The following is a 44,907-nucleotide window of genomic DNA, read 5'->3' on the forward strand; positions in this document are numbered from 1 at the left end:
CTCGCATACACTGCTCGCCTACACCGGCAGTACAGAGATCAAGGAGGCACTCTCAATGAGCGACACCAACAGCATCGGTCTTCACGAAGGCAGCGCCAGCCAGCTCGCCGAGCGGCTCAACGTCCTGCTGGCCAACTACCAGATCTTCTACATGAACGTGCGCGGCTACCACTGGAACGTGAAGGGCCAGCAGTTCTTCCAGCTGCACGAGAAGTTCGAGGAGCTCTACACCGACCTGCTGACCAAGGTCGACGAGGTCGCCGAGCGCATCCTGACCCTGGGCCACACCCCGGTGCATGCCTACAGCGACTACTTCAAGATCGCCAGCATCGAGGAAGACAAGAACGTTCACGACGGCCAGGCCTGCGTGCGCGGGGTGGTACAGGGCTACCAGCAGATGCTCGAGCTGCAGCGCGAGATCCTCTCCCTGGCCTCCGATGCCGACGACGAGGGCACCGCGGCCCAGGTCGGCGACTACATCCGCGAGCAGGAGAAGACCGTCTGGATGCTCAACGCCTATCTAGGCTAAAACCTATCTCGGTTGATCCCGCAGACGTTCCGTAGCCAGAAGACGCCGCCCCTCGGGGCGGCGTCTTGCGTTGGTCGGGAAAGGGTCAGGACGGCTCATCGTCCGACGCGGCGGCGCCCGACGCCTCGCCCTCGGCGGCGCGCACCAGCTCGTCGGGCAGCGGCTTCTTCATGCGCACGCCCAGCCGCTCCAGCTCGCGGGCCTGGGCCACCAGGCTGCCCTGTCCCTCGGAGAGCCGGTTGACCGCGCGCCGATGGCTGTCGCCGGCGCGTTCCAGGTGGCGCCCTACCTCCTGCAGGCTCTCCACCAGGCCGGAGAACTTGGTCAGCAGCCGTTCGGCGCGCTCGCCGATCAGCCGCGCGTTCTCGTTCTGGCGCTCCAGGCTCCACAGTCCGGCCACGGTGCGCAGGCTGGCCAGCAGCGTGGTCGGCGTGACCATCACCACCTGGCGGTCGAAGGCCTCCTGGAACAGCGTCGGGTCGCGCTCGAAGGCCGCCGCGAAGGCCGGTTCCACCGCCACGAACAGGAACACGAAATCCGGCGAGTGCAGGCCCGGCAGGGCGGGATAGTCCTTGGCCGCGAGCCCGCGCACGTGGGCGCGCAGCGAGCGCAGGTGATCGCCCATGGCCGCCTCGCGCTCGGCCTCGTCCTCGGCGTTGACCACCCGGTTCCAGGCCACCAGCGAGACCTTGGCGTCGACGATCAGGTGACGCGACTCGGGCAGGTAGATGACGGCATCGGGACGCTGCCGGCCGGCCTCGCCGTCGATCGACACCTCGCGGCGATATTCGACGTCGCGGCGCAGGCCGCTGCGCTCCAGCACCGTCTCGAGGATCAGCTCGCCCCAGTTGCCCTGGGCCTTCTGATCGCCCTTGAGCGCCCGGGCGAGGGTGGCCGCCTCGTCGCCGAGCCGGGCGTTGAGCCCGGCCAGCTGGTCGAGTTGGGCCTTGAGCAAGCCGCGTTCGCGCTGCTCCTGGCCGTGCAGCGTCTCGACCCGCTGGCGGAACTGCTCGACCTGCTCACGGAACGGCTGGAGCAAGGCCTCCAGGCTCTGGCGGCTCTGGGTGCTGTAGGCCTGCTGACGCTCCTCGAAGACCTTGCCGGCGAGCTGGTGGAACTCGTCCTTGAGCCGCTCCCGGGCCTCCTCCAGCAGCGCCAGCTGCTCGCGATGGCGCAGCGCCGTCTGTTCGCGCTCCGCCTCCAGCCGAGCCGAGCGCTCGCGCTGTTCGGCCAGCCGGTCGCGGGCCTCGGCGAGCGCCGCCTCGAGGCCGTCGAGACGCTCGCGGCAGCCGTCGAGCTGGGCGTCGCTCTGGGTGAGCTCCTGCTCCAGCCGCGCGGCGGCGTCACGGCGCTCGGCCAGTTCGTCACGCGTCTCGGACAACTCGCGACGCGCCTCATCCCGCTCGCGGCGCGTTTCGGCCAGTCGGCGCCGCTGGGCAAGGCCCCAGCTCACGGCCAGCAGCGCCAGCGCGCCGAGGGCGATCATCGCGCCACCGCCGGTTCCCGCCATGTCATCGAGCATGCTGCCCTCCCTGATCACGCCCGTCGCGCGCCGCGCAAGCCCGCGCGGCGATATCGCCGTCACTATACTGGGAACACCGTTCACCCGCCGAGGAGCCTATCGATGCGCCGCCCGACGACCGCCCTGCTTGCCTCGCTCCTGCTGCCGCTCTCGTTACTGACACCGGCCATGGCGGACGACATCCGCCACGGGCCCGTGGTCTACGGCACCGGCGGGACGCATCAGCACGGCCCCGTCGTCTACGGCAACGGCCCGGACGACCGGGAAGTGCCGGGCCGCTATCGCACCCATCCGCGAGAGGCCAAGCCCCGGCGGCGCGATTACGCGACGCCGCTGATCATCGTCGAGCCGCGGATCGACCTCGACGACCGCTGGCGCCCGCACGATCCCCGGCCGCGACACCCCCACGGGCCCAGGCGCATCGATCGCGACCGGATCGGCGAATCGCACTGGTTCCTCGAGCGCGACGGGGCCCGTGGCCGGCACTGAGTCAGCACTGGGCCGGCTCAGCGCGCCGGGGCGGCCAGGTCCTCGATCAGCGCTCGCAGCAGCCCCCAGAACTCCTCCACCGAGGCCAGCTCGACCCGCTCGTCCGGCGAGTGGGCGCCGCGGATCAGCGGGCCGAAGGAGATCATCGACATGTCCGGGTACTTGGCGCCGAGGATGCCGCACTCCAGGCCGGCGTGGATCACCTTGACCTCGGGATCGACGCCCAGCCGCGCGGCGTGCAGCGCGCGGAAGCGGGCCAGCAGCGGGCTCTCGGGGTCCGGCGTCCAGCCCGGATAGGCGTTCTCGACCCGGGTGCGGGCGCCGATCAGGTCGAACAGCGCGCGGAAGCGGTCGGCCAGATCCTCGACCGCACTGTCGCGCAGCGAGCGCACCAGGGCGCAGAGGTGGAAGCGACCGGCCTCCAGCGACACCACGCCCAGGTTGTTGGAGGTCTCCACCACGCCGGGCACGGCCACGCTCATGCGCTCGACGCCGCAGGGCGCGGCGTGCAGCGCGGCCACCAGCAGGCGGCTGGCGTCGCGAGTGAGCGCCTCGCCTTCGGGCGCAGCGGCGTGCTCGATTGCCAGCGCCAGGCCATCGTCGGCACCGGCCAGCTCGTCGCGCAGCCGGGCCTCCAGGGTCGGCAGTTGCTCGCGGGCGGCCTCGACGGCGTCGGCGGGCAGCGCCAGAGTGGCGAAGGCCTCCCGCGGCAGGGCGTTGCGCAGAGTGCCGCCGCGATAGTCGACCAGCCGCGCGTCGAGCGACTCCAGGTCGCGCAGCACCCGCATCAGCAGGCGGTTGGCGTTGCCGCGGCCCTTGTCGATATCGATGCCGGAGTGGCCGCCGCGCAGGCCGGTCAGCGACAGCCGCACCGCGACCTCCTCGTCACGCAGCGCCGAGGTCGGCAGCTGGGCGTCGACCATCACGTCGGCCCCGCCGGCGCAGCCGATGTAGACCTGGCCGCGGTCCTCGGAGTCCAGGTTGAGCAGCAGCCGGCCGTCCAGCCAGCCCTCGGCCAGGTTCAGCGCGCCGCCCATGGAGGACTCCTCCTCGAGGGTGAACAGCGCCTCCAGCGGGCCGTGGGTCAGGGTGTCGTCCTCGAGCACCGCCAGCGCCGCCGCCACGCCGAGCCCGTTGTCGGCACCCAGGGTGGTGTGGCGGGCGTGCAGCCAGCCATCCTCCACAAAGGTGTCGATGGGGTCGCGGGTGAAGTCGTGGGGATGATCGGCGTTGGCCTGGGCGACCATGTCCAGATGGCCCTGCAGCACGATGCCCGGCGCGCCTTCATGGCCCGGGCTGGCCGGCTTGCGCAGGCGCAGGTTGCCGTAGGCGTCGCGGTCGTGGGCCAGGCCGCGCTGGTCGGCCCAGGCCTCGAGAAGGGCCACCAGCGCGGCCTCGTGGCCGGAGGGGCGCGGCGTGTTGCACAGGGTGCGGAAGTGGCGCCACAGGGGCTGCGGCGAGAGCTGCTCGAGATGTGCGTTCATGGTGCTTCTGTATCGACGTTGACCCGGGCACTCTACCCCTCGCCCCGGCCCGAGGAAAGCGTCGGCCCGGCCAGCCGGCACGCCACCTGCTCGCGGCGCCAGGCGTCCACCGCCTTGCCGCCGGCGAGCCCCAGCCGCGCGGCCAGCCAGGCCGTGTCGCGGCCCTGGAAGGCCCAGGCGGCGAGCGCCGTGAGGTCGGCGTCCGCCTCGCCGGTGCCTTCGCGGGCGGCGACAAGGCGGATCAGCGCCTGAATCGCGGGCCGCACCAGCGCCGGCTCGCGGTGGCCGTGGGCCACGTCCTCGAGGTCGCGGCGCGCGGCGTCATCGAGTGGCCGGGGCTCGCCCTCGGCCAGCAGCGCCAGCGCCACCGCCGGGTCGAGCGCCTTCAGCTCGAAGGCCAGCAGCGACGGCAGCAGGGCCTGGAAGCAGCTCGCCAGCCGCTCGGCCAGGGCCTCGCCGCCCTCGCCCGCCGGCGCGACCACCATCACCGCGTGCTCGCCGGTGGCGGCCTCCCGGGTCAGGCCGAGGCGCACCGTGCGAAAGCCCTGGGCGCGCCAGAAGGCCAGCAGGCCCGGCTCGGCGCCGAAGCTCGCCCCCAGCAGGGCGATCCCCCCGTCACGGGCCGCCTCTCGCTCCCGCGCCAGCAGTTCGCGCCCCAGCCCGCGGCGACGCGCGGCCGGATGCACGGCGATGCGCTGCACCCGCCGCAGGCGGCCGGTCAGCGCCTCCCGCGAGCCGGCGTGGGCGGCCAGCGACTGGGCCATCAGGTGCCCGCGCGGACGGCGCTCGCCCCGCGCCACCCGCTCGGCCAGGGCGGCGTCGAAGCCGCCCTCGTCGGCCACCACCGCCACGGCCGCGGGGCCGGCGGCGTCGCCCAGGGTGACGACCCGGGTGTCCGGACCGTCCAGCAGGTGGCGCAGGTCGCTCGGCGTGGTGCGGTAGTGGGCCTGCACCAGCAGCCCGAACAGCGCCCGCAGGCGCGGCTCGTCATGGGCCAGCGCTGCCGGGGACTCGACCCGCCAGGCGGCCGAGGCCTTTGCTCCGATGTCATCGGGCGCGACCGGCTCGGCGTCGAGCATCAGCAGCCTCGAGGTCAGCGCCTCCAGCGGGTCGTCCTCGGCCCAGCGGATCGGCGCGGACAGGTGATACTCCCGCCACTCCGGCGTCAGGCGCTCCAGCCGCGCGCGGAAGCGCAGCGCGAAGCCGCGCCCGGCGCCCTCGTAGCCGTGCACGGTGGTGGCGAAGGCGATGCGCGGGAAGGCCGACAGCCACTGCCCGAGCAGCCCGGCCGGCATCGCCGCGGCCTCGTCGACCAGCAGCCAGGTGCCGGCGCCGCCGGCCTCGCCGCGCGCGACCCGGGCGCTGAGTTCGTCCGGCGCGAGGAAGGTCACGCGGCCACCGGCATCCTCGAAGCGGTTCCCCTGGCGCCGGCCCTCGGGGCACAGCGCGGCGAGACGCTCGAACAGCCCGGCCACCGCCGCCGGGCGCGGTGCGGTGACGAGGATCTCGATCTCGTCACCGTCTTGCTGCGCCTTCGCCAGCAGCCGGGCGCAGGCGATACCGAGGGCGGCCGTCTTGCCGCGACCACGGTCGGCGGTGAGCACCATAGGCCGGCGCCGGCGTAGCCGGACCAGCCGCGCCACCGCCTCGGCCTGATCGGCGGTCAGGCAGTCGCCATCGTCGGGCGCCGGCTCGGCTGCCGGTCCGGGCGGCGGCGCCTCGGGCCAGTCGGGCAGCATCGGCGCGCCCTCGGCGGGCCAGCGGATCGTCCGCGGCGACGCCTCCAGCAGGTGGGAAAGACGCGCCAGATAGTGCGCCGAGAGCGCATCGGCCACATGCGGGTGGGCGGCAAGCCGGGCGTAGTCGGCATCGGGGCGCGCGCCCCAGTCGGCGGGCGTCAGCAGCACCAGCAGGCCGCCGGCGCGCAGGGTGCCCGAGAGCGCGCCGAAGGCGTCGGGGTCGAAGCCGGCCCCGGGCGACAGCGCGTCGAAGACGATCAGGTCGTGCTCGCCGCCGAGCCGGTTCCGCGCCTTGGCGGCGGGCAGCCAGGCCGCGTCTTCGAGCCCGGCAGGCGGCTCGGGGCCGACCCACAGTGGCGCTTTGACGCCGAGGGCATGCCAGAGCGCCAGTCCCCGGGCACGCACATCCTCGACCTCGCCGGCCAGCCACACCAGGCCCCGCCAGCGGCGTTCGCCCAGGCGGTGCTGACAGGCCAGCAGCTCGGCGGGCACGGAAGCTTCCATCAGTAGTCTCTTCAATCGCTGAACTTTGGTCTAAGCGGGTGACGCCCTTTCAACGCCCGGCGCCCCTTCGGCGATGCAGCATACCGGCCATACCCTTGTTTTATACACCTGAAAATCAAGGATTTTGCCTGACCAGAAGGACAACACTGCCGACCCGCGCGGCCGCCACTTCGACGTTTGGAGGCCTTCTCGCGCTCCCTGCGCCCCATGCTAGCTTGTTTCCAGGGTCGCCACGCCGAGCCTCTCACCGGCGGGCGACCGTGTTTTTTTGCACCGCATCATCCCCACAACCAGAACAAGCTTTCGGGAGAGTATCGCCATGAAGCCGACGCGTTTCGCCCTGACCGGCCTGGCTGCCGGCATCGCCCTGGCCGGCCTGACCAGCACCGCCCAGGCCCAGGAATCCTGGACCATGACCACCACCTGGCCGGACAACCTCGATCTGATCCAGATCGACCGCCACTGGGCAGAGCTGGTCAACCACCTGGCCGGCGACGAGCTGAAGATCGAGTTCTACGCCGGCGGCACCCTGATGCCCGGCACCGAGGTGTTCGATGCCACCGAGACCGGCAGCATCCAGGCCGCCGGCGACTGGCCGGGCTACTGGGCGGGTCGCAGCCCGGCCTTCTCGCCCCTGGCCACCACCACCAGCCTGTTCAACGGCGTGGACTACCTGAACTGGATCAACCAGTGGGGCGGCTTCGATCTCTATCAGGAGGTCTACGGCCAGTACAACATGGTCTATCTACCCTACGGCATCACCAACAACGAGTCCGGCTTCCGCGGCGGCACGCCGATCGAGAGCCTCGCCGACCTGGAAGGCAAGCGCCTGCGCCTCTCGGGCCGCGACCAGGGCCGGGTGCTGGAGCAGCTCGGCGGTTCCCAGGTCACCCTGGCCGGCGGCGAGATCTACCAGGCCATCGAGCGCGGCGTGGTCGACGGCGCCGAGTTCTCGACCCCGGGCGTGGACTACAAGGCCGGCTTCTCCGAGGTCGCCGACTACTGGATGACCCCGGGCTGGCACCAGTCGGCCAGCGTGTTCGGCGTGATGATCAACCAGGACGCCTGGGACGCGCTCTCCGAGGAGACCCAGGAGACCCTGAAGATCGCCGCCGAGGCGACCATGGCCTGGTCGCTGGCCTGGTCCGAGAAGCAGTCCACCGAGGGCACCGCCCAGTTCCTCGAGGACGGCACCACCATCAACCAGCTCTCCGAGGAAGACCTGGCGACGATCCAGGACATCACCAACGAGGTGATCGTGCAGGGCGCCTGCGAGGACCCGATGCACGCCAAGGTCTACCACTCGATGATCAGCTACATGCAGGACTACGCCCAGTGGCGGGACGTCTCGGTGCCCTTCAACATGAGCCGGGTCACCGACAACCTGCCCTCCCTCGAGGACATCGAGGCCTGCATGAACCCGTAAGCGGTTCACGGCTCGATTCCCCTGTCCGGCCGGCGGCACTCTCGAGGCCGCCGGCTTTATACGTTATTCGAGGAGGCTCTCCGGATGCATGCCATCGCCCGGGCCATCGATGCCCTCAACGAGGGCTTCGGTCGCCTGATCGCCCCGCTGATCGCGATCATTACCATCGTGGTGGTCTACGACATCGCCATGCGCTTCTTCTTCGGCCGGCCCAGCGACTGGGCCTTCGATGTCACCACCATGCTGTTCGGCAGCCACTTCATGCTGATGGCCGCCTACGGTCTCAAGCATCACGCCCACGTCGAGGTGGACGTGCTCAAGCGACTGCTCTCGCGGCGCGGCCGGGCACTGATCGAGCTGCTCGGCTACCTGCTGTTCTTCACCCCCTTCATCCTGATGCTCATCACCTACAGCTGGCGCTTCTTCGAGCGCTCCTGGAGCCGCGGTGAATCCACCTACGGCATCGTCTCGATCCCGGTCTACCCGGTGAAGGCGGTGCTGGTCATCGCCGGCGTGCTGGTGCTGCTGCAGGCCATCGCCATCGTGATCCGTGCCGTCGGCGAGCTGACCGCCGGCCCGTCGTCATCGGAGGACGCCTCATGAGCCCGGAAATGCTCACCCTGTTCATGTTCGGCGGCCTGCTGGTGGGGCTGTTCATGGGTCATCCGCTGGCCTTCGTGCTGGGCGGCACCGCGGTGCTCGGCGCCTGGTTCGGCCCCGGCCCCCAGGTGCTCGGCATCATCATCAACAACATCTACGGCCGGGCCATGGACAATTACGTGCTGGTGGCCATCCCGCTGTTCATCCTCATGGCGCGCTTCCTCAACGACTCCGGCGTCACCGAGCGGATGTTCGAGAGCATGCGCCTGCTGCTCGGCCGGGTGCGTGGCGGCCTGGCACTGACCGTGGTCATCGTCTCGGTGCTGCTGGCCGCCACCACCGGCATCGTCGGCGCCTCGATCGCGGTGATGGGGCTGATCGCCCTGGCGCCGATGCTCAAGTACGGCTATCACAAGGGCCTGTCGGCCGGCGTGATCATGGCCAGCGGCTGCCTGGGCATCCTGATTCCGCCGAGCATCATGCTGATCCTGATGGCCAGCTACTCGCCGGTCTCGGTGGGTGCGCTGTTCGCCGGCGCGCTGGTGCCGGGCCTGCTGCTGGGCACCCTGTACGCCGGCTACGTGCTGCTGGTGTGCTTCATCAAGCCAAGCTATGGCCCGCCGGTGGCCGCCGAGGAGCGTGCCGATCTCTCCACCGGCGAGCTGGTGGTGCGCCTCGGCAAGTACGTGCTGCCGCCGATGAGCCTGATCCTCGGCGTGCTGGGCGCGCTGTTCACCGGCATCGCCACCGCCACCGAGGCCTCGGCGATCGGCGTGACCCTGGCCTTCGTGCTGTTCCTGATCTTCGGCGACCGCAAGGTCTCGACCTGCTATCGCACCTTCATCGAGGCCGGCAAGACCACCACCATGGTGATGTTCGTGCTGGTCGGCGCCACCGCCTTCACCGGGGTGTTCTCGATCGGCGGCGGCATGGACGTGATCAGCGAGCTGGTGCTGGCGATGCCCGGCGGCACCACCGGCGCGCTGATCCTGATGTTCCTGCTGGTGTTCGTGCTGGGCATGTTCCTCGACTGGACCGGCATCGTGCTGCTGAGCTTCCCGATCATGCTGCCGATCATCGAGGCCATGGGCGTCGACACCCTGTGGTTCGTGGTGATGGTGGCCGTGGTGCTGCAGACTTCCTTCCTCACCCCGCCGTTCGGCTATGCGCTGTTCTACCTCAAGGGCGTGGCGCCGCCGGAGATCCAGACCCTGGACCTGTACAAGGCGGTGATTCCGTTCTGCGCGCTGATCCTGCTGGCCTGCGTGCTGATGGCGGTCTTCCCGGCCCTGGTGACCGGACTGCCCTCGCTGTGGCTGGGCTACTAGCCCGGCAAGCCGACGCCCCCTCCTCGCCCGACCCACCCGCGACGCCCGGCCCTCCGGGGGCGTCGCGGGACCGCCCGACTGGCTGCGACCCCGCCGAGCAGCTGATACTATCTTTCACCCGCCAGCCACTCGCATCTGGCCGGTGACGGCCCACCGGAAGGAGATCCTGCGTTGTCCAGCCCCCTCAGCCATCGACCCGCCTCGGCCGCGCCGCGGTCCAGATGGCGCCTCGATGCATGGAGCGTTCTGACCCTGCTCATCGCCGCCGTGGTGGCCCTGCCGGTGCTCACCGTGCTGGCGCATATCGTGATGCCCGCCGGTGACGTGTGGCAGCACCTGGCCAGCACCGTGCTCGGCCGCTACCTGGCCAACACGCTCTTCCTGGTCGTCACGGTGGGGCTCGGCACCTTCGTGATCGGCACCGGCACCGCCTGGCTGGTGGTGATGTGCCGCTTCCCCGGGCGCCGGCTGTTCGAGTGGGCCCTGCTGCTGCCGCTGGCGGTGCCGACCTACGTGATCGCCTACGCCTACACCGACTTCCTGCAGTACGCCGGGCCGCTGCAGAGCGCCCTGCGCGAGACCTTCGGCTGGGAGCGCGGCGACTACTGGTTCCCCGACATCCGCTCGCTGGGCGGCGCGGCGACCCTGATCACCCTGGTGCTCTACCCCTACGTCTACATGCTGGCCCGGGCCAGCTTCCTCGAGCAGTCGGTGTGCGTGCTCGACGTCGGCCGCACCCTGGGCCGCGGCCCCTGGCGGCTGTTCACCAGCATCGCCATCCCGCTGGCGCGCCCGGCCATCGTCGGCGGCGTGTCACTGGCGCTGATGGAGACCCTCAACGAGTTCGGCGCGGTACAGTACTTCGGCGTCGATACCTTCACCACCGGCATCTACCGCACCTGGTTCGGCATGGGCGAGCAGGTCGCCGCCGCCCAGCTGGCGGCCTGCCTGCTGGCCTTCGTGATCTGCTTCGTGCTGCTCGAGCGCGCCTCGCGGGGCAAGCGCCGCTACTTCCACACCACCGGCCGCTACCAGCAGCTGCCGGAGTTCCGGCTCGGCGGCCTGCGCGCCGCCGCCGCCACCCTGGCCTGCCTGGCGCCGGTGCTGGTCGGCTTCCTGATTCCCAGCGGCCTGCTGGGCTACCTGTCGATCAAGGGCGGGGACTCGCTGTTCGGCGCCCGGTTCCTGGAATTCGCCGGCAACAGCCTGCTGCTGGCGGCCGTGGCGGCGCTGGTCGCGGTGGGGCTGGCGCTGGTGCTGAGCTACGGCGCGCGGCTGAATCCGGGGCCGCTGACGCGCACCGCCACCCGGGTGGCGGCGATGGGCTATGCGGTGCCCGGCTCGGTGGTGGCGGTGGGCATCCTGATCCCCTTCGCCTGGCTGGACGACACCCTGAACGGCTTCCTGCGGGAGCACTACGGTGTGATGGCCGGGCTGATCTTCAGCGGCTCGGCCTTCATCCTGATCTACGCCTACGTGGTGCGCTTCCTGGCGGTGTCGTTCAACGCCCTGGAGGCGAGCCTCGGCAAGGTCACGCCGAGCATGGACGCGGCCGCCCGCACCCTGGGGCAGACCGCCGGCGGCACCCTGCGCCGCGTGCACACGCCGATCATGCGCGGCAGCCTGCTGGCCGCCGGCATCCTGGTGTTCGTCGACGTGATGAAGGAGCTGCCGGCGACCATCATCCTGCGCCCCTTCGACTTCGACACCCTGGCGGTGCGGGCCCACAACCTGGCCGCCGACGAGCGCCTGGCCGAGGCCTCCACCGCCTCGCTGACCATCGTCGCGGTGGGCATCATTCCGGTGATCCTGCTCAGCCTGGCGATGCGCGGCTCACGCCCCGGCAGTGGCGGGAAAGACGAACACCTGTGACGGATCCAGCCGGATCGTGACCGGCTGGCCCTCCTCGGGCAGGAACACGCCGGGGACCCGGGCGTGCAGATGCGACTCGCTGCCGCCGCCGTGGGCGCAGATGTGCAGCAGGCTGGTGCGGCCCAGCAGCTTGGCCATGATCACGTGGCTGTGGTGGTCCGCCGGCGGCTCCTCGAGGGCCACCACCCGCAGCGCCTCGGGGCGGATCATCACCCGCGCCCGGGCGCCCTCCTCCAGGCCATGGGCCATCACCTCGCCCACCGGGGTATCGACGCGACCGTCGCGCACCGTGCCCTCGAGCTCGTTGACCTCGCCGAAGAAGGTCACCACGAAGGGATCCACCGGCGCGCAGTAGAGCTCCCGTGGCGTGCCCATCTGCACGATGTGGCCGTCGCGCATCAGCGCGATGCGATCGGCCATGAACATCGCCTCTTCCGGGTCGTGGGTCACCAGCAGGGCGCCGGCGCCGACCTTCTTGAGCACGTGCAGGGTGTCGTCGCGGATGCGGTCGCGCAGCCGGGCGTCCAGGCTCGAGAACGGCTCGTCGAGCAGCATCAGTCGCGGTGCCGGCGCCAGCGCCCGGGCCAGGGCCACGCGCTGCTGCTGGCCGCCGGACAGCATGTGAGGGTAGCTCTCGGCGAAGCGTCCCATGCCCAGCTGGTCGAGCAGCTCAAGGGCACGCTTGCGGCGCTCCTTGGCCGGCAGCGACTCGAGGCCGAAGCCGACGTTCTGCAGCACCGAGAGATGCGGGAACAGCGCCGAATCCTGGAACGCCAGGCCGACGTTGCGCTTCTCCGGCGGCAGGTGGGCCTGGCCGGGGCGCCCGATCGGCCGGCCGTCGAGATCGACCCGCCCCTGCTGGAGCACCTCGAGCCCGGCGACGATGCGCAGCAGCGTGGTCTTGCCGCAGCCGGAGGGCCCCAGAAGACAGACCACCTCGCCGGGACGCACCTCCAGGCCGACGTCCTCCACCGCCAGGTGGTGGCCGTAGGCGTGGCGAATGTTGTGCATGGCGAGCACCGGGGCCGGGGCCTGTTCCGGCGCGGCGGCGGCGGCGGCGGGGGCGGGGGAAAGCTGAGCGTGGCTGGTCATGGGCAAGCACCGGGCGCTGACGTGACAGGGCCTTCATGGTAACGCGAAACCTTCGTCTTTTCGTCGCCATTTATCGGCGCCGCGATGCCGGTTGACGCCACGGCGACCAGGCGCTTCAATGGCAAGACTAATACAACCTATTATCATTCGAAGTCGATGCCGACTTCCCCGACCATGAGGTCTCCGATGTCACAGTCCCGTCGTCTCGTCATGCCCCTCGCCGCCCTGATGGCCGGTGCGGCCTTCGCCGCCCCCGCCGTCGCCGACGAGGTGAACGTCTACTCGGCCCGCCACTACGATTCCGACCAGGACCTCTACGACGCCTTCACCGAGGCGACCGGCATCGAGGTCAACGTGCTCGAGGGCGGCTCCGACCAGCTGATCCAGCGCATCAAGCGCGAGGGCCAGGCCAGCCCCGCCGACGTGATGATGACCGTGGACGCCGGCCGCCTGTGGCGCGCCGAGCAGGAAGACATCTTCGAAAGCGTCGACTCCGAACTGCTCGACGAGCGCCTGCCCGCCAACATGCACCACCCCGAGGGCAAGTGGTTCGGCTTCAGCCAGCGCGTGCGCGCCATCTTCTACAACCCGGAGGCCGTCGGCGCCGACGAGCTCTCGCGCTACGAGGACCTGGCCGATCCGCGCTTCGAGGGCGAGATCTGCATCCGCTCCTCGAACAACATCTACAACCAGTCGCTGCTGGCTTCGATGATCGCCCACCACGGCGAGGAAGGCGCCGAGCAGTGGGCCCAGGGCGTGGTCGACAACATGGCCCGCGACCCCGAGGGCGGCGACACCGACCAGCTGCTGGGCGTGGCCAGCGGCGAGTGCGACGTGGCGGTGGCCAACCACTACTACTACGTGCGCATGCTGACCTCCGACGACGACGCCACCCGCGAGGCCGCCGAGAAGCTCCAGATCCTGTTCCCCAACCAGGACGACCGCGGCGCCCACATCAACGTCGGCGGCGCCGGCATGGTCAAGGATGCCCCGCACCCGGAAAACGCCGTGCGCTTCCTGGAGTTCCTGGCCTCCGACACCGCTCAGGCGATCTTCTCCACCGGCAACCACGAATTCCCGGCGGTCGAGGGCGAGCCGGTCGACGACGTGCTGGCCTCCTGGGGCGACTTCAAGACCGACGACCTGAACGTCAGCGTGCTGGGCGAGAACAATCCGCAGGCGGTGCGGATCTTCGATCGCGTCGGCTGGCGGTAGTCAATGTCTGAAAAGTGCCTGCGCTCGGCTAGACGGCGTTAAAAATCAGTTCGAAATGCTCATTTACCCCTTTGTAAACTGCGCATCCTCGCTGATTTTTGCCTTGTCTAGCCTTCGCTCGCCGACTTTTCAGACACCGCCTCGCTCAGCCAGGCCACAAGGGTTTATCGCTGCACTGTCGCCACCCATCGGCGCGCCCTGGCCGGGACCATCGGCCATCACGAAAAAGGCCCGCGGCATTGCCGCGGGCCTTTTCATTGGCAGACGCGCTCAGGCGCCGGTCAGGCTCACTCCTCGCCCGGCCGGGGCGCGGCGTCCGCGGCGTTCTGGTACACCCCAAGGGTGCCCATGCGGCGTCCGCGGTCGTTGAGGAAGCTCTCAAGCACCACCACGGGCTCGCGGCCCTGGCGGGTGAACGCGAGTCGGTCCGGCGCGGTGCGCTCGGACTGCCAGCTTTCGCCCAGGCACTGGCCGAGGGCCTCGCCGCCGGCCACCAGCGCGCCGCGCGGGTCGTCGGTCGCCAGCGGACCGAAGCACAGGTAGTGGTCGGGCCGGCGGGCCGAGGTGATCACGCAGGCGTCATGAAACGCCTGGGTGTCGGTCTGCCAGGTGCGGGTCAGATCGGTGGTCTCCAGGCGCCCCTTGATGTCCTCGAAGCCCGTCTCCGCACTCGTGATCGCCTGGTTCAAGGCGGTGCAGTCGAAGCGCTCCGCCGCCGTCTGCTCGGTGGCCTGGCTCGCGCAACCGGACAGCAGGGCCACGCCCGCGCCCAGCAACCATGGCATCATGATCCTTCGCATCACTCTCCTCCTTGTTCGATCGGGCCCTCGTGACCCACCGGTGTTCTCACAGCCATTCACACAGCATGGCACGATGAACGTGTCAGTGCGCCTCGTCCCAGTTAACGCCGCTCTCGGCCTCGACGATCAGCGCCACATCGAGCTCGGCGGCGGCCTGCATGCGCCGCTTCACCTCGGGAATGAAGGTGTCGACGGCGTCTTCGGCGACCTCGAACACCAGTTCGTCGTGGACCTGCATGACCATCATGGCGTCGACCTCGCCCTCGGCCAGCCAGGCGTCGACGTCGATCATGGCGCGCTTAATGATGTCCGCCGCGGTGCCCTGCATGGGCGCGTTGATGGCGGTGCGCTCGGCGCCCTGGCGACGGGCGCGGTTCTGGGAATGGATCTCCGGCAGGTAGAGGCGCCGGCCGAGCACCGTCTCGACGAAACCGTCCTCGGCCGCCTGGGCGCGGATGCGCTCCATGTAGCGGGCCACGCCGGGATAGCGGTCGAAGTAGCGGTCGATGTAGGTCTTGGCCTGCTTCTGCTCGATGTGCAGCTGGCGGCCCAGGCCCCAGGCGCTCATGCCGTAGATCAGCCCGAAGTTGATCGCCTTGGCGCTGCGGCGCTGGTCCGGGGTGACCTTGTCGAGCCCCACGCCGAACACCTCGGCGGCGGTGGCGGCGTGGATGTCGCGGTCGGCGGCGAAGGCCTCGAGCAGCCCCTTGTCGCCGGACAGGTGCGCCATGATGCGCAGCTCGATCTGCGAGTAGTCGGCGGCGACGATGCGATAGCCGGGCCGCGCGACGAAGGCCTGGCGGATCTTGCGACCCTGCTCGGTGCGGATCGGGATGTTCTGCAGGTTGGGATCGGAGGACGACAGCCGCCCGGTGGCGGTGACCGCCTGATGGTAGCTGGTGTGCAGCCGGCCGGTGGCCTTGTTGACCAGCTTCGGCAGCTTGTCGGTGTAGGTGGAGCGCAGCTTGGAGAGGCCGCGGTGTTCCATGATCACCTTGGGCAGCGGATAGTCCAGCGCCAGCTCCTCGAGTACGGCCTCGGCGGTGGACGGCGCGCCCTTGGGCGTCTTCTTGATCACCGGGATCTTCTGTTCCTCGAACAGGATCTGGCCGAGCTGCTTGGGCGAGCCCAGGTTGAACTCGCGCCCGGCCAGCTCGAAGGCCTGCTGCTCGAGCTCGCCGATGCGCTGGCCGAGCTCCTGGCTCTGGGCGTGCAGGCGCTCGGCGTCCAGCGCCACGCCGCCGCGCTCCATGCGCGACAGCACCCGGATCAGCGGGCGCTCCAGGCTGTCGAGCACCTCGGCCAGGCGGCCCTCGGCCTCGACCCGCGGGCGCAGCTCGCGGTGCAGGCGCAGGGTGATGTCGACGTCCTCGCAGGCGTAGGGCGCGGCCTGCTCCAGGGCGATCTGGTTGAAGGTCAGCTGCTTGACGCCCTTGCCGGCGATGTCCTCGAAGCTGACCGTCTTCTCGCCCAGGTACTTGAGCGCCAGCGAGTCCATGTCGTGGCGGGTGGCGGTGGAATCCAGCACGTAGGACTCGAGCATGGTGTCCTCGAGGGCTCCCGCCACCTCGATGCCGTGACGCGCCAGCACCGAGATGTCGTACTTGAGGTTCTGGCCGATCTTGGGCTTGCCGGCGTCCGCCCACAGCGGCGTCAGCGCCTCGAGCACGGCCTTGCGATCGAGCTGGGCCGGCGCATCCAGGTAGTCGTGGGCCAGCGGGATGTAGGCGGCCTCGCCGGGCTCGAGGGACAGTCCGACGCCGACGATCTCGGCCTCCATGTAGTCGAGGCTGGTGGTCTCGAGATCGAAGCAGAAGGCCTCGGCCTCCTTCAAACGCGCAAGCCAGGCGTCGAGGTCGGCCTGCTCGAGGATCACCGCGTCCTCGCGCTCGGCGCCGCCGCCATCGCTGCCGTCGTCGCCCGCCTCGGAGCCCTCGCCCGACGCGGCGTCATCGACCCCCTTGTCCTTGCCCTCCAGCAGCTCGGACAGCCAGGCCTTGAACTCCAGCCGGCGATACAGCTCGGCCAGCGCCTCGCGGTCGGGGTGGGCGATGTCCAGGTCGTCGAGGCCCACCGGCAGCTCGCAGTCGGTCTTGATGGTCGCCAGCTCGTAGGACAGGAAGGCCTGGTCGCGGTGCTCCTCCAGCTTCTTGGGCAGCGTCTTGGCGCCGCGAAAGCCCAGCGTCTTGACCTGTTCCAGGTCGGCGTAGACGGTCTCGAGGCCGCCCTCCATGCCCTGCAGCAGCCCCAGGGCGGTCTTCTCGCCGACCCCCGGCACGCCGGGAATGTTGTCGACCTTGTCGCCCATCAGCGCCAGGAAGTCGATGATCCGCTCCGGCGGCAGCCCGAACTTCTCCTTCACCCCGGCCACGTCGAGGGTCTCGTCCTTCATGGTGTTGACCAGGGTGATGTGGGCATTGACCAGCTGGGCCATGTCCTTGTCGCCGGTGGAGATCACCGCGTCGCGGCCGGCCTCGGTGGCGTGGCGCGCCAGGGTGCCGATGACGTCGTCGGCCTCCACGCCCTGGATGCACAGCAGCGGCAGGCCGAGGGCGCGCACGCAGTCGTGCAGCGGCTGGACCTGGTCACGCAGGTCGTCCGGCATCGGCGGGCGCTGGGCCTTGTATTCGGCGTAGAGCTCGTCGCGGAAGGTCTTGCCCGGGGCATCGAACACCACCGCCATGGGGCTGTCGGGGTAGTCCTTGATCAGCCGCTTGAGCATGTTGAGCACGCCCTTGACGGCGCCGGTGGGCAGACCCTCGGAGGTGGTCAGCGGCGGCAGGGCGTGAAAGGCGCGGTAGAGATAGGAGGAACCGTCGACGAGGACGATGGGGGTGTCGGCCATGAATCGGCATCCCTTGCAGGCTGGGCAGATGATCGCGTGTCGGGAGCGGCGGTCATCACGAACGCCGCCCCTGATCCTGGTCATCCATGATACGCATTGCCGAGGCGATTTGCCGGGCAAAGCATGCGTGGTCGACCGCCAAGGGCATACACTGGGGGCAACCCCATGGTCAGGAGAACACCATGAACCTCATGCGCTTCGCGCTGCTCGCGCCGCTGGCCGGCCTGGCCCTCGCCACCGCCGCCCTGCCGGCCGCGGCCCAGTCCAGCACCGACGTCGAGCCGGACGTCACCATCCGCCAGGAAGAGGACCGCACCATCCGCGAGTACCGGGTCAACGGCGAGCTCTACGCCATCGAGATCCGGCCCGCCGCCGGCCCCTCCTACTATCTCGTCGACCGCGACGGCGACGGCGACTTCGAGCGCCAGAACGGCCAGCGCATCGCCGTGCCCGAGTGGGTCATCAAGCGTTTCTGACCTCTGCCCCCGCCTCCTGTGGGAGAGAGGCCATCCGGTTCGTGCATCACGCCGCCAAGCCGCTACAATAGGCGGCTTCGCATACCCGGGCGAGACATCCATGGCCGTATTCACACCGCTGACCGACTCCCAGGTCGAGACGTTCCTGAGCCAGTTCGATGCCGGCTCGCTGATCGCCTGCAAGGGCGTGCCCGCCGGCACCGAGAACAGCACCTTCTTCGTCACCACCGACCGTCGCGAGCTGGTGCTCACGTTGTTCGAGCAGGGCGAGCACGAAGAGCTGCCGTTCTTCGTCGAGCTGCTCGACTACCTGGACGAGCATCGCCTGCCCGTGCCCGGGCCGCTCCACGACCGTGACGGCATCGCCCTGCACAGCCTGGCCGGCAAGCCGGCGCTGCTGTTCCCGCGCCTGCCCGGCAAGCATCCCGAGGCGCCCAACCTCGCCCAATGCCGGGCGCTGGGCGACGCCCTGGGCCGCATGCACCGGGTCTCGCAGCGCTTCCCGGGGCACCGGCCCAACCCGCGCGACCTGCACTGGCTGCTGCCGATGCACCACAAGGTGCTGGCCTACCTCGCTCCTGAGGACCAGGCGCTGATGAAGGACGAGGTGGAGATCTACCAGGGCTTCTTCGGCGATGCGCCGACGCTGCCTCAGGGCGCGATCCACGGCGACCTGTTCCGCGACAACACCCTGTTCGACGGCGACGAGCTGGGCGGGCTGATCGACTTCTACAACGGCTGCACCGGCGACCTGCTGTTCGACCTGGCCATCGTGATCAACGACTGGGCCACCGAGGCCGACGGCCGGCTCGACCCGGCGCGCTACGAGGCGCTGCTCGGCGCCTATCAGGCGCGGCGGCCGCTGGAGGAGAGCGAGCGCGAGGCCTGGCCGATGATGCTGCGCATGACCGCGCTGCGCTACTGGCTGTCGCGGCTGCTGGTGGTCTATGTCGACCCGCCCGCCCATGACCTCACGCCCCATGACCCGGAGGTGTTCCGCCGCGTGCTCAAGCGGCGTATCGCCGAGGGCGCCCTGCCGCTGCCCGAGGCCGCTCGATGAGCCTGACCATGGGCAGCATGGCCGGGCCCGCGCAGCGCGCCCGGCACACCTGGAACATCGACCAGTGGGGCAGCGGCTACTTCGACGTGGCCGACGACGGCCGGGCCCTGGTGCGCCCGCACGGCGAGGACGAGGGCCCCGCGCTGCCGCTCGCGCCGCTGATCGCGCAACTGCGCGAGGCCGGCCTGCGGCTGCCGGTGCTGGTCCGCTTCACCGACATTCTCCATGACCGCGTCGAGCAGCTGTGTGCCGCCTTCGACGGGGCCATGGCGGAGGAAGGCTTCGGCGGCGGCTATACCGCGGTCTACCCGATCAAGGTCAACCAGCAGCGCCGGGTGGTCGAGGAGATCCTCGCCACCCGAGAACGCGGCCACGACCGGGTCGGCCTGGAGGCCGGCAGCAAGCCTGAGCTGCTGGCGGTGCTGGCGCTGTCCGGCGACGGCCCCTCGCTGATCGTCTGCAACGGCTACAAGGACCGCGAGTACATCCGCCTGGCGCTGATGGGCGAGAAGCTCGGCCATCGCGTCTATCTGGTGGTGGAGAAGCTCTCGGAGCTGCCGCTGATCCTCGAGGAGGCCGACCGCCTCGACGTGCGGCCGCGCATCGGCCTGCGCGCCCGGCTGGCCTCGGTGGGCAAGGGCAAGTGGCAGAATACCGGCGGCGAGAAGTCCAAGTTCGGCCTCACCGCCGGGCAGATCCAGGCCGTGGTCGAGCGGCTGCGCGAGGCGGACGCTCTGGCCAGCCTGCAGCTGGTGCACTTCCACCTGGGCTCGCAGATCGCCAACATCCGCGACATCCAGCGCGGCCTGCGCGAGTGCGCCCGCTTCTACCAGAGCCTGATCGCGCTGGGCGCGCCGGTGGATACCGTGGACGTGGGCGGCGGGCTCGGCATCGACTACGAGGGCACCCGCTCGCGCAGCGACTGCTCGATCAACTACTCGATGCGCGAGTACGCCCGCAACGTGGTCGCGGCCTTCGCCCAGGTATGCGAGGCCGAGGGGCTGCCGCATCCGCACCTGATCAGCGAGTCGGGGCGCGCCCTGACCGCCCATCATGCGGTGCTGATCACCAACGTGATCGGCGAGGAGCGCGCCGAGACCCGGGCCCCGGCCGCCCGGGTCGAGGGCGACCCGCAGGTCGCCGAGCTGTGGCGGGTCCACGACGCCCTGGCCGAGTCCCCCGCGCCACGCGGGCTGGTCGAGGCCTGGCACGACCTGGGCCAGGCCATCGGCGAGCTTCAGGAGCGCTTCGTGATGGGGCTGGCCGGTCTCGAGGCCCGCGCCGAGGGCGAAGGCGTCTACACCGCTGCCTGCGCCCGCCTGCGCGAGCGCCTCGACCCGCGCAACCGCGCCCATCGCGAGATCCACGACGAACTGGCCGAGAAGCTGGCCGACAAGCTGTTCGTCAACTTCTCGCTGTTCCAGTCGGTGCCCGATGTCTGGGGGATCGATCAGATCTTCCCGGTGCTGCCGCTTTCCGGCCTGGACCGTCCGCCCGCCCGGCGCGCGGTCGTGCAGGACATCACCTGCGATAGCGACGGCCGCATCGACGGCTACGTGGACGGCGAAGGGGTCGAGGCCACCCTGCCGATGCCCGAATGGGGCGACGACGAGGAGCGCCTGCTGGGCTTCTTCCTGGTCGGCGCCTACCAGGAGATCCTCGGCGACCTGCACAACCTGTTCGGCGACACCGACTCGGTGGATGCGTCGCTGGACGCGACCGGCGCCTGGCGCCTCGACCATCGGCGCCGCGGCGACCGGGTGGCCGATGTGCTCGGCTACGTGGACTTCGACGCCGAGGTGCTGCGCCAGCGCCTCGCCGACCAGCTCGCCGCCAGCGGCCTTACGGCCGATGAGCAGGCGCGCTTCCTCGACGACCTCTCGGAGGGGCTCGAGGGCTATACCTACCTCGAATGACTCGCCATTGACCGACCGCGCCTGACGCCTCTCCTTCATTAGACCATAGTGAAGGGGTGGCATCGTGATGGCGGGGGCGACAGCTGGCGACGAACTGTCGATGTCATTTTGATTTGCACCCTAATGATTTACCATGGGGTGCATCGTATTGTTATTCGCAAGGAGCAAGGAGCATGGGATCATGATCATACTTTCCCTCATTTTCTGGCTGGCGGGGCTGGCCCTGCTCGGGGGCGGCCTGTGGCTGGTCACCCTCGACGGCAGCTGGTACTACGCCCTGTCCGGCATCGTGCTGATCGCCGTCGGCGCCATGACGCGCTCACGCCGTCCCAAGGCCCAACTGCTGTACGCGCTGTTCCTGGTGGCGACCGCCGCCTGGTCGCTGTGGGAATCGGGCTATGACTGGTGGGCGCTGGCGCCGCGCCTGGGCATCTTCCTGCTGCTCGCCATCCCGCTGCTGTGGCCGGCCAAGGGCGGCTCGCGCTTCGGCACCGCCGTGCTGCTACCGGTCTGGGCGATCGTCGGCGTGGGGCTGCTGGGCAGCATGGCCGTGGACCCGCACCGCATCGACGGCGAGCTGAACCGAGAGGTCGTCAACGAGACCCCCGACCTCGGCGACAGCCCCGAGGAAAGCTGGCACGACTACGGGCGCAGCAACATGGGCCAGCGCTTCTCGCCGCTGGACCAGATCACGCCCGAGAACGTGGCCGACCTGGAGCTGGCCTGGCAGTACCAGACCGGCGACGTGAAGCGCCCGGAGGACGTCACCGAGACCACCTACGAGGTCACTCCGCTCAAGATCGACAACTCGCTGTTCCTGTGCACTCCGCACAACTGGCTGATCGCACTGGACGCCGACACCGGCGAGGAACAGTGGGTGTATGACGCCAAGGTGCCGGACGAAAGCTCGCGCCAGCACCAGACCTGCCGCGGCGTGTCCTACCTGCCGCCGGCCGAGGGCGACGCCGACAGCCTCGACGTGCAGATTGCCAGCGCACCGGCCGAGGATCGCGCTCCGATCCAGTGCGACGCCCAGCTGTTCATGCCGACCTCAGACGCCCGCCTGCTGGCGGTGGATCCGAACACCGGTGCCCGCTGCGCCAACTTCGCCGACAACGGCGAGCTGGACCTGATGCACAACATGCCGTACAAGCAGGCCGGCTTCTACTACTCCACCTCCCCCCCCGTGGTGGCCGATGGCAAGGTCGTGGTCGCCGGTGCGGTCAACGACAACTACGCCGTCAACTCGCCGTCCGGCGTGATCCGTGCCTACGACGCCAAGACCGGTGAGCTGGTGTGGAACTGGGATCCGGCCCATCCGGACGACACCGCCCCGATCGCCGAGGACGAGACCTACAGCACCAGCTCGCCGAACAGCTGGTCGATCGCCAGCGCCGACGAAGCACTGGGCATGGTCTACTTCCCGATGGGCAACCGCACCCCGGACCAGCTGGGCATGTACCGCAGCGAAGCCGAGGAGACCTATGCCAGCTCGGTGGTGGCGCTGAGCCTCGAGACCGGCCAGGTCGAGTGGGTCCAGCAGTTCGTGCACCACGACCTGTGGGACATGGACACCCCGGCCCAGCCGAGCCTGCTGGACCTCGACACCGACGAGGGCCACCAACCGGCACTGGTGATCCCCACCAAGCAGGGCGACGTCTATGTGCTGAATCGCGAGACCGGCGAGCCGATCTTCCCGATCTCCGAGCGGCCGGCGCCCCAGGGCACTATCGAGGGCGACCACGCCGCCGAGACCCAGCCGATCTCCGACCTGACCTTCCGTCCGCCGACCCTGCGCGAAGCGGACATGTGGGGCGCCACGCCCTTCGACCAGCTGATGTGCCGCATCCAGTTCAAGTCGCTGCGCTACGAAGGCCAGTACACGCCGCCCTCCGAGCAGGGCACCATCGTGTTCCCGGGCAACTTCGGCGTCTTCAACTGGGGCAGTCTGGCGGTGGATCCGAAGCGTCAGGTGATGTTCGGCATGCCGCTCTACCTGGCCTTCACCTCCACCCTGGTGCCGAAGGACGGCGCCGACCTGGGCGAGACCAACCAGGGCGAGCAGGGCCTCAACGAGAACGCCGGCGCCGACTACGCGGTCGAGATGAAGCCCTTCCTGTCGCCGTTCGGCGTGCCCTGCCAGCAGCCCCCGTGGGGCTACGTGGCCGGCACCGACCTGCGTACCGGTGAGGTCGCCTGGCAGCACAAGAACGGCACCGTCGAGGACATGACCTCGCTGCCGCTGAAGATCCGCCTGGGCGTGCCCGGCATCGGCGGTCCGGTGATCACCGACAGCGGCGTGGTGTTCCTGGCCGCCAGCGTGGACGACTACCTGCGCGGCTACGACCTCGAGACCGGCGAGCAGCTGTGGGAAACCCGCCTGCCGGCCGGCGGCCAGGCCACGCCGATGACCTACCTCAACAGCCAGGGCGAGCAGATGGTCGTCCAGGTCGCGGGGGGGCATGGCTCCATCGGCACCACCATCGGTGACTACGTGATGGCCTACAAGCTGCCCCAGCAGTAACGGCCGGGGGCCCCTCGTCCGAGGTGCCCTCTCACGACGAGGCCCCCGCCGGCAATGCCGGCGGGGGCCTTCGCGTTTCCGAGCCCTCGCGTCGCGTCAATCGACCACGCGGGTCACGACCTCCAGCCCGCCGGTCAGCGACAGGCGCAGCTCGGCGCCGCGGGGAAGCTCGCCGACACCGGCGGGCGTGCCGGTGAGCACCACGTCGCCCGGTTCCAGGGTGAAGTGGCGACTCATCTCGGCGACCAGATCGGGCACCGGAAACAGCATGTCGGCGCCGTGGCCGTGCTGGCGCTCCTCGCCGTCCACCGCCAGGGTGAAGGCCAGGGCGCTCCAGTTCGGCACCTCGCCGAGCGGCAGGAAGGCGGACATCGGACAGGCACCATCGAAGCCCTTGGCCACCTCCCAGGGATGCCCCTTCTCCTTGAGCTTGCCCTGGACGTCGCGCAGGGTCAGGTCCAGCGCCAGACCGATGCCGACGATGGCCCGCTCCGCCTCGGCGGCGCCGACGTCCTTCAGCGTCTCGCCCACCAGCAGCGCCAGCTCGGTCTCGAAGTGCACCTCGCCACGGGCGAAGGGCGCATCGATCGCCTCCTCGAGGCTCACCGCGCTGGTAGCCGGCTTGATGAACAGCAGCGGCTCGCTGGGCACCGGGTTGTCGAGCTCCCGGGCATGCTCGGCGTAGTTGCGACCGACGCAGACGATCTTGCCCAGCGGCTGGGGACAGGCCCGACCATCGGTGAAACGGGGAATGAAACGCATGACGATGCGACTCCTGGCTGACGAATGGGACGACACTGCCGTTCAGTCTACGCCCAGGGATGGCGCGGCGTCAGTCCTCCGGCGTCCAGGCCTCGTCGGGCGCATGCGCCAGGAAACGCGGCCGGCGCTTGCCGGCGGCGAAGGGCTCGACGCAGCGGTTGTCGCGGCGGTTGTAGACGAAGAAGGCATTGCTGCGCGGATCCGGGGACATGTTGGCGTTGGAGCCGTGCAGGGTGTTGCAGTCGAACAGCAGCAGCCCGCCGGCGGCGCCGGTGGGCGCCTCGATGCCGTGCCGATCGATCAGTCGGCGCAGCGCCTCGCGGCTCGGCACCCCGACCTCCTGGGTCTTGAGCGACTGCTTGTGATGGTCCTCCGGCGTCTCGCCCAGGCAGGGCACGAACACACGGTGTGAGCCCGGCACCAGCATCAGCGGGCCATTGAAGGCGTGATTGTCGGTCAGCACGATGGAGGCGCTCACCGCGTGCATGGCCGGCATGCCGTCCTCGGCGTGCCAGGTCTCGAAGTCGGAGTGCCAGTTGAAGCCCTGCCCCTCGAAGCCCGGCTTGTAGTTGATGCGCGACTGATGCACGTAGGGCTCGCCGCCGAGGATCTGCCGGGCGCGACCGGTCAGGCGCGGATCATGGGCCAGGCGGCCGAAGACCTTCGACAGGAAGTGCACGGCGAACAGCGAGCGGATCTCGCGTCCTCGGGGTTCGGTGATGCTGAAGTCGCGGCCGCGATAGGCGTCGTTCTCGAGCAGCACCTTGAGCTCCCGACGCAGCTCGTCGAGCTCGTCGCCCGTGAGGAAATCGGGCTCGAACAGGAAGCCCTGGCGCTCGAACGCGTCGAGCTGCGCCGCGGAGAGCGGACCCTCGCCGTCATGCCCCTTCACCACCGGCTCGTGGCGACTCAGCCACGGCAGGTCGAGGGGCTCGGACAGCCGGGTGGGATACGGGTCCTCGCCGGGGCGCGGGGCGCTGCGCACCCGGCTCTGGGGATCCGGGGAATCGACGATATCGGACGGAGTCGCCTGATGAAGCGGTCGGTCGGACGATGTCTGCACTGACATCCACTACCTCCTTTGCAGTCGGAATGGGGTTCAGATTCGATCTCGCTACCGACGGCGGTCAGCCGCACGGCCGGGGCCATGGCGGCCCCAGGGCCGTACACTGGCGACGCCCTGGCGGCATTTCAAGGGCTCGTTGCCGAGGCCGAATCAAACCGGTCCGCTCTGTCGGCGGCATCGTTGAACGCTTGAGTAATAAAAAGCGGGCAAGAATGTTGGCATTTTTAAACATTAGTCATATAAGCAACATGGGATGATGGCCTGGCTTACTCGAGTTCCCCGCTTGGTAAGCCTTGCATGACCCGCCCAGTCCCGGCGGGTCTTTTTTGTGCGCGATATCGATCGGGGCCCGCCCAGCCCTGTCATCTCATTGCAAGACAACGGTGCCAGGATGGAACCATCACGAGGCGTGCTCGTGATCAGGCAGAGCGAGCATCACACCAGATGCGAGGTTGGCCCGCCCCTCCGGGGCGGGCTTTTTTTCGTCTCGGGATAGGGGCGTCGGGCAACGAATCGCACCACCACAGACTCGATGACGGCCCATGATCGATATTCGCAAAATCGCTCATAGACCCGCGCGTGCGACAGAGGCAGAGTAAGAACATCGTCGACAAAAGCTCCACAAGGGTGATCCAGCGTGGCCAACCAACCTGCCTGGTGGGAGGAGGTGCTCAGCCTCTCGCAATCCGCCTACCTGCATGTCTCGCGCGACCAGCGCATCATCGACGCCCTGGGCGATACCCGGATGCTGCTGGACCGGGAACCGAGGGCGCTTATCGGCATGGCCCTGCCCGAGCTCAAGGACATCCGCGCCCGGCTCGGTGGCGCCGTGGCCGAAAGCCTGGCGCGCCAGGAGATTCGCCCCGGCGAGACCTGGGGGTTCGAGGACGGCGCCGGCAGCTACTATGGCCTCGCCGATGGCAGCTTCGTCATCAAGCTCACCACGGCCATGAAAGTCGACCAGGGCATCATCGGACGGCTCGCCGATCAGTTGCCCATCATGGTGGCCTACGTCGATCGTGAGTTCTGCTTCCGCTTCAACAACCAGGCCTATGTGGACTTCATCGGCATCGATCGCGAGTCGCTGTACGGCAGGCCGGTCGCCACGGTGATGACGCCCGCCTCCTTCGAGCGCATCCAGCCGCGCCTGCAACGAGCGCTGGCGGGCGAGGAGGTCACCTATGAGGATCGCCTGACCCTCGCGGATGGCCGCACCTGCTACTTCAAGGTGCACTACACGCCCGATTTCCTGGAGGGCGAGGTGGTCGGCCTGTACGCGATCATCCAGGACATCTCCGAGTACCGCGCCATGATCCAGCTGCTGCGCGACGTGCACAGCAGCACGAACCGCACCGACATCGGCCCCGACAAGATCGTCGATCAACTGCTGCGCGACGCGCTCGCCTATCTGTCTCTGGATATCGGCCTGGTCAGCCGCATCATCGACGAGCAGTACATCCTCAAGTGGGCCGCCTCCGACGTGGCGGACCTCTCGCCGGGCGACACCTTTGCCCTGAGCGATACTTACTGCTGCGTGATGCTCGATACCGAGGACGTCTTCCACACCAATGCGGCCGGCCAGGACACGCGCATCAGTGGCCATCCCTGCTACCAGACCTTCGGGCTGGAGACCTACATCGGTACGCCTCTGCGCCTCAACGGCGAGGTCTGGGGCACGCTCAACTTCTCCAGCGCCCAGCCGCGCCAGGAACCCTTCGACCAGATGGAGATCGAGCTGGTGCGGCTGATCGCCGACGCGGTGGAACGCGTGATCACCGACGAGGCGGAGATCGAGCAGGTCCGCCAGGAGCTCGACCGCATGGCCAACAAGGCACTGCGCGACTACCTGACCGGCCTGCCCAACCGCGCCTATCTGGACCAGCACGTCGAAGCGTTGATCGATGCCCACGAGGCCCGTGACGAGCCTTTCTCCCTCGCCGTGATCGACATCGACCACTTCAAGCGGATCAACGACCTGCATGGCCACGATGCCGGCGACACCGTGCTCCAGTGGCTGAGCGGACGGGTCGCCGAGAGCCTGCGCGAGGACGACCTGGTGGCACGCACCGGCGGCGAGGAATTCGTGGTGGTACTGCGTGGTACCCGCACCCCGGGGGCCGTCGCCGTCCTGGAGCGGGTGCGCGAGCATGTGGACGCCGGCCGTCTCACCCTGGAGGACGGTCAGTCACTCCAGGTCACCGTCAGCGGCGGCGTCAGCGAGCATCACAGGGGGGAAACCCATGCGCAGCTGTTCAAGCGTGCCGACACCGCCCTGTACACCGCCAAGCGCAATGGCCGCGACCGGATCAGCTGCCTCTAGACGCGCCCCTGTCCTCGCGGGATGAAGACACGCGCCTGCCTCGAGAGGCTCATCACGGGAATCGTGTCTAGGCGCCGGGACTCCCCCGGCACGTTGGCTCGCCATCCAACGAGTCACTGCTTGCCTGAGCGGTGGTGCAGCGATAGACCCACGCTAACGGAGCCATGCAGATTCTTGGATGGGCGCCGCGGAGTCGGAGCGGTACAGTTAGCACACTTACCGAGTTCCCTGTCCTGTAAGTCCCTTTGCCCGCCAGCCCCGGCGGGCTTTTTTTGTCCGAAGCCGGACACCCCAGGTCCGACGTCATCCAAGTGCAAGAATCCGAAGTTAGGATGGCTCTATCACGAGGTGACACGTGATATGGATCTGGCTTTGGGAAATTCCGAGATTCCGGCTCGCCGTTTGGCGGGCTTTTTTTTGCTTCGGCAGGCGTATCAACAACTTGAGTGCAAACACCCCCTGAATGAGGGCGCATACTCCAGCATGGAGAATGCCTCCGTTGGGTATGATGAGCAGGCTTAACGAATGTCCCTGCTCGCAAGCCGTCTGACCCGCCCTCTCCGGCGGGTCTTTTTTTGCCGGAAGGAGAGCGCCGGCCCCCTCGATATCCATGCCCCCCCCTGCGCTACGGCCACTTCGCTCCCGCCCCCTCGAGGTTGTCGCTCGTCTCGAGCTATCGACAAGCTTCACCTGAAGAACGAGCATTTCGTAATGCCAGTGTTAACTTATGAAAATAAATGTATCTCAGGAACCCCTGATGCGATAGATTGCTTTTTGCCGACCTGGCAAAACCCCGCTTGGTACGGCTTTCAGCCCCTCATGTCCCGAGGGGCTTTTTTTCATTCGGAAGCTGGGACGTGACACGAACAGGAAGGGGGCAAAGGGAGGAAGGGGGTAGACAGAATGTAGACACGCACAAAAAAACCGCCTTCGAGGGCGGTTTAGATGTCGCTCTAACGCGTTGATTGCATTGCACTTTAATGGTGCCGGCACCAGGAGTCGAACCCGGGACCTACTGATTACAAGTCAGTTGCTCTACCAACTGAGCTATGCCGGCAACGGCGCTTGCAACCCATGCGAGGAGGAAAGAACCTCCCTGAGCGAGAAAAACCGTGAACCTTCGTTCACGGCTTCTCGAAAACTTATGTTGGCGTGGCTGGGGTAGCAGGATTCGAACCTGCGCATGCCGATACCAAAAACCGGTGCCTTACCGCTTGGCTATACCCCAACGTGGTGGCCAGAGACGGAATCGAACCGCCGACACGGGGATTTTCAATCCCCTGCTCTACCGACTGAGCTATCTGGCCCTCGCCAACGGTGCGTATTAAACCGTAATGGCCCGCTGTCGTCAACTCTTTTCGATTCAAAAAGTTGGAAGACGGCTGCAGGCCCCGTCACGCCTACTTTTCGGGCGGCACAAAGCCTTCCGCCTGATCGGTCTGCTCGTTATCGAGGAAACGCTCCAGCTGCTCCATCAGGTACTCGCGCGCCGAGGGCTCGAGCATGTTGAGGTGCTTCTCGTTGATCAGGCGGGTCTGCAGGGCCTGCCACTCCTCCCAGGCCTGCTTCGAAACGGTGGCCTGGATCTCCTGGCCCTTCTTGCCGGGCAGCGGCGGGAACGGCAGGGCCTCGAGTTCTTGCTGGTACTTGCGGCAGAAGACGGTCTGGCTCATCGGTCATGGCTCCTGGGATGAGGAAGAATGGGGCGCGTCCTGGACGCTCAGGGTGAAGGGGCGCAGCGCGTCCAGCAAGCCTTTCACCGGGGCGGCCAGGCCGATGCTGTCCGGCTCGGCGGGATCGAACCAGCGCCGCGCCTCGCCCACGCCGTCGAGGCGGCTCACCCGGGCCGGCTGCGGGGTGACCTCGAGGCGGAAATGGCTGAACACGTGGGTGAAGGCCTCCCAGGGCGCTTCCAGGCTGGCACCGGGGGCGTGGTGGTCGAGCCAGGCGCGCAGCTCCAGCGAGCTATCGAACTGCGGCAGGCTCCACAGCCCGCCCCACAGGCCGCTGGAGGGGCGCTGCTCGAGCAGTACCCGCCCGGCCTCGTCCTGCAGCAGCAGCATGGTGGTGGTGCGGGTGGGAATGGCCTTCTTGGGCTTGGACTCCGGAAAGCGCTTCTGCTCGCCGCGGGCCCGGGCCACGCATACATCATTGAAGGGGCAGCGCTCGCAGTCGGGCTGGCCGCGGCGGCACAGGGTCGCGCCCAGATCCATCATCGCCTGGGTGAAGTCGACCACCCGGCGCTCGGGCGTGTAGTGCTCGGCGAGGCCCCACAGCTCACGCTCCACCGCGGGCCGGCCGGGCCAGCCTTCCACGGCGTGCAGCCGCGTGAGCACGCGCTTGACGTTGCCGTCGAGGATCACCGCCCGCCGACCGGTGCTCTGGGCGATCACCGCGCCGGCGGTGGAGCGGCCGATGCCGGGCAGCGCGGCCATGGCGTCGAGGCTGTGCACCGGGAACTCGCCGTCGTGTTCTTCTACGACTACCTGGGCGGCCTTGTGCAGGTTGCGCCCGCGGGCGTAGTAGCCGAGCCCGGTCCATAGATGCAGCACCTCGTCCTGTTCAGCGGCGGCCAGCGAGCGCACGTCGGGGAAGCGTTCCATGAAGCGCTCGAAGTAGGGAATCACGGTGGCGACCTGGGTCTGCTGCAGCATGATCTCCGAGACCCACACCCGGTAGGGCGTGCGCTCGTGCTGCCAGGGCAGGTCGTGGCGGCCGTGGACGTCGAACCACTCGAGCAGGCGTCGCTGGAAGGTGTCGCGAGGCAGGATGGCGGGGGGCGTCTCCGTCATGGGTATTTTCTCGGCACGAAAAAAAGCGCCGACTATAAGAGTCGGCGCAGGGACTGGCTATTGCTTGCTCAATTGAAGAGACCATCGAGGGCGTCGCGAAGTTCCCGACGCGAATCATCGCCGATGCGTTCGTCGAGTTTTTCCACCGCGTTGCCGAGGCTCTCGCGCAGCTTGTCGTTGGCGCGCTGAGAGACTTCCTCGCGCAGCACGTCACCCAGCGTGGAGCGGAAGGCGTCGCGGTCGAAGCGGCACCACTCGCCGCTGTCGCCGCCCAGCTGACCCTCGCAGCGCACCGGGAAGGGCACGTCGACCAGCCGCCGATTGACCTCGCAGGCGGCGTCCACGTCCTCGCCGGTGAAGCGGGCGTTGGCGCGCAGGGCGAAGCGCTCGCTGGTCAGGTCGAAGCTGCCCTCGCCGCCCAGGCCGATGCCGGGGATGGCGACATTCAGGTCATCGCTCTCGGCCACGCCATCGCGGATGCGGAAGCTGGCCTCGGCGCGCTGGAAGCGGGTGTCCGGGGCCCAGTCGCGGCTGGTGCTCTCGCCTTCCAGGCGCGCGGTGGTGGTGCACAGCTCCTGGGAGACGTTGACACCGGGAATGCGCCCCTCGGCCAGGCGCGTGGCGAGCTGGCCGTTCAGGGCACGCTTGAGCTCGGGCACGCTGTTGCCGCGGGTCGTCAGCTCGCCCTCGGCGCTCAGCCGGCCTTCCAGCGGCGCCGGCTCCTCGCCCAGCGAGGTCAGCAGCGAGCCCAGGCGCAGGTTCTCGACCCGCGGCGACAGCTGCCAGCGCAGCGGCGTCTCGCGGGCGTCCAGCTCGCCGGTGGCCGAGAGACGGCCCTCGTGGAGGCCGGACGCGAAGTTCACCAGCCGCTGACGGCCGTTATTCCCGGCCAGCGTCAGGCTGACGTCGCTGAAGCTCTGGCCCATCAGGATCAGTTCGCCGAGGCTCAGCTTGGCATCGAGGGAGAGAGCGGCCAGCCAGTCGGCGGGCAGCAGCGCCTGCTGTTCGTTCTGGGCCAGGGCACGCCCCACGCCCGGCAGGCTCGGGCCGCCGGCGGTCTCGGCGGAAGGATCGGCGGCCGGCAGGTAGTCGTCCATGTTCAGACGGTCGCCCTGCAGGTCGGCCTCCAGGCGCGTGCCGTCGAGGTTCGCCCCCAGGCGACCGTTGAAGGTGCTGCCGTCGAGCTTGAGGTTAAGGCCGTCGAGGGTGACGCGCTCCAGGTCGCCCTCGATGGGGCTGGTCAGCGCCACCTGGCTCAGGGCCGCGTCGGCGGCCATGTCCGGCAGAGCGTCGAAGCGCTCCAGCCAGGGCCGTAGCGAGAGCTCGGCGAGGCTCAGCTGGCCCTCGTAGGCCGGCGCCTCGACCAGCTCGGTCAGCGTCAGGTGGCCCTGGAGGTCGAGGCCGTCGGGACCGCTCAACGCCAGCTCGCTCAGGCGAGCGCTTCGGGCGGCCAGGTCGGCGTCGAGACCGAAGGCCAGCGACAGCGGCAGGCGCTGCTCGCCCAGCCGCGGGCCCATCAGGCCGGCCTCCAGCTGGCCACCATTCACCCGCACCCGGTCGCCGGAGAGATCGAGCACCAGCTCGTCGGCGGCGAGCTCGAGCCGCTGGGCTTCGTCGGCACCATCGAGGCGGGTATGGGTGTCCAGCGCCAGCCCCTGGAGCACGTGACGCCCCTCGGCCAGCCCCAGGCTGACCCGTGTCTCGAGACTCAGCTCGCTGGCCAGCTGCGGCGTCTCGGCACCCAGCCCGTCGCGCAGCGCGACGTCGAGGCTGGCGCTGAGCGGGAAGGGATGATCGGGATTGACGTTGCTGCCGGTGATGTCGACGCCCGAGAGCGTCATCTCTCGCCCGGCCTGGACGTCGCGATAGTCGATGCGGCCGCCGCGCACCTGCACGCTGGCGATGTTCAGCGCCACGTCCAGGGCGCTGGCATCGCCACGAGGGTTGGGGCCGGCGCTGGCCGGCGCCAGCACCGCCTCGGCCTGCTCGCCGCGGTTGCGCAGGCGCTCGATCAGCGCCTCCCAGTTGCCACGCCCCTCGGCGTTGCGCTCGAGGTTGAGGTCGAGCCCCTCGAGGGTCAGGCCGTCGATGGCGATCTCGCCGCGCAGCAGCGGGGCCATCGCCAGGCTGACCTCGGCGTGGTCGAAGGCGGCGAAGGGCGCGTCGTCGACGACCTGTTCAGGCAGGCGCGCCTCGGCGCTTTCCACGCCGACACCCAGCCTCGGGTAGAAGGACCAGCTCAGCGGGCCGTCCAGCTCCAGCTCCAACCCGCTGTGCTCGCGCACGACGTCGACCAGTCGTGGCTTGAGGTCCTCGGGGTCGAAGAAGGTGGTGATGAACACCACGGCACCGACCAGCACCAGGCCGAGGACCCCGATGGCGGCCAGCAGAGTACGCAGGATTCGCTTCATTGCCCGGCTCCTTTGGGCGAGAGATCCAGTTCGAAGTAGTCGCCTTCCTGGGTCAGGCGGTAGCCCATGCGGCTTAGCAGCACCTGATCGGCCATGGGCAGCTGGGAGGCCAGCACGCGCAGCCGGCGACCGTCGGCGTGGGCGGCCTCGCCGGTGAGGGCCAGCAGCCGCGAGCCGACGCCGCGGCGGCGGGTGGTCTGGCGCACGCACAGGTGCGACAGCCACCAGGCCTGGTCATCCGGGGACACGGCCAGCGCCCCCAGCAGGCGGTCATTGAAACGGGCACAGAAGAAGAAGCGCTCGGCGGCCAGATGGTCGTCGACGAATCGCTCGGGCGGGGCCGGCAGGCGCTCGGCGGGGGCATCGGCGTAGATGCGTGTCAGATCGTGGCGTACCTGGGCGTCCGCTTCCCAGGTCGCTTGATCGACGCGCTGTAGCGTGACCGGCATGCAGGTATCTCCCTGAAAGAGGCAGGCCGGGCCTGCCGCATGGTTGGGGCATTGTAGCGAATGGGGGTAGCGTTTCACTATAATGGCAGCCTTGCAACGGCGGGGCCGCCCCGTCTTTTCCGCCCCGACGGCGGCCCCCCATCACGACACGCGCCCAGGCGCTGGAGACCCGACATGTCCGAGCGTATCGCCACGGTCACCCGCGACACCAAGGAAACCCAGATCACGGTCACCGTGAACCTCGACGGCAAGGGCCAGCTGGTCTGCGAGACCGGCGTCCCCTTCCTCGACCACATGCTCGACCAGGTCGCCCGCCACGGCATGATCGACCTCGAGATCAAGGCAGTGGGCGACCTGCACATCGACGACCACCACACCGTCGAGGATCTCGGCATCACCCTGGGCCAGGCCTTCGACCAGGCGATCGGCGACAAGCGCGGCATCTACCGCTACGGCCACGCCTACGTGCCGCTCGACGAGGCGCTGTCGCGGGTCGTGGTAGACTTCTCCGGGCGCCCGGGCCTGTTCATGGACGTCGAGTTCACCCGCGCCAGCATCGGCCGCCTGGATACCCAGCTGTTCTGGGAGTTCTTCCAGGGCTTCGTGAACCACGCCAAGGTCACCCTGCACATCGACAACCTGAAGGGCTTCAACGCCCACCATCAGGCGGAAACCATCTTCAAGGCCTTCGGCCGGGCGCTGCGCATGGCCGCCGCCGAAGACCCGCGCATGGCCGGCCAGATGCCGTCCACCAAGGGCAGCCTGTGATCCCGCCGACCGACACGAGGAGCGTCCCATGACCATTGCCGTCATCGACTACGGAATGGGCAACCTGCATTCCGTCGCCAAGGCACTGGAGCACGTCACCCACGAGCACGTGGTGGTGACCCGCGACGCCCGCCGCATCCAGGGCGCCACGCGCCTGGTGCTGCCCGGCCAGGGCGCCATCCGCGACTGCATGGGCGAACTCGAGCGCACCGAGCTGCGCGGCCTGGTCGAGGAGCTGCTGGCCCAGCAGGCCAAGCCGCTGCTCGGCATCTGCGTCGGCCAGCAGATGCTGCATCAGCGCAGCGAGGAGAACGGCGGCATCGACTGCCTGGGCTTCATGACCGGCCAGGTGCGCCGCTTCCCCGTCGACATGCGCGACGACATGGACCATCGCCTGAAGGTGCCGCACATGGGCTGGAACCTGGTGCGCCAGCGCCACGACCACCCGCTGTGGAAGGGCATCGACGACCAGGAGCACTTCTACTTCGTGCACAGCTACTACGTGGAGGCCGGCGAGGACGCCCAGGTGTTCGGCACCACCGACTACGGTCGCGTCACCGCCCACGTGGCCACCGGCCGCGATGCCACCTTCGCCGTGCAGTTCCATCCGGAGAAGAGCTCCCGGGCCGGCCTTCGACTGCTGGAAAACTTCGTGCAGTGGGAGCCCTGAGCGGCCACTGCAGCATTTCCAGGGCGCCCGTTGCCGCGCCCATGACAACGGTTTCAAGGGCGCCCGACCCCGCGCCCCTTACCATTTCCAGGGCGCCTGCTGCCGCGCCTACGACAATTTCCAGGGCGCCCGCTGCCGCGCCTGACAATCAAAGGGGCGCCCGCTGAGCGCCCGTAGAGGACTGGACATGCTGGTAATCCCCGCCATCGATCTCAAGGACGGCAAGTGCGTTCGCCTCAAGCAGGGGCGGATGGACGATGCCACCACCTACGGCGACGATCCCGTGGCCATGGCCGCGCGCTGGGTCGAGGCCGGCGCCCGCCGCCTGCACCTGGTCGATCTCAACGGCGCCTTCGAGGGCGAGCCGGTCAACGGCGAGGCGGTCACCGCCATCGCCCGCGCCTACCCCAACCTGCCGATCCAGATCGGCGGCGGCATCCGCTCGGCCGAGACCATCGAGCACTACCTGGACGCCGGCGTGTCCCAGGTCATCATCGGCACCAAGGCGGTCAAGGAACCGGCCTTCGTCACCGAGATGTGCCAGGCCTTCGCCGGCCACGTGATCGTCGGCCTCGACGCTCGCGACGGCTTCGTGGCCACCGACGGCTGGGCCGAGGTCTCGACCCTGAAGGCCACCGAACTGGCCAAGCGCTTCGCCGACGACGGCGTGTCCTCGATCGTCTACACCGACATCGCCCGCGACGGCATGATGGGCGGCGTCAACGTCGAGGCCACCGCCGAGCTGGCCCGCGAGGGCGGCCTGCCGGTGATCGCCTCCGGCGGCGTGACCAACCTCGACGACCTGCGCGAACTGATCGCGGCCGGCGAGCCGGGCATCCTCGGCGCCATCACCGGCCGCGCCATCTACGAAGGCAGCCTGGACGTGGCCGAGGCCCAGGCACTGTGCGACCGCCTCACCGGCCAACGCGACGGGAGCTGATACCATGGGACTCGCCAAGCGCATCATCCCCTGCCTGGACGTCGATGCCGGCCGGGTGGTCAAGGGCGTCAACTTCATCGGCATCCGCGACGCCGGTGACCCGGTGGAGATCGCCCAGCGCTACAACCAGCAGGGCGCCGACGAGATCACCTTCCTCGACATCACCGCCAGCCACGAGGACCGCGGCACCACGGTGGAGATGGTCGAGCGCATCGCCGGCGAGGTCTTCATCCCGCTGACCGTGGGCGGCGGTATCCGCACCTGCGACGACATACGCACCATGCTCAACGCCGGCGCCGACAAGGTGTCGATCAACACCGCCGCCGTGCACAACCCCGAGTTCGTGCACGAGGCCGCCGAGCGCTTCGGCAGCCAGTGCATCGTGGTGGCGATCGACGCCAAGAAGGTCTCCGAGGAAGGCGAGGCACCGCGCTGGGAGATCTTCACCCACGGCGGCCGCCGCCCCACCGGGCTCGATGCCGTGGAGTGGGCCAGGAAGATGGTCGACCTGGGCGCCGGCGAGCTGCTGCTGACCAGCATGGACCGCGACGGCACCAGGATCGGCTTCGATATCGGCGTGACCCACGCCATCTCGGAGGCGGTGAGCGTGCCGGTGATCGCCTCCGGCGGCGTGGGCAACCTCGACCACCTGGTCGAGGGCGTGAAGGACGGCGGCGCCGACGCGGTGCTGGCGGCCAGCATCTTCCACTTCGGCGAGTACACCATCCCCGAGGCCAAGCGCTACATGGCCGAACGCGGCATCGAAATGCGCCTCTGACAGGCCTCCGGAGACAAGGACACGAATGACATCACCACGGAAGGTGGCAGGCAGGCTGGCCCTGCCTGCACTGCTGGCGCTCGCCGGCCCGGCCGCCGCCGAGGCGGAGCCGGCCTGGCCCCCGGCGCCGACGCTGGACCACGTGCTGGTGCAGACCAGCCTCTACACCCGACACTTCAGCGCCGACCCGGAACACAACAACCGGCAGCAGCTTGTCAGCCTGGAGCTGCATAACCCGCAGCGCTGGCTCGCCGGCACCGCCTGGTTCAAGAACTCCTTCGACCAGCCCACCTGGTACTGGTATGCGGGGCGCGAGTTCCCCTTCTGGCAGCCCACCGAGCGGCTGACCGTACGCGCCAAGCTCACCGGCGGTCTGCTGCACGGCTACCAGGACGAGTACCGCGACAAGATCCCCTTCAACCGCTTCGAGACCGCACCGGTAGCGCTGCCCAGCGTGGGCGCGCGATGGGGACGCTTCGAGTCCGACCTGATCGTGTTCGGCACCGCCGGCATGATGGTGACCGCCGGTGCGCGCTTCTAGCCGCTAGTCCATCGACAGCCCCAGGTTGCTGACGCCCTCGTTGCGGCCCAGCCGGCGCAGCGCCTTGAGGGCGTCGCGGCCGAGCTCGCCTTCCACCGCCTCGAGCACCGCATCCTGGAAGCCGTTCTCGTCCTCCATCAGCGGATGCTCGCGCACGATGGCGGCGAGGCGTTCGCCGTCCTCCTCGCCCTCGGTCAGCTCGATGAAGGCCCGCACGCCGCCGCGGGAGGTGCGACTGACTTCCAGCACCGCCTCCGGCGAGTCGCCGCGCAGGGTGTCGAGCAGCGACGAGATCGCCACCACCGCCTCCAGCGCGCGACGGGCGCCGAAGCTGTCGTCCTCGGCCGGCGGCTCCAGCTCGGCCAGCTTCTCGGCCTGGCGATCGAAGTCGATGCGCGCGTCCTTGACCGCCAGCCGCTCCCACACCAGGTCAAGCACGACCCGCAGCGCCTGGGGATCGCCGTGGCCGGTGGCCTCGGCGTAGAAGGCATAGTTGGGCAGCAGCCGCTCGCACAGCGCCGCCATGAAGGCCTGCTGACGGCGCGGCTCGAGCCGCTGCAGGCGCTGAAAGAAACCGCTCATGGATTCTCCTTGGAATATCGCTGTCTCAGCATCGTCCCTGTGCTCACTCAAGGCCAGAGCCGTTCGGGGGCCACTCTGCCCCGCGCATCGAACGCCACGCCCTCGTCGATCAGCCGCCGGCGCTGCTCGTCGGCGCCGGGATGGTCGGCCAGCTTGCGCGAGGCGGTGATCACCCGGAACCACGGCAGGCCGTGTCCGGACGGCAGCTCGCGCAGCGCCCGGGCCACCAGCCGGGGCGTGCCGCCCTCGGTCATGGCGGCGATGCGCCCGTAGGTGGTGACCCGCCCCGGCGGGATCTCGGCCAGCACGGTCAGTATCTGTTCCTTGAGGGCCGCGTTCATGTACCCTGCCTTCCCTGATTTTCTGCTGATATCGGCGAGGCCGCCCGCATGCACGTTCACCTGCTTCAGCACAGCCCCCATCTGGGGCCCGCCCGCATCGGCGACTGGCTCGACAGCATGGGGCACAGCCACACCGTGTTCCACCTCGACGAGGGCGAGCTGCCGCCGCGACCCGGCGACGTCGAGGCGCTGATCGTGCTCGACGCCCCCGAGGGCGAGGCGCCCGCCGCCTGGGATCGTGGCGAGCGCAAGCTGATCGAGCGCACCCTGGACGGCCGCAAGCCGCTGCTCGGCATCGGTCACGGCGCCCGGCGCATCGCCGAGGCGCTGGACGCGCCGGTGTCCCGCGGCACCCTGGCCGAGACCGGCTGGCAGACCGTGACCCTGGCCGAGGCCAGCCCCTTCGACCTGCCCGAGCGCTTCGAAGCCTTCACCTGGCACCGCGATATCTTCGCCCTGCCCGAGGATGCCCTGCCGCTGGGCGGCACCGCGGCGAGCCCGCTGCAGGGCTTCGCCTGGGACGCCGGCCGGGTGGTCGGCCTGCTATGCCATCTGGAGGCCACCGCCGAGAGCGTCACCGCCATGCTCGACCACCTGCCGCGCCCGGAGGGCGACGCCGAGAGCCCCTATCGCCAGGAGCGCGAGGCGATGCTCGACGATTCACGGCGCTTCGACCGCCTGGCGCCGCTGCTCGACCGGGTGCTCACCCAGTGGGCCAGGCACGCCACGATGCGCTGACCTTCTCTCCTCGCCTCAGGCCGAGGCGGTGGCGCTCGGCCGGCGCGCTGATTCGGCCTCGGCGACCCAGTCACGGGCGAAGGCCAGGCAGCTGTCCCAGTCGCCCACATGGAGGAAGCGCTGGTCGTCGTGCTTCTCCAGCTGGTAGCGGTACATGGGGTCGTAGTACTCGGTGAGCAGCGGTGCCAGCCAGGCCTCGTGGGCCTGGCGATTGCCGCGCTCGTGCTCGCGGAAGGCCAGCTCCTGCAAGCGCTGCAGTCGCGCCAGCCGGGCGCCGCCGAGGCGCTTCCTGAGCCGACCCAGCGCACCGGACAGCTGCTTGCGCATCAGCGTCCAGCCCAGCCAGTCGCCGAACTGCTGGCGATAGACCGCCCACAGGTCGTCGATGTAGTCCTTGTGGATCTGCGCCAGCCGCCAGTCCAGCGGCATCTCGACGCGAATCCGCGGGGCGGCCTCCATGCCGCGCCAGAAGGTCAGCGGCACGTTGGCCGAGCCGATGTGGCGCGACTCGTCCTCCAGCACCAGCGGCCCCGGCAGCTCCAGCAGCCGCAGCCCCATGGCGTGCTCGAAGTCGATCTGCGACGGCGCCGGCAGCGGATGACGGCCGAAGGCCGAGCCCTTGTGGCGCGCGCAGCCCTCCAGGTCCAGGCCCTGATCCAGGGCGGTGATCAGCGAGGTCTTGGCGCAGCCGGTGAGTCCGCCCACCACCAGCATCGGCCGCTCGGCGGCGGCGTCGATGTGCGCGCACAGCGCCTGGCGCATGGCCTTCCAGCCGCCGCGGATGCGCGGCCGGGTCATGCCGGCCTCGGCCAGCCACTGCTGGGCGACCTGAGAGCGCAATCCGCCGCGGAAGCAGTAGACGATGGCGTCGGGATGGGCCTCCAGCTCGCGCCGCCAGGCGTCGACCCGGGCGGCCTTGATGCCGCCGCTGACCAGACGCTCGCCCAGCTCGATGGCGGCCTGCTGGCCCTGCTGCTTGTAGGCGATGCCGACGAGATGACGCTCCTCGTCGTCCATCAGCGGCAGGTTGACCGCCCCGGGCAGCGCGCCCTGGGCGAACTCCACCGGGGCGCGCACGTCGATCAGGGCCCGACCCTCGCGCAGCAGCGCGAGGTCCGGCTCGACCAGCGGCAGATTCATCCCTTCACCTCGATGCGCGTCTCGCCGCGCTCGGCGATCACCTCGCCGAACGGCTCGAGCTCGAGACCGTACTGGCGGCCGACGCGCTCGACGTCATCCTCCCAGGACGGATGCACCGACAGCAGCAGGCCGCCGGAGGTCTGCGGGTCGCACAGCCACTGCCAGTGGGCGTCGTCCATGGCCGGCAGGGCCTTGCCCAGGGCCTCGCGGTTGCGGGCGCTGCCGCCGGGCACCGCGCCCTGGCGGCGGTAGGACTCGGCCTCGGCCAGGCGCGGCAGGCGGCGGAAGTCGATCCGCGCCGCCACGCCGCTGGCCTCGCAGACCTCGCTGAGATGGCCGGCCAGGCCGAAGCCGGTGACGTCGGTCATGGCATGCACGCCGGGAATCTTCGCCAGCTCGGCGCCGATGCGGTTGGAGGCGAGCATGGTGCGCCGCGCCAGGCCCTGGTGGCCGGGCTGGATCAGGCCCTGCTTCTCGGCGGTGGTCAGCAGGCCCACGCCCAGCGGCTTGGTGAGGTACAGCAGGTCGCCGACCTGGGCGCCCTTGTTGAGCTTGAGGTGCTCGAGGTCGACCAGGCCATTGACCGACAGGCCGAAGATCGGCTCCGGCGCGTCGATGGAGTGGCCGCCGGCCAGCGCCAGGCCCAGCTCGCGGCAGACCGCCTGGGCGCCGCCGACCACGTCGCCGGCGATATCGGCGCCGAGCTTGTCGAGCGGCCAGCCGAGGATGCCCAGCGCCATGATCGGCGTGCCGCCCATGGCATAGACGTCGCTGATGGCGTTGGTGGCGGCGATGCGGCCGAAGTCGAAGGGATCGTCGACGATCGGCATGAAGAAATCGGTGGTGGCGATCATGCCGCGGCCGTCGCCCAGGTCGTAGACGGCGGCGTCCTCGCGGCCCTGGTTGCCGACGATCAGCCGCGAGTGGCTGGCCCCCGGCCCGGCCTTGGCGAGGATGCCGTCGAGGACGTCGGGGGCGATCTTGCAGCCACAGCCGGCGCCGTGGCTGTACTGCGTCAGACGGATGGCACTCATCACGGTCTCCTTGGCGTCGTTTCCCGGCATTCTACAACACCGCGCCCCCGCCCCGTCGCTGGACGGCGATTTCACGCTTCGCGGGGCGGGCGCCTAGAGCGCTTCCAGCGCATCGGCCAGCTTGTCCACGGGCACCACTTCCATGCCCTCGGGCGAGTGCTTGGGGGCGTTACCGCGCGGCACGATGGCGCGCCTAAAGCCGTGCTTGGCGGCCTCGACGATGCGCTCCTGGCCGCTCGGCACCGGGCGGATCTCGCCGGACAGGCCGACCTCGCCGAACACCACCAGCTCACGCGGCAGCGGGCGGCTCTGCAGGCTCGACACCACCGCCAGCAGCACCGCCAGGTCGGCGCTGGTCTCGAGCACCTTGACCCCGCCGACCACGTTGAGGAACACGTCCTGATCGCCGGTGAACAGTCCGCCGTGGCGATGCAGCACCGCCAGCAGCATGGACAGGCGATTCTGATCGACGCCCACCGCCACCCGCCGCGGGTTGCCCAGCGCCGAGTCGTCGAGCAGCGCCTGAACCTCGATCAGGATCGGCCGGGTGCCCTCCCAGACCACCATCACCAGGCTGCCGGGCGCCTGTTCCTCGGTGCGCGACAGGAAGATGGCGCTGGGGTTCTTCACCTCCTTGAGACCGTGCTCGAGCATGGCGAACACGCCGAGCTCGTTGACCGCGCCGAAGCGGTTCTTCTGCCCGCGCAGGGTGCGGAAGCGCGAGTCGGCGCCGCCCTCGAGCAGCAGCGAGGCGTCGATCATGTGCTCGAGCACCTTGGGGCCGGCCAGGGTGCCGTCCTTGGTCACGTGGCCGACCAGCAGCAGCACGGTGCTGGACTGCTTGGCGAAGCGGGTCAGCGCCGCGGCGGACTCGCGCACCTGGGCCACGCCGCCCGGCGCCGAGGAGATGTCCTCGAGGTGGGTGGTCTGGATGGAGTCGATGATCAGGATATCGGGCCCCTCGCGCTCGGCCACGCCGAGGATGGTCTCGATGCTGGTCTCGGCCAGCATCTGCAGGCCCTGGGTGGGCAGCTGCAGGCGGTGGGCGCGCATCGCCACCTGGGACAGCGATTCCTCGCCGGTGACGTAGAGCACCTTGCGCTGCTGGGCCAGCTTGCAGGCGGTCTGCAGCAGCAGCGTCGACTTGCCGGCACCGGGGTGGCCGCCCAGCAGCACCGCCGAGCCCGGCACCAGGCCGCCGCCCAGCACCCGGTCGAACTCCTCGAAGGTCGAGGACAGCCGCGGCACCTCGCTGAGATCGACGTTGGCGAGATCGATCACCTCGCGGGAGACCGCCCCGGCATAGCCGCCCCGCCCCGCCGAGCCGCCGCCTCCGCCGCCATTGCCGGCACCGGGGCGGGCGGCCGACAGCCGGATCTCGCTCAGGGTGTTCCACTCGCGGCAGCTGGTGCACTGCCCCTGCCACTTGCTGTACTCGGCACCGCATTCGGTGCACACGAAGGCGCTTTTCGCTTTGGCCATGGAATGTCCGACGACGGTTTCTCTAGAATGACAGGCCCGAAGGCCCAACGACGAGGGGCGGCCCGTCGGCCGCCCCTCGCTGCTACGCGTTCCGCTGCCTTACAGGCGCTTCAGGCGCAGCATCTCGTTGTTCTGGAAGCGGCGACGCTGGGGGTCGATCAGTTCCAGGGTCTGCGGGTCGAGGCGCAGGAAGAAGTAGGTCTGGCCCTCGCCCTGGGGCGTCAGCTCGTAGACGGTGGCATCGGGGTTGTCCGCGGTGCCGTCGAGCAGCTGCCAGCGACCTTCGTAGTTCTCGTCCGGCGGATTCTGCGGGTGGCCGCGGTAGGAGGCCTGCAGGTCGAAGGTGCGATCCGCGGCAGGGCTCTGGGCATCGCCCATCATGGTCACGTTCAGATCGATCCCTTCGCAGTTACGGCAGGGCAGCGTGCCCTGGTAGGTGCTCTGGGTCGCTTCCATTCCGGGCTCGGTGCCCTGCCCGCCAGGGCCACCCGCACAACCTGCCAGCAGGGCAAGCATCGCGGAACCGGCCAGCAACGTCCTGATTTGCATATTCGTCCTCCTAACCAATGGGCATGACGCCGCCTTCACGGCAGCCTGCCCCACAGCATAACCTCTCGTGGGAACAGCGCACAGCCCGAACAGCACCGGCTTGCCCCTCGTCCGGCGATCATCCGCGGGCCGGCTTGCGCGGGCGTCGCCCCCGGGCGACCATGAACGGATTGCCCCACGATCCGAGAAGTGACGATGAGCAAGTTCTGGAGCCCCAAGGTCCGCGAGCTGACGCCCTACGTTCCCGGCGAACAGCCGCGCGAGCGCCTGATCAAGCTGAATACCAACGAGAACCCCTATCCGCCGGCGCCGGGCGTCGAGGCGGTGCTGCGGGAGTTTCCGGCCGACCATCTGCGCCGCTATCCCGATCCCGAGTCGCATGGCCTGCGCGAGGCGCTGGCCCGGGAGTTCGGCGTCGAGGTCGAGCAGGTGTTCGTCGGCAACGGCTCCGACGAGGTGCTGGCCCTGGCCTTCCAGGCCTTCTTCGCCAACGGCCGCCCCCTCGAGATGCCGGCCATCACCTACAGCTTCTATCCGGTGTACTGCCGGCTCTACGACGTGGAGCGCCGCACCCTGCCACTGGACGCCGACTGGCGCGTCGACCTCGGGGCCTTCTCGCCGGACGCCGGCGGCGCCATCTTCGCCAATCCCAACGCGCCGACCGGCCACGGCCACGGCCGCGAGGCGATCGCCGCGCTGCTCGAGCGCCTCACCGAGTCGGCGGTGCTGGTCGACGAGGCCTACGTGGACTTCGGCGGCGAGAGCGCCATCCCGCTGATCGAGCGCTTCCCCAACCTGCTGGTCACCGGCACCTTCTCCAAGTCGCGCAGTCTGGCCGGCCTGCGGCTCGGCTACGCGGTGGGCTCGCGCGAGCTGATCGAAGGGCTGGAGCGGGTCAAGGACTCCTTCAACTCCTACCCGATCGACAGCCTGGCCAGCGCCATCGGCGTCGCCGCGCTGGAGGACCGCGAGCACTTCGACGCCTGCCGCGAGGCGGTGATCACCACCCGCGAGCGCACGCGCACGCGCCTCGAGAGCCTCGGCTTCCAGGTGCTGCCGTCGCAGAGCAACTTCCTGCTGGTGCACCACCCCGAGCAGGATGCTTCCCAGCTGTTCGTCGGCCTGCGCGAGCGCGGCGTGCTGGTGCGTCACTTCAACACCGAGGCGCTGAACGGCTGGCTGCGCATCTCCATCGGCACCGAGGACGAGATGGATAGCCTGGTCGAGGTGCTGGAAGAACTCTGCCGCTGATCCGAGCCTGAACGTCAGGGGCGTCGCTCGACGCCCCTCGCCCGCCCCGCCGGACCGATACTCTCCCGACCGATACCGAGGCCCCCATGGCCGACTCACGACTGCCCCTGAGCCGCGTGCACCACGTGGCGCTGATCACCGCCGACTACCCACGCGCCAGACGTTTCTACCTCGAGGTGATGGACGCCGAAATCCTCAACGAGGCCTATCGCGAGGAACGCGACAGCCACAAGCTCGACCTGCGCCTGCCGGGCGGCATTCAGCTCGAGCTGTTCTCCTTCCCCTCGCCGCCGCCGCGTCCTAGCTACCCCGAGGCCCGCGGGCTGCGCCACCTGGCGCTCGCCACGCCCGACCTCGATGCCTGTGTCGCTCTGCTCGAGGCACGCGGCGCGGCGCCCGAGCCGATCCGCGTCGACGAGTTCACCGGCGCGCGCTTCACCTTCCTGGCCGATCCCGACGGCACCCCGATCGAGCTGTACGAAGTCACGGACTGATCCACCGTGTCAGCCAAACCAAAGACGCCCCGCCCTCTTGAGAGGACGGGGCGTTTTTTTGGAGGAGATCACATTAAACGTTCGCACATGAAAAAACCCCGACTCGATGAGCCGGGGTTTTCTCGGGATAAGTGCCTGACGATGACCTACTCTCGCATGGGAACTCCCACACTACCATCGGCGCTGAGCGGTTTCACTGCTGAGTTCGGCATGGGATCAGGTGGTTCCCGCACGCTATGGTCGTCAGGCGAAAAAGGCAATGCGAATCATGCTGACGAGATATGTCTCTCGCGTATCCGCCGTCGTCTGTTGTCAGTCACAGACCACTTGGGTGTTATATGGTCAAGCCTCACGGGCCATTAGTATCGGTTAGCTCAA

The 44,907-nt window shown here is 69.1% G+C and carries 38 protein-coding genes, 3 tRNA genes and 1 rRNA gene; 20 read left to right on the top strand and 22 right to left on the bottom strand.

Annotated features, from left to right (window positions below):
• The first annotated feature begins 55 nt into the window (after positions 1–55).
• Positions 56–529, top strand: coding sequence for a Dps family protein (locus CVH10_RS13725; RefSeq protein WP_035599316.1), 474 nt, complete (start codon positions 56–58; stop codon positions 527–529).
• 85 nt (positions 530–614) lie between these two features.
• Here the strand turns inward: CVH10_RS13725 and rmuC are convergent, their stop codons facing one another.
• Complete coding sequence (rmuC, locus tag CVH10_RS13730; RefSeq protein WP_106488970.1) at positions 615–2,051, bottom strand: DNA recombination protein RmuC; 1,437 nt, start codon at positions 2,049–2,051, stop codon at positions 615–617.
• 102 nt (positions 2,052–2,153) lie between these two features.
• On the opposite strand from rmuC, the gene CVH10_RS13735 reads away from it, so the two are divergent.
• Positions 2,154–2,540 (top strand): hypothetical protein, encoded by a 387-nt coding sequence (locus CVH10_RS13735; RefSeq protein WP_035599313.1) that lies wholly within the window; start codon positions 2,154–2,156, stop codon positions 2,538–2,540.
• Between the two features lie 17 nt (positions 2,541–2,557).
• On the opposite strand, the gene CVH10_RS13740 is transcribed toward CVH10_RS13735, so the two are convergent.
• A complete protein-coding gene (locus CVH10_RS13740) occupies positions 2,558–4,024 on the bottom strand; it encodes an aminoacyl-histidine dipeptidase (protein WP_106488971.1) in 1,467 nt (488 codons plus the stop codon).
• A 32-nt stretch (positions 4,025–4,056) separates the two neighbouring features.
• Entirely contained in the window at positions 4,057–6,267 is a 2,211-nt protein-coding gene (locus tag CVH10_RS13745) for a tRNA(Met) cytidine acetyltransferase TmcA (protein ID WP_106488972.1), read from the bottom strand.
• 319 nt (positions 6,268–6,586) lie between these two features.
• On the opposite strand from CVH10_RS13745, the gene dctP reads away from it, so the two are divergent.
• The 4 genes from dctP to CVH10_RS13765 all read left to right on the top strand — a co-directional run bounded on the left by dctP (position 6,587) and on the right by CVH10_RS13765 (position 11,493).
• Positions 6,587–7,693 (top strand): TRAP transporter substrate-binding protein DctP, encoded by a 1,107-nt coding sequence (dctP, locus tag CVH10_RS13750; RefSeq protein ID WP_046078112.1) that lies wholly within the window; start codon positions 6,587–6,589, stop codon positions 7,691–7,693.
• A gap of 84 nt (positions 7,694–7,777) precedes the next feature.
• On the top strand, positions 7,778–8,296 hold the full coding sequence (locus CVH10_RS13755; protein ID WP_035594771.1) for a TRAP transporter small permease subunit: 519 nt from the start codon (positions 7,778–7,780) through the stop codon (positions 8,294–8,296).
• Positions 8,293–9,621, top strand: a complete 1,329-nt coding sequence (locus CVH10_RS13760; protein WP_035594767.1) for a TRAP transporter large permease subunit — start codon at positions 8,293–8,295, stop codon at positions 9,619–9,621. The genes CVH10_RS13755 and CVH10_RS13760 overlap by 4 nt, the downstream gene beginning before the upstream one ends.
• A gap of 246 nt (positions 9,622–9,867) precedes the next feature.
• Positions 9,868–11,493 carry an iron ABC transporter permease gene (locus tag CVH10_RS13765; RefSeq protein ID WP_219924705.1) on the top strand — a complete coding sequence of 542 codons (1,626 nt, stop codon included), beginning with the start codon at positions 9,868–9,870 and terminating at the stop codon, positions 11,491–11,493.
• Here CVH10_RS13765 and CVH10_RS13770 read toward each other — a convergent pair.
• Entirely contained in the window at positions 11,455–12,585 is a 1,131-nt protein-coding gene (locus CVH10_RS13770) for an ABC transporter ATP-binding protein (protein ID WP_106488974.1), read from the bottom strand. The two genes, CVH10_RS13765 and CVH10_RS13770, sit on opposite strands and share 39 nt — an antisense overlap.
• A 186-nt stretch (positions 12,586–12,771) precedes the next feature.
• Between CVH10_RS13770 and CVH10_RS13775 the strand changes: the two genes are divergently transcribed.
• Positions 12,772–13,800 carry a Fe(3+) ABC transporter substrate-binding protein gene (locus CVH10_RS13775; protein ID WP_035594759.1) on the top strand — a complete coding sequence of 343 codons (1,029 nt, stop codon included), beginning with the start codon at positions 12,772–12,774 and terminating at the stop codon, positions 13,798–13,800.
• A 287-nt stretch (positions 13,801–14,087) separates the two neighbouring features.
• Here the strand turns inward: CVH10_RS13775 and CVH10_RS13780 are convergent, their stop codons facing one another.
• Together CVH10_RS13780 and polA are read right to left on the bottom strand one after the other, a co-directional pair.
• Complete coding sequence (locus CVH10_RS13780) at positions 14,088–14,588, bottom strand: hypothetical protein (RefSeq protein ID WP_146142935.1); 501 nt, start codon at positions 14,586–14,588, stop codon at positions 14,088–14,090.
• A 94-nt stretch (positions 14,589–14,682) separates the two neighbouring features.
• Positions 14,683–17,445: a DNA polymerase I gene (gene polA, locus CVH10_RS13785; RefSeq protein ID WP_106488975.1), complete on the bottom strand. Its 2,763-nt coding sequence runs from the start codon at positions 17,443–17,445 to the stop codon at positions 14,683–14,685.
• A gap of 182 nt (positions 17,446–17,627) precedes the next feature.
• Between polA and CVH10_RS13790 the strand changes: the two genes are divergently transcribed.
• The 4 genes from CVH10_RS13790 (at position 17,628) to CVH10_RS13805 (ending at position 23,421) form a co-directional block, all read left to right on the top strand.
• Positions 17,628–17,921 carry a DUF2782 domain-containing protein gene (locus tag CVH10_RS13790; RefSeq protein ID WP_106488976.1) on the top strand — a complete coding sequence of 98 codons (294 nt, stop codon included), beginning with the start codon at positions 17,628–17,630 and terminating at the stop codon, positions 17,919–17,921.
• A 100-nt stretch (positions 17,922–18,021) separates the two neighbouring features.
• Positions 18,022–18,981, top strand: coding sequence for a homoserine kinase (locus tag CVH10_RS13795; protein ID WP_106488977.1), 960 nt, complete (start codon positions 18,022–18,024; stop codon positions 18,979–18,981).
• The gene (gene speA, locus CVH10_RS13800) at positions 18,978–20,897 is read left to right on the top strand and encodes a biosynthetic arginine decarboxylase (RefSeq protein WP_106488978.1); all 1,920 of its coding nucleotides are present in this window, start codon (positions 18,978–18,980) and stop codon (positions 20,895–20,897) included. Before CVH10_RS13795 ends, speA begins: the two co-directional genes overlap by 4 nt.
• Before the next feature lie 181 nt (positions 20,898–21,078).
• The gene (locus CVH10_RS13805; protein ID WP_106488979.1) at positions 21,079–23,421 is read left to right on the top strand and encodes a glucose/quinate/shikimate family membrane-bound PQQ-dependent dehydrogenase; all 2,343 of its coding nucleotides are present in this window, start codon (positions 21,079–21,081) and stop codon (positions 23,419–23,421) included.
• Between the two features lie 96 nt (positions 23,422–23,517).
• Here CVH10_RS13805 and CVH10_RS13810 read toward each other — a convergent pair whose 3' ends face one another.
• Both CVH10_RS13810 and thpD read right to left on the bottom strand, forming a co-directional pair.
• Positions 23,518–24,183, bottom strand: a complete 666-nt coding sequence (locus tag CVH10_RS13810) for a fumarylacetoacetate hydrolase family protein (protein WP_035594743.1) — start codon at positions 24,181–24,183, stop codon at positions 23,518–23,520.
• A 70-nt stretch (positions 24,184–24,253) separates the two neighbouring features.
• Positions 24,254–25,252 carry an ectoine hydroxylase gene (thpD, locus tag CVH10_RS13815; RefSeq protein ID WP_106488980.1) on the bottom strand — a complete coding sequence of 333 codons (999 nt, stop codon included), beginning with the start codon at positions 25,250–25,252 and terminating at the stop codon, positions 24,254–24,256.
• A 634-nt stretch (positions 25,253–25,886) separates the two neighbouring features.
• Between thpD and CVH10_RS13820 the strand changes: the two genes are divergently transcribed.
• Positions 25,887–27,569, top strand: a complete 1,683-nt coding sequence (locus tag CVH10_RS13820) for a diguanylate cyclase (protein ID WP_106488981.1) — start codon at positions 25,887–25,889, stop codon at positions 27,567–27,569.
• A 981-nt stretch (positions 27,570–28,550) separates the two neighbouring features.
• Here CVH10_RS13820 and CVH10_RS13825 read toward each other — a convergent pair.
• From CVH10_RS13825 to CVH10_RS13855, 7 genes are all read right to left on the bottom strand, one after another.
• Positions 28,551–28,626, bottom strand: a tRNA-Thr gene (locus tag CVH10_RS13825).
• A 96-nt stretch (positions 28,627–28,722) separates the two neighbouring features.
• Positions 28,723–28,797, bottom strand: a tRNA-Gln gene (locus tag CVH10_RS13830).
• Between the two features lie 3 nt (positions 28,798–28,800).
• Positions 28,801–28,876 (bottom strand) — tRNA-Phe (locus CVH10_RS13835).
• Between the two features lie 93 nt (positions 28,877–28,969).
• Positions 28,970–29,242: an oxidative damage protection protein gene (locus CVH10_RS13840; protein ID WP_035594738.1), complete on the bottom strand. Its 273-nt coding sequence runs from the start codon at positions 29,240–29,242 to the stop codon at positions 28,970–28,972.
• Positions 29,243–29,245: 3 nt separating this feature from the next.
• A complete protein-coding gene (mutY, locus tag CVH10_RS13845) occupies positions 29,246–30,361 on the bottom strand; it encodes an A/G-specific adenine glycosylase (RefSeq protein WP_106488982.1) in 1,116 nt (371 codons plus the stop codon).
• 68 nt (positions 30,362–30,429) lie between these two features.
• The gene (locus tag CVH10_RS13850) at positions 30,430–32,772 is read right to left on the bottom strand and encodes an AsmA family protein (RefSeq protein WP_106488983.1); all 2,343 of its coding nucleotides are present in this window, start codon (positions 32,770–32,772) and stop codon (positions 30,430–30,432) included.
• Complete coding sequence (locus CVH10_RS13855) at positions 32,769–33,221, bottom strand: acetyl-CoA sensor PanZ family protein (RefSeq protein ID WP_035594730.1); 453 nt, start codon at positions 33,219–33,221, stop codon at positions 32,769–32,771. Before CVH10_RS13855 ends, CVH10_RS13850 begins: the two co-directional genes overlap by 4 nt.
• Before the next feature lie 174 nt (positions 33,222–33,395).
• Here CVH10_RS13855 and hisB point away from each other — a divergent pair, with 174 nt between their 5' ends.
• From hisB to CVH10_RS13880, 5 genes are all read left to right on the top strand, one after another.
• Entirely contained in the window at positions 33,396–33,989 is a 594-nt protein-coding gene (gene hisB / locus CVH10_RS13860) for an imidazoleglycerol-phosphate dehydratase HisB (protein ID WP_035594728.1), read from the top strand.
• A gap of 28 nt (positions 33,990–34,017) precedes the next feature.
• On the top strand, positions 34,018–34,659 hold the full coding sequence (gene hisH / locus CVH10_RS13865; protein ID WP_035594726.1) for an imidazole glycerol phosphate synthase subunit HisH: 642 nt from the start codon (positions 34,018–34,020) through the stop codon (positions 34,657–34,659).
• A 187-nt stretch (positions 34,660–34,846) separates the two neighbouring features.
• Positions 34,847–35,599, top strand: a complete 753-nt coding sequence (hisA, locus tag CVH10_RS13870; protein WP_035594723.1) for a 1-(5-phosphoribosyl)-5-[(5-phosphoribosylamino)methylideneamino]imidazole-4-carboxamide isomerase — start codon at positions 34,847–34,849, stop codon at positions 35,597–35,599.
• Between the two features lie 4 nt (positions 35,600–35,603).
• Positions 35,604–36,377 carry an imidazole glycerol phosphate synthase subunit HisF gene (hisF, locus tag CVH10_RS13875; RefSeq protein WP_046078126.1) on the top strand — a complete coding sequence of 258 codons (774 nt, stop codon included), beginning with the start codon at positions 35,604–35,606 and terminating at the stop codon, positions 36,375–36,377.
• Positions 36,378–36,402: 25 nt separating this feature from the next.
• Positions 36,403–36,918, top strand: coding sequence for a hypothetical protein (locus CVH10_RS13880; protein WP_052052420.1), 516 nt, complete (start codon positions 36,403–36,405; stop codon positions 36,916–36,918).
• Between the two features lie 3 nt (positions 36,919–36,921).
• On the opposite strand, the gene CVH10_RS13885 is transcribed toward CVH10_RS13880, so the two are convergent.
• Positions 36,922–37,500 (bottom strand): YjaG family protein, encoded by a 579-nt coding sequence (locus tag CVH10_RS13885; RefSeq protein ID WP_106488984.1) that lies wholly within the window; start codon positions 37,498–37,500, stop codon positions 36,922–36,924.
• A 47-nt stretch (positions 37,501–37,547) separates the two neighbouring features.
• Positions 37,548–37,841 (bottom strand): MGMT family protein, encoded by a 294-nt coding sequence (locus tag CVH10_RS13890; protein WP_016856598.1) that lies wholly within the window; start codon positions 37,839–37,841, stop codon positions 37,548–37,550.
• Between the two features lie 48 nt (positions 37,842–37,889).
• Here CVH10_RS13890 and CVH10_RS13895 point away from each other — a divergent pair, with 48 nt between their 5' ends.
• Positions 37,890–38,579 (top strand): type 1 glutamine amidotransferase, encoded by a 690-nt coding sequence (locus CVH10_RS13895; RefSeq protein WP_106488985.1) that lies wholly within the window; start codon positions 37,890–37,892, stop codon positions 38,577–38,579.
• Positions 38,580–38,594: 15 nt separating this feature from the next.
• On the opposite strand, the gene mnmH is transcribed toward CVH10_RS13895, so the two are convergent.
• From mnmH to CVH10_RS13915, 4 genes are all read right to left on the bottom strand, one after another.
• Complete coding sequence (gene mnmH / locus CVH10_RS13900; RefSeq protein ID WP_106488986.1) at positions 38,595–39,719, bottom strand: tRNA 2-selenouridine(34) synthase MnmH; 1,125 nt, start codon at positions 39,717–39,719, stop codon at positions 38,595–38,597.
• Positions 39,716–40,753 carry a selenide, water dikinase SelD gene (selD, locus tag CVH10_RS13905; protein ID WP_035594709.1) on the bottom strand — a complete coding sequence of 346 codons (1,038 nt, stop codon included), beginning with the start codon at positions 40,751–40,753 and terminating at the stop codon, positions 39,716–39,718. Before selD ends, mnmH begins: the two co-directional genes overlap by 4 nt.
• A gap of 93 nt (positions 40,754–40,846) precedes the next feature.
• On the bottom strand, positions 40,847–42,235 hold the full coding sequence (gene radA, locus CVH10_RS13910) for a DNA repair protein RadA (protein ID WP_035594706.1): 1,389 nt from the start codon (positions 42,233–42,235) through the stop codon (positions 40,847–40,849).
• A gap of 99 nt (positions 42,236–42,334) precedes the next feature.
• A complete protein-coding gene (locus CVH10_RS13915) occupies positions 42,335–42,784 on the bottom strand; it encodes a copper resistance protein NlpE N-terminal domain-containing protein (RefSeq protein ID WP_035594702.1) in 450 nt (149 codons plus the stop codon).
• Between the two features lie 195 nt (positions 42,785–42,979).
• On the opposite strand from CVH10_RS13915, the gene hisC reads away from it, so the two are divergent.
• Positions 42,980–44,035, top strand: a complete 1,056-nt coding sequence (gene hisC, locus CVH10_RS13920) for a histidinol-phosphate transaminase (protein WP_106488987.1) — start codon at positions 42,980–42,982, stop codon at positions 44,033–44,035.
• A gap of 86 nt (positions 44,036–44,121) precedes the next feature.
• Positions 44,122–44,529: a VOC family protein gene (locus CVH10_RS13925; RefSeq protein WP_106488988.1), complete on the top strand. Its 408-nt coding sequence runs from the start codon at positions 44,122–44,124 to the stop codon at positions 44,527–44,529.
• A gap of 133 nt (positions 44,530–44,662) precedes the next feature.
• Here the strand turns inward: CVH10_RS13925 and rrf are convergent.
• Positions 44,663–44,777 (bottom strand): 5S ribosomal RNA (gene rrf / locus CVH10_RS13930).
• Between the last annotated feature and the right edge of the window lie 130 nt (positions 44,778–44,907).

The organism is Halomonas sp. ND22Bw (assembly GCF_003011945.1).
Lineage (GTDB): Bacteria > Pseudomonadota > Gammaproteobacteria > Pseudomonadales > Halomonadaceae > Halomonas > Halomonas halophila.

Coding starts and splice junctions, on each gene's coding strand:
- hisB (WP_035594728.1), top strand. CDS start 33,396: ATGTCCGAGCGTATCGCCACGGTCACCCGCGACACCAAGGAAACCCAG.
- CVH10_RS13840 (WP_035594738.1), bottom strand. CDS start 29,242: ATGAGCCAGACCGTCTTCTGCCGCAAGTACCAGCAAGAACTCGAGGCC.
- selD (WP_035594709.1), bottom strand. CDS start 40,753: ATGAGTGCCATCCGTCTGACGCAGTACAGCCACGGCGCCGGCTGTGGC.
- CVH10_RS13925 (WP_106488988.1), top strand. CDS start 44,122: ATGGCCGACTCACGACTGCCCCTGAGCCGCGTGCACCACGTGGCGCTG.
- CVH10_RS13725 (WP_035599316.1), top strand. CDS start 56: ATGAGCGACACCAACAGCATCGGTCTTCACGAAGGCAGCGCCAGCCAG.
- hisA (WP_035594723.1), top strand. CDS start 34,847: ATGCTGGTAATCCCCGCCATCGATCTCAAGGACGGCAAGTGCGTTCGC.
- CVH10_RS13790 (WP_106488976.1), top strand. CDS start 17,628: ATGAACCTCATGCGCTTCGCGCTGCTCGCGCCGCTGGCCGGCCTGGCC.
- speA (WP_106488978.1), top strand. CDS start 18,978: ATGAGCCTGACCATGGGCAGCATGGCCGGGCCCGCGCAGCGCGCCCGG.
- CVH10_RS13775 (WP_035594759.1), top strand. CDS start 12,772: ATGTCACAGTCCCGTCGTCTCGTCATGCCCCTCGCCGCCCTGATGGCC.
- hisH (WP_035594726.1), top strand. CDS start 34,018: ATGACCATTGCCGTCATCGACTACGGAATGGGCAACCTGCATTCCGTC.
- CVH10_RS13770 (WP_106488974.1), bottom strand. CDS start 12,585: ATGACCAGCCACGCTCAGCTTTCCCCCGCCCCCGCCGCCGCCGCCGCC.
- CVH10_RS13880 (WP_052052420.1), top strand. CDS start 36,403: ATGACATCACCACGGAAGGTGGCAGGCAGGCTGGCCCTGCCTGCACTG.
- rmuC (WP_106488970.1), bottom strand. CDS start 2,051: ATGCTCGATGACATGGCGGGAACCGGCGGTGGCGCGATGATCGCCCTC.
- radA (WP_035594706.1), bottom strand. CDS start 42,235: ATGGCCAAAGCGAAAAGCGCCTTCGTGTGCACCGAATGCGGTGCCGAG.
- CVH10_RS13810 (WP_035594743.1), bottom strand. CDS start 24,183: ATGCGTTTCATTCCCCGTTTCACCGATGGTCGGGCCTGTCCCCAGCCG.
- thpD (WP_106488980.1), bottom strand. CDS start 25,252: ATGTCAGTGCAGACATCGTCCGACCGACCGCTTCATCAGGCGACTCCG.
- polA (WP_106488975.1), bottom strand. CDS start 17,445: ATGGCCGACACCCCCATCGTCCTCGTCGACGGTTCCTCCTATCTCTAC.
- CVH10_RS13740 (WP_106488971.1), bottom strand. CDS start 4,024: ATGAACGCACATCTCGAGCAGCTCTCGCCGCAGCCCCTGTGGCGCCAC.
- CVH10_RS13895 (WP_106488985.1), top strand. CDS start 37,890: ATGCACGTTCACCTGCTTCAGCACAGCCCCCATCTGGGGCCCGCCCGC.
- CVH10_RS13755 (WP_035594771.1), top strand. CDS start 7,778: ATGCATGCCATCGCCCGGGCCATCGATGCCCTCAACGAGGGCTTCGGT.
- dctP (WP_046078112.1), top strand. CDS start 6,587: ATGAAGCCGACGCGTTTCGCCCTGACCGGCCTGGCTGCCGGCATCGCC.
- CVH10_RS13760 (WP_035594767.1), top strand. CDS start 8,293: ATGAGCCCGGAAATGCTCACCCTGTTCATGTTCGGCGGCCTGCTGGTG.
- hisC (WP_106488987.1), top strand. CDS start 42,980: ATGAGCAAGTTCTGGAGCCCCAAGGTCCGCGAGCTGACGCCCTACGTT.
- CVH10_RS13890 (WP_016856598.1), bottom strand. CDS start 37,841: ATGAACGCGGCCCTCAAGGAACAGATACTGACCGTGCTGGCCGAGATC.
- CVH10_RS13780 (WP_146142935.1), bottom strand. CDS start 14,588: ATGATGCCATGGTTGCTGGGCGCGGGCGTGGCCCTGCTGTCCGGTTGC.
- CVH10_RS13855 (WP_035594730.1), bottom strand. CDS start 33,221: ATGCCGGTCACGCTACAGCGCGTCGATCAAGCGACCTGGGAAGCGGAC.
- CVH10_RS13735 (WP_035599313.1), top strand. CDS start 2,154: ATGCGCCGCCCGACGACCGCCCTGCTTGCCTCGCTCCTGCTGCCGCTC.
- mnmH (WP_106488986.1), bottom strand. CDS start 39,719: ATGAATCTGCCGCTGGTCGAGCCGGACCTCGCGCTGCTGCGCGAGGGT.
- CVH10_RS13745 (WP_106488972.1), bottom strand. CDS start 6,267: ATGGAAGCTTCCGTGCCCGCCGAGCTGCTGGCCTGTCAGCACCGCCTG.
- hisF (WP_046078126.1), top strand. CDS start 35,604: ATGGGACTCGCCAAGCGCATCATCCCCTGCCTGGACGTCGATGCCGGC.
- mutY (WP_106488982.1), bottom strand. CDS start 30,361: ATGACGGAGACGCCCCCCGCCATCCTGCCTCGCGACACCTTCCAGCGA.
- CVH10_RS13915 (WP_035594702.1), bottom strand. CDS start 42,784: ATGCAAATCAGGACGTTGCTGGCCGGTTCCGCGATGCTTGCCCTGCTG.
- CVH10_RS13885 (WP_106488984.1), bottom strand. CDS start 37,500: ATGAGCGGTTTCTTTCAGCGCCTGCAGCGGCTCGAGCCGCGCCGTCAG.
- CVH10_RS13805 (WP_106488979.1), top strand. CDS start 21,079: ATGATCATACTTTCCCTCATTTTCTGGCTGGCGGGGCTGGCCCTGCTC.
- CVH10_RS13850 (WP_106488983.1), bottom strand. CDS start 32,772: ATGAAGCGAATCCTGCGTACTCTGCTGGCCGCCATCGGGGTCCTCGGC.
- CVH10_RS13795 (WP_106488977.1), top strand. CDS start 18,022: ATGGCCGTATTCACACCGCTGACCGACTCCCAGGTCGAGACGTTCCTG.